A 46,825-nucleotide genomic window follows, 5' to 3' on the forward strand; every position below is an offset into this window, starting at 1 on the left:
GTCAAGACGGTATCTACACAAAACCGGCTTTCACATCAGTCTCGGCGGTGCTTAGAGACCCAGCAGTGACAGCATGATAAAGGTCGCAAACAACACAAAATGCGTCATCCCTTCGATGGCATTGGTTTCGCCATCGTTGAGGTTGATCGCGCTGACAATCAGCGTGATGAACACCATCACCGTCTGCACCGGTGTCATCGCCATCTGGAACGGCTGGCCAGTGTAGAGCGCCATGGCCTCCATCACCGGCACCGTCAGGATCACCGTCGACAACGACGCCCCCAACGCAATGTTCACCACCGACTGCATACGGTTGGCCAACGCCGCGCGCAACGCGGTCAAAATCTCCGGCGCCGCCGAGATCGCGGCCACCACGATCGCGGTGATCACCGGCGGTGCGCCCGTGCCTTCCAGCCCCAGGTCTAGGGTCTTGGACATCACCTCAGCCAGCGCGCCAATCACAATCACCCCGAACACCAATGTCGCGATGGAGAACGCCAGGTTGATTGGCGGTTCCTGGTGTTCTTCTTCCGGCTGTTTCTTGCGGCGTTTTTCCGGGTAGCTGTAGCTGAAGAAATAACTGTGCGGGCCCACCTGCATACGCAGGAACAGGGTGTAGAGCAGCACCATCGCGCCGATGGTGAAGGCCGAGTAGATTTTCCAGTCGGCCTCGGGGATAAATTCCGGCACCACCATCGACACGCCCATGGCCGTGAGGATCATCACGCTGTAGCTGCGTGCCGAGTCGTCGTTGTAGGACTGTTCGCCATGCTTGATGCCACCCATCAGCGCGGCCAGGCCGAGGATGCCGTTGATGTCGAGCATCACCGCCGAATAAATGGTGTCGCGCACCAACGTCGGCGACGGCTCGTTGCTCATCATGATCGCCAGGATCACCACCTCCACCAGCACGGCGGCCAGGGTGAGGATCATGGTGCCGTAGGGGTCGCCAACCTTTTCCGCCAGCTGTTCGGCGTGGTGGGCGACGCGCATCGACGCCACCACGATAAACGCGATCAGCACCACACCGCCGAGCAGCGCGACCATCTGCCCGCTGTGCAGCATCCAGTGTTCCAGCGGGTAGGCGGCGATGGCGGCAATCAGCGCCAGCAGCATGAATTTTTCTTGCTTGAGAGAGGAGAGCATTCCGGGCCTTTTCGCACAACAATCAGTCATTGATGGGGTACAGACTACGGCAGCTTGCTAACGTTTCGTTACACCTTAGTTCACGCGGCCCTTGCGCAAACAGAAACGAAACTCTCCTGCTGGTCAGGTTTTACCGATTATTTCAGCCATGGCCTGTAGAATGCCGCCATTGCACCTGATGAGAAGTTTAGAAATGTACGATTGGCTCAACGCCCTGCCCAAGGCTGAATTGCACCTGCACCTGGAAGGCTCGCTGGAGCCGGAGTTGCTGTTCGCCCTGGCCGAACGCAACAAGATCGCGCTGCCGTGGAATGACGTTGAAACCCTGCGCAAGGCCTACGCCTTCAACAACCTGCAAGAGTTTCTCGACCTGTACTACCAGGGCGCCGACGTGCTGCGCACCTCCCAGGATTTCTACGACCTGACCTGGGCCTACCTGCTGCGCTGCAAAGAGCAGAACGTGATCCACACCGAACCGTTCTTCGACCCGCAGACCCACACCGACCGTGGCATTCCCTTCGAAGTGGTACTGAATGGCATCGCCGCTGCGCTTAAAGATGGCGAGCAGCAACTGGGCATCACCAGCGGTTTGATCCTCAGCTTCCTGCGCCACTTGAGCGAAGCCGAAGCCGAGAAAACCCTGGACCAGGCGCTGCCGTTCCGTGACGCGTTCGTGGCCGTGGGCCTGGACAGTTCGGAAATGGGTCACCCGCCGAGCAAGTTCCAGCGCGTGTTCGACCGTGCCCGTCACGAAGGCTTCCTCACCGTGGCCCACGCCGGCGAAGAAGGCCCGCCCGAGTACATCTGGGAGGCTATCGATCTGCTGAAAATCCAGCGTATCGACCATGGCGTGCGCGCCATCGAAGACGAGCGCTTGATGCAGCGCATCATCGACGAGCAGATCCCGTTGACCGTGTGCCCACTGTCCAACACCAAGCTCTGCGTGTTCGACGACATGGCCCAGCACAACATCCTCGACATGCTCGAGCGTGGCGTGAAAGTCACGGTGAACTCCGATGACCCGGCGTACTTCGGCGGTTACGTCACCGAAAACTTCCACGCGCTGCACACCGCACTGGGCATGACCCAGGACCAGGCCAAACGCCTGGCGCAAAACAGCCTGGATGCCCGGCTCGTGAAGCCATAACGGGATAAACACGCTCTAAAAATGTGGGAGCTGGCTTGCCTGCGATAGCGATCTAACAGTCAACACCTGAGGTGACTGACACACCGCCATCGCGGGCAAGCCCGGCTCCCACACTGACCTCATTGCATTCAAGCCTGGGTCAGTTCTTCCAGGGTCTTGCCCTTCGTCTCCATCCCAAACACCCACACCACCAGCGCCGCCACCGCAAAGCACAGCGCGCCCAAGGCAAACACCCCGCCCTGCCCGGTAATGGGGAACACCAGCCCGGTCACCAACGGCCCCAGCAACGACCCGACCCGACCAATCGCAGAAGCAAACCCCGAGCCCGTCGCCCGCGCCGACGTGGGATACAGCTCCGGCGTGTAGGTGTACAACACCGCCCACATGCCAAACAGAAAGAACTGCATCAGCAAGCCCGAGGTGATCAACAACGCCACGTTGCCGCCAAACACCGCGCTTTGCCCATACAGAAACGCCATCACCCCGCCGCCCAGCAGCGTCACGACGCACACCGGCTTGCGCCCCCAGCGCTCCACCAGCCAGGCGGCCATCAGGAAGCCAGGAATCCCGCCCAGGGAAATGATCACCGTGTAATACACCGACTGGGTCACGGCAAAACCCGACTGCTGCAGCAACGCACTCAGCCAGGACGTCAGGCCGTAGAAACCCAGCAAGGCAAAGAACCACACGCTCCAAATCATCAACGTGCGCTGTCGATACTGTGCCGACCACAGTTGCTGGAAGGCCGAGAAAAACGTCCCCGGCGTGGTCTCCACCCGTGGCAGGCGAATCGGTTCCGGCAGGTCGGTGCTGCCCAATGAATCGCGGACCTTTTGCTCGATCCCCCGCAACACCTTGTCGGCAGCCTCATGCCGCCCGGCCTGCTCCAGCCAGCGCGGCGATTCCGGGATAAAAAAGCGGATCGCCAACACGAACACGGCCGGCACCGCCAACACCAGGAAGATGTCGCGCCAGCCAATCACCGGCAGTAAAAAGTAAGACAACACTCCCGCTGCCACAAAACCTAACGGCCAGAAGCCATCCATCAAGGCGATGTAGCGCCCACGCCCCTTGGCCGGGATCAGCTCCGACAGCATCGACTGGGCAATCGGAAACTCCATGCCCATACCGATTCCCAGCAGGATGCGAAACAACGTCAGCATCTCTACGGTCTGCGCCGTGGAACACAGGTAGCTGGCAATGCCCCACAACACGATGCTCCACTGGAACACCGGCTTGCGCCCGAAACGGTCCGCGAGCATGCCGGACAGGGAAGCGCCCACCACCATGCCGAAAAAACTCGAACTGGCGAGCAACCCGGCCTGCGTCGTGCTCAGGCCGAATTCGGTTTTGATCGAGCCCAACAGAAAGGTCATCATCGCCAGGTCCATGGAGTCGAAGAAAAACGCCAGGGCGATGATGATGAAGATGACTCGGTGGTAACCGCTGATGGGTAACCGTTCCAACCGTTCTGCCGCGCTATAGCCTTGCCTGTCCATGCCGCACCCCTGTATGAAAAACCCCTCGGCGAGTGTGCGGCATCGTTTCAGCGACTTATTGCTGGATGCGACCTGACTGAAACTCTGAACGACGCCTCGGGCGTGACCAGCCGGTTGATTTCCGCCAGCCCCGCCTCTGTGACCGAGACGGCGCGTGACTCGCCTATCACACTGACCCAACTGGACTGCAAGAACAGCTGCAGCAACCCTGCGCCCAAGGCGCCTCCCAGGTGCGATTGCTGCTGGCTCCAGTCAAAACAGTCGCACGCCACCGGCGCTGCCAGCGCCTGGGTGAAAATGCCGCGAAGCGCCAGATGGTGCACGCCCTTGGCCGTGACGTGGAGGCGTTGTTCATGACGCTCAATCCATCCGGCTTCGAGCATTCGCTCATACAGCCTTGCCGCTATCTCGCCGCCCAAGTGGTCATGGCACAGCCGCGCTCGACACAACGGCTGCGGCACCACCAATGCAGGCGGCAACAGGTCCGGTGCACTGCGCAGCGCACTGGCCACGGTGGTGCTGGCCAGCGCATCGATCGCCGCACTGACATCGGCAGCCGCCAGCCGAAACAGACGCGCGCCGCGTCGGACCTCGACCCGCAGCAACCCGCCGGCGGTCAACCGGCCCAGATGGGCATGGGCCGATGCCGATGACAACCCGGCAAGCCTGGCAAGCTCGACCGAGGATTTCGCCGAGCCGTCCATCAACGCCCACAAGATGACGGTGCGTTTGGGCTCGGCGAGCAAGCTGGCGATCTGGCTGATACAAAGTGCTTCTTGCATGTATTCACTCCCTGTTGAATCACGTATCTACAGCGGTTGGCGCCAAAGTATAGGTGCGCACGCGGTCGGTTCCGCGCCGTCTGACAGCGCGGAGTGGGACAGGGGCTGAGTGAAATTTCCTGCTGTGAGGGAGGTTATGACGTAGGGCGCAAACGCTCCGGCCATTGCGCCGTCAATGTCGCACAACGGGCCACGAGCATTTCCCGCAGCAGGTTGATGGGTTTGCTTAATTGGGCACGGTGGGCGCACAGCAAATTGAGCGGCGTGCGCTCGCCGCGCAGCTCCGGCAGGATCACGCGCAAACGCCCGGCCAGCACATCCGTGCTCACGTCCAGCCAGGACTTGTAGGCAATGCCTACACCCGCCACTGCCCAACGGCGCACCACATCGGCGTCGTCGCTGAAGCGATCACCACTGACTGTGAGACTCACGTCGCGCTTACCGTCGTGAAAGCTCCAGTGGTCATGCACCCGGCTGCCAAGCATATACAGCAGACAATTGTGCTGGGCCAACTGCTCTAAATTACGCGGTGCACCGTGCCGGGCCAGGTAGCTGGGCGCTGCGCACAGCACGCGCAGGTTGTCAGGGGCGATGGGCAACGCGATCAGGCTGGAGTCTTCGGGCTCGCCGTAGCGCAGGGCGATATCCACCGGTTGGCGGAACAGGTCGGCGATGCGATCCCCCAGCAGCAGCCGGACAGTGAGTTGCGGGTACTCGTGCTGGAATTCGTCCAGCCACGGCAGCAACAGGTTGCGGCCCAGGTCCGACGGTGCCGAGAGTTGCAACACACCGCTGACGTGGTCCTGGCTGCTGGACAGTAACCGCCGCCCCTCATCCAGCGAACCCAACGCGGAACGGGCATATTCGAGGAAGCCCTCGCCTTCGGCGGTCAACCGCAGGCTGCGGGTGGAACGCGCCAGCAAACGTGTGCCCAGTTGCTGCTCGAGGCGCTTGAGCGCCGCGCTGGCCACGGCGGGAGACAGGTCCATCACCCGCGCAGCGGCCGACAGGCTGCCCAGGTCGGCTGCGCGTACAAACAACTGCAAATCATCAAACCGCAGCATGCATTCCCACTCATTATCAAAATTTTATTGAAACAGACCTCTGTTTTAGCGGCTTTTATCTTTGTAGGAAATAGCCAATCATCTGGCCATCCCGTTCATCACGTGTCAGGAGTTGAAGATGTCCACTGCCTTTAATGTCATCGCCACCATGATCGCCAAACCCGGCCAGGAAGCCACCCTGGAAACCCTGCTACGTGGCCTGCTGGAGCCCACCCGTCTTGAAGCCGGTTGCGAGCAGTACGAACTCAACCAGGACCTGCAAAGCCCCGGCACCTTTTACATGATCGAGCGCTGGAGCAGCGACGCCGCCCTGGCCGCCCACGACCAGAGCGCGCATATCCAGAGCTTCCGCGCCAAGGCTCCGGAGGTGCTCGAATTGTTCGACCTCAAGCGCCTGAAGTTTCTTGCCTGATCAGCCCTATTCCGGAGTTCCCATGAAAGCTATCGCCTACTACGCATCCCTGCCGATCAACGACCCAAAATCCCTGCAAGACATCGAACTGCCCGCGCCGGTCGCCGGCCCACGCGACCTGCTGGTGGAAGTCAAAGCCATCTCGGTCAACCCGGTGGACACCAAGGTGCGCCAGAACGTAACCCCCGAGAACGGCGCCGCCAAAGTGCTGGGCTGGGATGTGGCCGGTGTGGTCAAGGCCGTCGGCAGCGACGTCACGCTGTTCAAGGCCGGTGACAAGGTGTTCTACGCAGGCTCCCTGGTTCGCCCCGGTGGCAACAGCGAACTGCATACCGTGGATGAGCGCATCGTCGGCCATATGCCCAAGAGCCTGGGTTTTGCCGACGCCGCTGCACTGCCGCTGACTGCCATCACCGCCTGGGAGCTGTTGTTCGAGCGCCTGCAAGTGCGTGAAGGTAAAGAAGACGAAGGCCAAAGCCTGTTGATCGTCGGCGCGTCCGGTGGCGTGGGTTCGATCCTGACCCAACTGGCCAGCCAGCTCACTGCGTTGAAAGTCATCGGCACCGCTTCACGCCCGGAAACACAAGCGTGGGCCAAGGCGCTTGGCGCCGACCTGGTGATCGACCACAGCCAGCCGCTCAGCGACGCGCTGAAAAACGCCGGCCACCCGCAAGTGACTCACGTCGCCAGCTTGACCCAGACCGACCATCACCTGGACCAACTGGTGGAAGCCCTGCAACCGCAAGGCAAGCTGGCGTTGATCGATGATCCCAAGGCGCTGGACGTCAGCAAGCTCAAGCGCAAGAGCCTGTCGCTGCACTGGGAGTTCATGTACACCCGCTCGATGTTCGAGACGCCCGACATGATCGAGCAGCACCACCTGCTCAACCGCGTGGCGGAACTGATCGACGCCGGCACCTTGAAAACCACGGTGGGTGAACATTTCGGCGTGATCAACGCCGAGAACCTGCGCCGTGCCCACACCCTGCTCGAAAGCGGCAAGGCCAAGGGCAAGATCGTGCTGGAAGGGTTCTAGGAAAGGATCATGGGTGCCGTCCGTTATTCACCGCAGTGATGGATGGCACCATTAGTCCGACAGTTGATCTTTGTCATATTTGCGAGCGTATTCGGGTTTATATTGGCCGCCTTTGCCACGATTCTTTTACGTGAGGAAGTCAGCAATGAAGATCCTGATAAAAGCGTTAGCAAAATCTGCAGGCAATAAATGGCAGGTGAGTCTCGACCGAGACGCCTTCACCTTCCGCAGCGAGGCCGAGGCCCGCGCCTTTGCCGACACCCTGCAAGCCCGTATCCAGGCGCCCCATCGCATTCCCCTCAGCCAGCAACGTTCCGCCGCTGGCTGACCTGCACTTCAGACCTGCGCCTGCGCGGCCCTCGCCCGTTGCAGGCGCTGGGTCGACACCGCAATCGTCACCGCCAAGACACCGCACAAGCTGATGACCATGGCCATCGGCATCGCCGTGCCGTCGTGCAACACCCCCACCAGCGACGCAGCGCCCGCCGCCACCCCGAACTGGATGCAGCCCAGCAACGCCGACGCGCTGCCGGCACGTGCGCCCTGCCCGGCCATGGCGCAGGCCGAGGTGTTGGGCAAAATGCAGCCCAGGCTGGCAATGCAGATAAACAACGGCACCAGCAACGGCCACAGCGCGTCCGTATGCAAGGCGGCGATACCCAGCAGCGTCAGGGCCGCCAGCACGTAGACCCACACCGAGCGTGACAACAGGAAGGCCGGACCACGCTTGGACAGCAACCGCGCGTTCACCTGGGCGACCAGGATAAAGCCGGCCGCGTTGGAGCCGAACAGCCAGCCGTAATGCTCGGCGGGCACACCATAGAGTTTGATGAAGACGAAAGGCGAGCCGGCGATGTAGGCAAACATCCCGGCAATCGAGATACCGCCCGTCAGGGCATAGCCGAGATAGACGCGGTCCGACAACAACCCAATATAGCGGCGCAGTGAGCCGGACAACGGCTGGCGCGGCTGATTGGCCGGCAGGGTCTCAGGCAACCCGAACGCCACGGCGATGGCCGCCATGACGCTGAACACCGACAGCGCCAGGAAGATCGACTGCCAGCCCCACACGCCCACCATCACACCGCCCGCCAAGGGCGCGAGGATCGGCGCCAGGCCGGTCACCAGCATCAGTTGCGAATACACCTTGGCCGACCCCACGGCATCACACTTGTCGCTGACCACCGCCCGCGAAATCACCATGCCCGCACACCCGCCCAGGGCCTGCACAAAGCGCGCACCGATCAGCCATTCCAGGGACGGGGCATAGGCACACGCGAAGGACGCCAGGGTAAACAGGGTCACGCCGCTGAGCAGCGGGCCGCGTCGGCCAAAGCGGTCTGCCAACGGGCCGTAGATCAACTGCCCGATGGCCAGGCCGGCGAAATACACCGCCAGGGTCAACTGGATATGTTTTTCGTCAGTGGCAAACGCCGTGGCCATCGCCGGAAAACCCGGCAGGTAAAAATCGATCGCCAACGGCGCGAAGGCGCTCAGGGCGCCCAGGATCAGGATTATGCGGAGGTTCATCAGACACCCAAGTGAGTCGGCAGCCCGACAGTCTAGCCGCGCTTGGGTGCCGTGAACATTACGTTAGCTCGCTAACTATCAGAAAATTCACGCCAGCTTGGCGCTGTAGCCTTCTTCGGTGATCAGGCTGATGACCTGCTCGGCTGACAGGCGGCTTTCAACGCCGACCTCCTTAGCCGCCAGGTCGACCTTCACGCTCGCCGCCGGGTCCTGGCTTTGCACCGCCTGGGTCACCGCTCGAACGCAATGGCCGCAGGTCATTCCTTCAACGTTGAATACTTGCATGACATAACTCCTCAAATAAGCCCGTAGTGAGCGGGCTTGCACCGCGCCGCGGTGTACCAGATGCCACGCACTTATCTGACACACCGCACCGCGGAGCTAGCCAGCGCACATCAAGTCTCGAGCTTGCCATCGTGGCAAGGTCAAGTTTCAAAAACATCGGCCGGGCTGGTATTCGGCCGCGGCCTCGGCCAAGCTTCATCCATCTTAGATATGAACCACGGAGCATTCGCTATGCGCTGGTCGTTTTTTGCCCTTGCCGGCCTGATGAGTTTGTCTGCGATCGCCCCCCAGGCCAGCGCCGATCAGGATTACGCAGTGTTGATCATTTCCCGGGAGCGCCTGGAAGTACCGACCAACTGCGAGATCGGCCTGTACCTCAACGACCAGCTGGCCGGCCGGCTGTTCCAGGAACAAGCCACCTCATTCAACCTGCCGGCGGGCAACCTGTCGTTGCGCCTGAAGCTGTTGCCCGGCCAGTCCCCTGGCTGCCTGCCGGGCATGCTCGCGCCACCGGCGCAGAACATCACCCTCAAGGCCGGTGATGTGCGCAAGCTGCGGATCGCCCAGGGTCCGGACGGCATGTACCTCAAAGCCGCCGCCCTCGAATACTGATCCATTCGATCTATCCCTTGTAGGAGCCGGCTTGCCGGCGATGGCGGTCTTAAGGGCCTCATCGCCGGCAAGCCGGGCTCCTACAGTAAATAGCCGCTTGACCTTCCCCACAGGTCAAGGTTGATCCTAGGGGCAACTTCTCCTGGAGGACTGCCCCATGAATGGATCCACCACCTTTGACCTGCCCATCAGCGGCATGACCTGCGCCAGCTGTGCCGGCCGCGTCGAGCGCGCGCTGGGCAAGGTGCCGGGGGTGCAAAGCGTCAGCGTCAACCTGGCCAACGAACGCGCCCATGTCGAGGTGCTGGGCCAGATGGACCCCGGTGTCCTGATCGCTGCCGTCGACAAGGCCGGCTACACCGCTACCCTGCCCCAGAGCGAAACCGCCACCGAGGCCAATCAAGCCGAGCGCCTGCACCGCGAGCGCTGGTCATTGCTAGTGGCGATCGTGCTGGCCTTGCCGTTGGTGCTGCCGATGCTGGTGGAACCCTTTGGCCTGCACTGGATGCTGCCCGCGTGGGTGCAGTTCGCCCTGGCCACCCCGGTGCAATTCATCCTCGGGGCGCGCTTCTACATTGCCGCCTGGAAAGCCGTGCGCGCCGGCGCCGGCAACATGGACCTGCTGGTGGCCATCGGCACCAGCGCCGGCTACGGCCTGAGCATTTATGAATGGCTCACCACGCCTGTGGGCAGCATGCCGCACCTTTACTTCGAAGCCTCGGCAGTGGTGATCGCCCTGGTATTGCTCGGCAAATACCTGGAAAGCCGCGCCAAACGCCAGACCGCCAGCGCCATCCGTGCCCTCGAAGCCTTGCGCCCGGAGCGGGCGATCCGAGTGTTTGAAGGCCGGGAGGAAGACGTGGCGATCAATGCGCTGCGGATCAACGACCTGGTGCTGGTCAAACCCGGCGAGCGTTTCCCGGTGGACGGCGAAGTGGTCGAAGGCCAGAGCCATGCCGACGAGGCGCTGATCAGCGGCGAAAGCCTGCCGGTGCCCAAACAACCGGGCGACAGCGTCACCGGTGGCGCCATCAACGGCGAAGGCCGTTTGCTGGTACGCACCCGGGCCATCGGCGCCGAGAGCGTACTGGCGCGGATCATCCGCCTCGTAGAAGACGCCCAGTCCGCCAAGGCGCCGATCCAGAAACTGGTAGATAAAGTCAGTCAGGTGTTCGTCCCGGCCGTGCTGGTGCTGGCGTTGATCACGCTGGTGGGCTGGTGGTTGTACGGCGCGTCGCTGGAAACCGCGATCATCAATGCGGTGGCCGTGCTGGTGATCGCCTGCCCCTGCGCCCTGGGCCTGGCCACACCGACGGCGATCATGGCCGGCACCGGGGTCGCGGCGCGCTACGGCATCCTGATCAAGGACGCCGAAGCCCTGGAGCGCGCCCATGAGGTGAGCGCCGTGGCGTTCGATAAAACCGGCACCCTCACTTCCGGCGCGCCGAACATTGCGCACCTGGTAGCGGTGGACGGCAATGACGCCGCGATCCTGCAACAGGCCGGTGCGCTGCAACGCGGCAGCGAACACCCGTTGGCCAAGGCGGTGCTGGATACCTGCCGCGAGCGGGGGCTGGTGGTCGCCGATGTAACGGCCAGCCAATCCCTGACCGGGCGCGGCATCGCCGGCACCCTCGATGGCCGGCAACTGGCCCTGGGCAATCGTCGCCTGCTGGAAGAAAGCGGCCTCAGCGCTGGCGACCTGGCCGCCCAGGCCAGCGAGTGGGAAGCCGAAGGCCGCACCTTGTCCTGGTTGATCGAGCAAGGCGCGCAACCGCGCGTGCTGGGACTATTCGCCTTTGGTGACACGCTCAAGCCGGGCGCACTGGAGGCAGTGAACCGGCTTAAAGCTCAACACATCAGCAGCCACCTGCTGACCGGCGACAATCGCGGCAGCGCCCGCGTGGTCGCCCAGGCCCTGGGCATCGACGATGTTCACGCCGAAGTGCTGCCCGCCGACAAAGCCGCCACGGTCGCCGCGTTGAAAAAAACCGGCGTGGTTGCCATGGTCGGTGACGGCATCAACGACGCACCTGCCCTGGCCGCCGCCGACATTGGCATCGCCATGGGCGGCGGCACCGACGTGGCCATGCACGCGGCCGGCATCACCCTGATGCGCGGTGATCCACGCCTGGTGCCCGCCGCGTTGGAGATCAGCCGCAAGACCTACGCAAAAATCCGCCAGAACCTGTTCTGGGCCTTTGTGTATAACTTGATCGGTATTCCACTGGCGGCCTTCGGCCTGCTCAACCCGGTGTTGGCCGGCGCAGCGATGGCTTTGTCCAGCGTCAGCGTGGTGAGCAATGCGTTACTGTTGAAGACTTGGAAACCCCTGGACCTGGAGGATCAGCGCCCATGAACATCGGCCAAGCCGCTCGCGCCAGCGGGCTGAGCGCCAAGATGATTCGCTATTACGAATCCATCGGCCTGCTCAAAGCCGCCCACCGTACCGACAGCGGTTACCGTGTGTACGGCCCGGACGAGGTGCACACCCTGGCGTTTATCAAACGCTCGCGGGACCTGGGGTTTTCATTGGAAGAGGTCGGCAAACTGCTGGCCCTGTGGCAGGACCGGCAACGGGCCAGCGCCGATGTGAAAGCCTTGGCGCGCCAGCACATCGAGGAGCTGAACCAGAAGATCCTGGAGCTTGGGCAACTGCGCGATACGCTGCAGGACCTGGTGGAACACTGCCAGGGCGATCACCGGCCCGATTGCCCGATTCTCAAGGAATTGGCATCGGGCAATTGCTGCTGACACGGATTCATCTGACGAAACACAAAACCAACTGTGGGAGCCGGTCCTGTGGGAGCTGGCTTGCCTGCGATGCGGACACCTCGGTCCATCAGTTGCACCGAGGGGATGCTATCGCAGGCAAGCCAGCTCCCACAGGATCAGCTCCCACAGCGTGTTACTGCATCCAAGGCGGTGGCGGTGGCTCTTCCGGGACCTTGCTCGGTGGCGCTTCATCCGCCGCGCGGATCGCCTGGCGACGCTCTTCGTCCAGCCGCGCCGCTTCGATCTCGCGCATCACGCCGCCCACGTCCGCCAACTCTTCGGGCTCATCAAACTCACCGGTCAACACGCTGGCCGGGTGCAAGGTGCCGGCTTCGTACAGCGCCCACATCTCTTTGGCGTACTTGGTCTTCTTCAACTCCGGGGCAAAACGCCCGAAGTAGGAAGCCATGTTGCCCACGTCCCGCTCCAGCATGTTGAACGCGTGGTTGTTGCCCGCCGCATCCACCGCCTGGGGCAGGTCGATGATCACCGGGCCCGTCGGCGTAAGCAGTACGTTGAACTCGGACAAGTCACCGTGCACCAGGCCGGTACACAGCATCAGCACGATCTGGGAGATCAGGAAGGCGTGGTATTCACGCGCCTGGTCCGGCTCCAGCACCACGTCGTTCAGGCGCGGCGCCGCATCGCCGTACTCGTCGGCCACCAACTCCATCAACAGCACGCCTTCAAGGAAGTCGAACGGCTGGGGCACGCGAACGCCCGCACCGGCCAGGCGGAACAACGCCGCCACTTCAGCGTTCTGCCAGGCATCTTCGGCTTCTTTCTTGCCGAACTTGGAACCCTTGGCCATGGCCCGGGCCTGACGGCTGTTACGGACCTTGCGGCCCTCCTGGTATTCGGACGCTTGACGAAAACTTCGTTTGTTCGCCTCCTTGTAAACCTTGGCGCAACGCAATTCGTTGCCGCAGCGCACCACATAAACAGCTGCTTCTTTACCACTCATGAGTGGGCGCAGCACTTCGTCGACCAGACCGTCTTCGATCAGGGGTTCAATGCGTTTAGGAGTCTTCATCAGCTTTTATTGTGGGTCCTTTATTACCAAATACGCGTATGGCACTCGTTATACGGCAATCGGCTCGCCGGTGGGAGAGGCTACCGACCGTTGATCACTTAAGAATGCATCCAATATGCCAATTTCAGCGTTCAATGATCGCCGTAACCCCCTGCCCGCCTGCCGCACAGATGGAAATCAGCCCGCGCCCCTTGCCCGCCGCGTCCAGCAACTTGGCCAGGTTGGCGACGATACGCCCTCCGGTGGCCGCAAACGGGTGCCCCGCCGCCAAGGAACTGCCCTTCACATTCAGCCGGCTGCGGTCGATGGACCCCAAGGGGGCGTCAAGTCCCAGGCGCGTCTTGCAGTAGTCGGCATCTTCTCAGGCCTTGAGCGTGCACAAAACCTGGGCAGCGAAGGCCTCGTGGATCTCGTAGTAATCGAAGTCCTGCAACGTCAGGCCATTGCGGGCCAGCAGGCGCGGCACCGCATACACCGGCGCCATCAACAGGCCTTCTGCGCCGTTGACGAAATCCACCGCCGCCGCCTCACCGTCGCGCAAGTACGCCAGGATCGGCAGGCCACGCTCCTTGGCCCAGGCTTCGCTGCCCAGCAGCACCAGCGAGGCGCCATCCGTCAGCGGCGTGGAGTTGCCCGCCGTGAGCGTGCCCTTTTCGCTGCGCTCGAACACCGGCTTGAGGCTGGCGAGTTTTTCCAGGGTCAGGTCGGGGCGCAAGTTGTTGTCGCGGGTAAGACCGAGAAACGGTGTGAGCAAATCGTTCTGCCAGCCCTCGGCGTAGGCCGCGGCCAGTTTCTGATGGCTTTCCAGGGCCAGCTGGTCCTGCTCGGCGCGGGGGATCTGCCAGGTTTGCGCCATCAACTCGCAATGCTCGCCCATGGACAAGCCGGTGCGCGGTTCGCCGTTGCGCGGCAGCTCGGGCTTGAGGTGATGGGGGCGAAGTTGTAACAGGAGTTTTAATTTATCCCCCAACGATTTGCTGCGGTTGGCCTGCAGCAGGAGTTTGCGCAGCCCTTCGTTCACGCCGATCGGCGCGTCGGAGGTGGTGTCCACGCCACCGGCGATGCCGCACTCGATCTGGCCCAAGGCAATCTTGTTGGCCACCAGTAATGCTGCTTCCAGCCCGGTGCCGCAGGCCTGTTGAATGTCATAGGCCGGGGTCTGCGGCGACAGGCGCGAGCCGAGCACGCATTCGCGGGTGAGGTTGAAGTCCCGGGAGTGCTTGAGCACCGCACCGGCAGCCACTTCGCCCAGGCGCAGGCCGTGCAGGTTGTAGCGTTCGATCAGGCCTTCCAGGGCCGCAGTCAGCATTGCCTGGTTGCTCGCCGTGGCATACGGGCCATTGGAGCGAGCGAATGGAATGCGGTTACCGCCAATGATCGCTACACGGCGCAATTGAGTCATGGAAAGCTCCCTGTGGGTTGTGGGTGTAATCATCCAGCCTAGCCTAGGCTGATCGAACGACTACCGCCCCGGGGTGGTCAACCCTTTGAACCCCAGCTTTCGGAGAGCGTTCCATGTCTGACCGTTATATCGACTTCGCCAACTCAAGCCTCGGCCATCGCCTGGTCGCTGCCCTTGGCCTGCCGTCACCGGTACGCCTGGAACGCTGGCCAGCCGGGCGCCTGCGCCCCGTTGAAGGAGCCCTGCTACTGGGCGGCGGTGCGCTGACGGCCAAGGTGCAAGCGTTCGCCCAAAAGCTGACCGACGCGACCTACACCTACGGCGCCGAGGCCTCGACGTGGATTCCCGGACATGGCCCCAAGCTCAAGGCCGTGGTGTTCGACGCCAGCGACCTGCAACACACCGATCAGCTCAAGCAACTGCGCGAATTCTTCCAACCGTTGCTGAAGAACCTGGATAACAGCGCGCACCTGGTGATCCTCGGCCGCGCTCCAGAAACCCTCAGCGATCCTTTTGCCGCCAGCGCCCAACGCGCCCTGGAGGGGTTCAGCCGCTCACTCGCCAAGGAGCTTCGCAACGGCGGCGTGCTGCAATTGCTCTACGTCGGCGAAGGTGCCGAAGACCAACTGGAAGGTGCTCTGCGCTTCTTCCTTTCGCCGAAAAGTGCCTACATCTCCGGCCAGGTCATTCGCCTGGAGGCTTGCGCCACCCCGGTCGAGGATTGGACGCGCCCCCTCGCCGGGCGCAAGGCGCTCGTCACGGGCGCTGCCCGGGGCATTGGTGCGTCCATCGCCGAAACCCTCGCCCGCGACGGCGCCGACGTGATCCTGCTCGACGTGCCCCAGGCCAAGGCCGACCTGGAAGCCCTCGCCGCGCGCCTGGGCGCGCGCACGGTGGTGCTGGATATCTGCGCCGAAGACGCCGCCACGCAGCTGGTGGAACACCTGCCCGACGGCCTCGACATCCTGGTGCACAACGCGGGCATTACCCGCGACAAGACCTTGGCCAACATGACCCCGGAATACTGGGACGCCGTGCTGGCCGTCAACCTCAACGCCCCGCAGGTACTGACCCAGGCGCTGCTCGACAGCGGCACCCTGCACGACAACGCCCGCGTGGTGTTGCTGGCGTCCATCAGCGGTATCGCCGGCAACCGTGGGCAGACCAACTATGCCGCGAGCAAGGCGGGCTTGATCGGGCTGGCCCAGGCGTGGGCGCCGCTGCTCAAAGCGCGGGGTATCAGCATCAACGCGGTAGCGCCCGGGTTTATCGAAACTCAGATGACCGCACACATCCCCTTCGCCTTGCGTGAAGCCGGGCGGCGCATGAGTTCGCTGGGCCAGGGCGGCCTGCCCCAGGACGTCGCCGAAGCGGTCGCCTGGCTCGGCCAGCCGGGCAGCGGCGCGGTCAGCGGGCAAGCGTTGCGGGTGTGTGGGCAAAGCCTTTTGGGAGCATAAACATGGATTGGCACACCTTAGGCAGCACACCCTTCTTGCCGCCGTTGTACTGGCGAGCGGCGCTCAAGCGCAAGATCACCGGCACCACCTTGCCCGAGCAGGGCTTGCGCTGCCGGGTGCGCATCAACCCCAACGACGTGGCGGCGTATCGCAAGGTCTGTGGTTTCGCCGACAGCCCAATCCTGCCGGCGACTTATCCGCATATCCTGGCGTTCGGCCTGCAGATGCAGCTGCTCACGGCCAAGAACTTTCCCTTCCCGTTACTGGGGTTGGTTCACCTGAGCAACCGCATCCGCATTCACCGCCCTTTGGGCGGCGTGAGTGAACTGACGATCAGCGTACAGACATGCAACCTCCAGCCCCACAGCAAAGGGGCAACCTTTGACTTGCTGACCACCGCCGAGGATTCCCTCGGGCTGTTATGGGAAGCCGAAAGCCGCATGTTGTGCCGGGGCGTCAAGCTCGAAGGCGAGGCGCTGGATAATCCACTGCCCACGCCCAGCCAAATCAGCGAACTGACGCGCTGGAAAGCCCCTGCCGATATCGGGCGCCGTTATGCGCGGGTCTCCGGCGACTACAACCCGATCCACCTCAGCGCCCTGACCGCCAGGCTGTTCGGCTTCCCGCAGGCCATCGCCCACGGCTTGTGGAACACAGCGCATACCCTTGCTGCGCTGGGTGAACATTTGCCCGCTGCCAATATTGAACTGCATGTCGAGTTCAATAAGCCCGTGCGCCTGCCCAGTGAAGTCACCCTGTATAGCAGCGCCCCCGGTTCCAGCGGCGAGTTGCTGTTGAAAGGCGCGGGCGAACTACAACATATGGTAGGCAAGTGGCAGCCGATCGCGTGAAAACCACCGATTAATTGTATATATACACCCTAAGTTATAGCGGGTTTTTTTAAGCCCGCTTTTTTATTTATGTCGTTGATTTTTAAAATATATATATCCAGATACATCTACCCTTTATCGCTTTGGTATTAGTCATTAAGCCCTGACTTGAACCCAGTATATAAATCGTTAATACCAAGTTGAGCATTGTGAGAAAGAGTGCCCGGGTCTGTTATAGCCACACGGACAAACGCATCGCTATCCAAGAAATAACGAGCGTTTGAAAACAACCCAAGGTTGTACAGGTGCAAGGAACTCAATCATGAACACTCAAACTCAAGTGGTGATCTGGAAAACAAGTACAGCGCTGGCCCTGGCAGTCGCATTGGCGCTCGGAGGCTGCAGCAGCGGTGGCGGTGGACATCACAGTGGTGGTTCGGCTTCAACCGACTCGGCAGCCGGTGGTGGCACGGGCGGTGGTACAGGTGGCGGGACCGGTGGTGGCACCGGCGGCGGAACAGGCGGTGGCACCGGTGGCGGTACCACCACGCCTCTGGTGACCGCAACCGTAGTCGACACCCTGGGCGACACCGTGACCGGCGTTGGCGGCGCCGTCAAAAGCCTCGGCACTACCCTTGGCAGCTTGCCGATTGTCGGCGCAACCACAGGCGGCCTGGTGACCGCCACTGGCACTGCGGTCGGCAGCATCGGCGACGGCCTGTCCACAGGACTCGGTACCATCGGCACCGACAGCAATGCACTGGGCAAAACACTGGCCGGTGTCGGCAAAGGCGTCGCCGACCTGGGCGATGGCGTCAGCACCACAGGTGGCAATGTGGCCACCCTGCTGGGGAACGTACCGGTCGTTGCCGGCGCAGCCCCTGTCGTTGGCGGCGTGGTCGACAAGGTCGGCAATGTCGTGACCATGCTCGGCGACACCTTGAGTACCGCCAGCACCACCGGCCCACTGGGCTCGGTCACCAATACCGTAGGCGGCAAAGTGCTCGTACCGGTTGTGTCGCTGGTGGAAAAAACCACCGGCCAGGTGGGCACCGCGACCGGCCTGGATACCCCAGTAGGCGGCCTGTTGAAGAAAGTCGGCAGCACCGTCGACGGCCTGGGCGATAAAGTCGCCGACGCTGGCGGCACCGGCAACCCTGTGACCGGCATCGTGGGTAACGTACTCAATGGTGTAGGCACCGTGGTGGATAAAGCCAGCGGCTATGTCGACCCAGCCACCGGCACCGGCTCCGGCAATGGTAGCGGCGGCGGCACTGGCGGCGCGGGTAACCTCGGCTTGCCAGAACTGATTGGCGGCATCATCGCCGGCGCCGGTAACGGCCTCGATGCAGGCAGCACCAACGGTGTGGTCAGCGCAGCAGGCGCTACCGGTGGCAAAGCAGGTGGCACCGTGGCGTCCCTGGGCACTCTGCTGGGTGGCAGTGGCGTACCGAACACCGCAGCGGGCGCACCGGTTGGGCAAGTGACTCAGGTGCTCGGAAATGCTCTCAATCCTGTGACCAACGGCGTCACCAGCCTGACCCAAAACGTCGGCGGCGCAACCGGCCTGGGTGCACCGATCAACGGCCTGGTCACCAACGCAGGCGGCGCAATCAGCAACCTCGGTGGTGCCCTCAGCGGCGCCAACGCCAACCCGGTCACCAACGCCTTGGGCGGCACTGTCAGCGCCGTCGGTGGCACCGTAGCGTCCATCGGTGGCCTGGTCACCGGCGGTACCAACGCCGGGGGTGGTTTGCTCGGTGGCGGCCTGAACCTGGGAGGTAGCGCATCTGCCTCCGCAGGCGCCAGTGCCGGCGCCAGCGCCAACGGCGGTCTGCTGGGCGGCTTGCTCGGTGGCCTGACCGGTAAAAAATAGAATTGCACCTGGCCGATTAGACGGCCTCACCTACAGCGCCTACGCTTGGTTGAGACGAGAGACCTTATAAGCCTCTCGTCTTTTTTATGGGCAAATGAAATGCCCGGGAAGTACCCGAACCGCGCCCCCAGAGCCCGGCGGGAATCTGCAAAACGCTGCTGCTTTGACCATGGAGTGTCCTATGCGCGCTTTGACGCCGTTGTTGTTGCTCACCCTCAGTACTTACGCCTGCGCCGATACCCTACCCAGCTTCCTCAATAGCAACGACACCATCCGCAACCTGCCCGTGCCCAACCTGCCCGCCGACGCCTATCGTCCGGTCGCCCCGCAAACCCAACTGCCGACACCCGCCGCCACCGAAGCCCAACCCTTGTTGATGGACACCAAAGTGACCATTCGCAAACTGCAGATCGACGGCGGCACGATTTACCCGCTCAAGGAATTGGCCCAGGTCTTCGAGCCGCTGACCGGCCACGAGACCAACCTGGCTCAACTGATCGAAGCCACGCGCGGTATCACCCGGCGCTATCAACAGGACGGCTACCTGCTGTCCTACGCGTTCCTGCCGGAACAAAGCTTCGACGACGGCCTGGTGCACGTGGTGGTGGTGGAGGGTTATATCCGCGACTACCAGCTGCAAGGCGACGTCGGCCCGGTCTCGTCCTACATCGACAAACTGGCAGAAAAACTCAAGGCCGAACGCCCGTTGACCCGCAAGACCTTCGAGCGGTACACCACCTTGATGAGCACTATTCCGGGCGTGACACTGCAAGCCCAAGTACCGCCCCCCAGCACCACCGGCGGCGGCACCCATATGCAAATCACCGCCAGCCGCAAGCCGTTCACTACCAGCATGAGCCTCACCGAAGCCAGCCGGGGCGGCACCCAGGCACTGCTCAGCGCCACCAGCAATTCGCAGACGTCCATGGGCGAGCAACTGAGCGTCAGCGGCCTGTTCCCGCCCGGGAACGACAAAGAACACTACTACCGTGCGGCCTACAGTCAGTTCATCAATGCCGAGGGCACGCAGTTGGTGCTGTCGGGCGAACGCTATCGCGCCGATCCCCGTACCAACGTGCAACTGGGTGACGGCCTGGAGCTCAAGCCACACCAGGAGATCGACCGTTACTCCGTGGGGTTCACCCACCCCTTTATCGCCTCGCCCAGCGAGTCGTTGAGCCTGGGTACGCGCCTGTACGCCGTCGACCAGACCACCCGCTACAAACTGGAGGGTTTCCCACAACGCTTTGACCTGAAAACCGACCTGCGCGCCCTCGCGTTTGAAGGCGATTGGCGCAAGGCCGACACCACCCAACTGCGCATCCTCAGCGCCGGGTTGTACCAAGGCATCAACGGCATGGGCGCCAGGACCCACTCGGACTTCGGCGGCCTCACGCCAGACCTCGACTTCTTCCGCGTGCGGCTGTCGGGGGTGCAGAGCAACAAGCTGTTCGATAATTGGCAAGGCGTGCTGTCGGCTGCGGCTTACTGGACCAATGACACCCTGCCTGACAGCGAGCGCGCCACCTTTGGCGGGCAAAACTTCGGCCGTGGTTATCCCGATGACCAGGGTTCAGGCGACAAGGGCTGGGGCTTGGCGTACGAGGTCAATTACAGTTACAACCGCGCCGGCGACTGGGTGAGGATCCTGCAGCCGTACGTTGTCTTCGACCGCGCCAAGACCTGGTACAACGACCTGCCGATCCACGGCAACGACATGTCATCGGCGGCGTTGGGCCTGCGTTTTGGCGACGCCAAGTACTACAACATAGCGCTCGAGGCGGCCAAGCCGTTGTCGGAGGTGGCGTTTGACAACTATGACCGGCGGCCACGGTATTCGCTGAGTTTCAGCTACCAGCTTTGAAACCCGACGTCGGGGCCGGGGTATAAACACCGGTCCCTGTAGTGAGCGGGTTTACCCCGCGCCAGCCCCACCACCGATCTCATGCCTTCAACCAACCCGCGTCGAATAGTTTGGGGGGGAGTTGCCGCCTGGCGCGGGGTAAACCCGCTCACTACAAAGGCGCGGCCTTGCGTTGGGGACGCGATCCTTCATTCGGGCTTGGGGGCCTCGGCGCGGGGCAAGCCCGCTCACTACAATCAGAGGCGGGGTTTGGGGAGGGGGAACAGGCTGTTCAAGGTGTCGATCAGGCGCACCAGGTAGATCGGCTTGCGGAACAGGTCCAGTACCTGCAGACGCAGCATGTCGCTGACGTCGTCCATTTCAGCATGGCCCGACATCACAATGACCGGCAAGTGTGAGCGCGAGGTGTGTTCGCGCAGGCGCTTGATCAGTGAGATGCCACTCTCCTCGGGCATGCGCAGATCGGTGATGACCAGGGCGATATCCGGGTTGAGGGTCAGCTCCTGCAAGGCGAAAGTGACAGAGGTGGCGGTGAAGCACACGAATCCCTCATTTTCGAGGGATTCGGCAAGTTCGATCAGGGCGTCCTCTTCATCGTCCACCAATAGGATTTGCTGGCGGCGAGACGACGACGGTGTCATAGACGATACCCAGTGATTAATGTTCGCCAACAGAGCGTTGTATGCAACTTAGTTAAAAATCAAGTACCACTACCCGCCGGTAACGCATTTGATACAGAAGTGAAAACACCTTTGATCTTATCGCCGAGCCCAGAACCCGCACCGATAATTACCAGCGCGACAATCGCCACGATAATCACATATTCGATGGCCGATGCCCCATCCCTGCGTCGAAAAAACAACTGGGTCTGGACAAACGCCTTCAAGATCAAGTCAAGGAACATAATACTTCTCCCTAATGCGCCGCAGAGCGCCGGTACAGCTGTGTTGCACGATGATTGCCGTGTGCCATTAGAGCATTGTCAACAAACCTCACCCTCACAACTGTAAGAACGAATTAATCACAAAGTATTAGTCGTAAAGTTGGCGTCATAAAACCGTGCTTTTCATGAAAACTTTTTTAGTTCAGAGAAATTTTGCCGCGGGTAATGGCATTTCGTCCTAGCTGAACTACCTTCCAATAGCGAAATAGTTAGATGTTCATAGCAGCCAGTGTTGCGGATTAACCCGTTTGGATTATCGGGCAGCGTTGCAACGGGATAAGGAGAGCCGTCATGAACAGTCGTTTCAGCATGATCCTGGCCGGCGTACTTCTAATAGGAGCCTTGATCGCCGGCTATTGGGGTCTGGCGCTGAGCCGCGCACCGGAACCTGTTGCAGCACCTGTCATTTCCGTCGAAAACAGCGTCGCCGCCGTCGAAGACAAAACCCGCCAGCCGGTGGTGGTGCTGGTGCATGACGTGCCCCCCTTCGTCCCCCTCGCCGCCACTGACCTGGTCATCGAAAACCTGCGCACCGTGCCCGCGGGCAGCCTCACCCGCCTCGACCAGGCCATCGGCCGTATTCCGCTGCGCACCTTGGGTGCCGGCAACTGGTTAAGCGAGGAAAGCTTCAGCGCCGGTGGCCCGCTGGCCCGCATGATTCGCCCAGACGAGCGCGCCCTGGCGGTGCCTGTCGACGAGGTGATCGGCGCGGGAGGCCAACTGAGCCCCGGCGACTTCGTCGATATCCTGCTGTTCCTGCGCCAGGAGCCCGGCAATACCGAGCAGTCGGCGCAGGTGGTGCTTCCGGCCATGCGTCTGCTCAGCGTGGGCGACCAGGTCGGCTTGGCCAATGACGGCAAACCCGCCGTCCTGCCGCCCTCCACACCCGAAGAAAAAGCCCAGGCCGCCCAACGCCGAGCCGCCGCGCGCACGGTGGTGCTGGCGGTTCCCGAACCCTTATTGAGTCGTCTGATGCTGGCGTCCCAGGCAGGCATTTTGCGCCTGGCCGTACGCAGCGCCGACGAACAACTGCTGAGCCGTTACTGGGCCGGCGAAAACGACTCAGCGGAAAAAGTGCAAAGCGCCGACCGCGATCTCTACCAATTCACCCAGTTGGCGATGGCGCCCCCGCCAAAAAGAATCGCACCGGTCGCGACCGCTCCTGGCGGCCAACGCCGTGGCATTGAAGTGATCCGTGGTGCGCAAGCCGCCCAACAAACGCCCTGATTGAACAAGGAAGCCTTGAATGAGCCATCGCTACGCTCAAATGGCCTTGGTCCTGATGCTGTCGAGCCTGCCCGTGGGCATGGCCTTCGCCGCGCCAGGTAGCTGCAGCGCTCTGGGCCAGTTGCCCGCCGTGGTTGAGGTGGGAGAAGGGTTGCAACAGGAACTGCAATCGCCGGTCGCCATTACACGATTGGCCATCGGCGACCCCAGGATTGCCGATGTACGGATCAACGGCGACCGCAACTTCCTGTTGACCGGCGTTGGCGCCGGGGCGACCAGCCTGATGGTCTGGACCGGTTGCTCGACCACCCCGCGCCAGAGCATGGTGTTCGTCAAAGGCAAGGCCACCTCGGCCCTGACCAGCCTGTCGCTGTCGCCGTCCGAAGACCCGACGTTGCCCAGCCAGGTGCAGACCGATATCCGCTTCGTCGAAGTCAGCCGTACCAAGCTCAAGGAGGCCAGCACGTCGCTGTTCGGCCAGGGCGGCAACTTCCTGTTCGGCAGCCCGGGCAACGGCTCCATTCCCGCCACCACCGCCAACAGTTTCCGTGGGCAGGGGGTGAACAACGGTTTCTTCAACATCGGTTTTGGTGGCGGGCGGATCTCGGCCATGATCAACGCCCTGGAGCAGAGCGGCTTCGCCTACACCCTGTCACGTCCCAGCCTGGTGGCCCTCAGCGGGCAGAGCGCGACCTTCCTCGCCGGTGGCGAAGTGCCGATCCCGGTGCCCAGCAGCGGCAGCGACAGCATCTCCATCGAATACAAGGAGTTCGGTATCCGCCTGACCCTCACACCCACCGTCATCGACCGTAACCGCATCACCCTCAAGGTGGCACCCGAAGTCAGCGAGCTGGACTACAGCAACGCAGTGCAAATCGAAGGCATCCAGGTGCCCGCCCTCACCGTGCGCCGTACCGACACCAGTGTGTCCCTGGCCGATGGCGAAAGCTTCGTGATCAGCGGCCTGATCAGCAGTACCAACCGATCCTCTATCAGCAAGTTTCCGGGGCTGGGTGACATCCCGATCCTGGGGGCGTTTTTCCGCGACTCCAATATCAGCCGCGAAGAGAAAGAGCTGTTGATGATCGTCACGCCGCATTTGGTGCAACCGCTGGCTGCCAACGCCCAACTGCCCTCGTTGCCCGGTGAAAAACTGCGCAACTACGACCCGAACTGGTACCGCCTGTTCTTCCTGGAAAACGGCAACTTCGACCGTCGCAGTGGACTTTCCCAATGAGCGATAGCCTGAGCCAGACGTTTCTGGCAATTACCCGCAACACCACCGACCTGGAATGGCTGCAGGGTGCCCTCGCACCCTTGGGCCAGGTGGTCAGTGCCGGTGGCGGCAGCCTGGATGAACTGTTGGCACTGGTGGACGTGACCTTCGCCAACCTGGTGTTCGTGGGCCTGGACCGTGAGCACGTGGTGGCCCAAAGCGCATTGATCGAAGGCGCGCTGGAAGCCAAGCCGATGCTGGCAATCGTGGCGCTCGGCGATGGCATGGACAACCAGCTCGTGCTCAATGCCATGCGCGCCGGAGCACGGGACTTCGTCGCCTACGGTTCACGCTCCAGCGAAGTGGCCGGGCTGGTGCGGCGCCTGAGCAAACGCCTGCCACCTGCCACGCCGAATACCCAACTGGGCGGCCTCACCGTGCTCTACGGCACCCAAGGCAACGCGGACGGAGCCTTGCTGGCCAGCCACCTGGCCATGGTGGTGCAAAAGAGCGGGCAACAGACCTTGCTGCTCGACCTGGGCCTGCCACGGGGCGACAGCCTGGCGCTGCTGGGCCTGGAAAGTACCTTCAACTTCGGCGACGCCCTGCGTCACCTGCGCCGCCTCGACACCACCCTGATCAACAGCGCCTTCGCCACCGCCGAGGACGGCTTGCGCATCCTTGCCTATGCTCCCAGCGATGAGCCGCTGGAACTGACCAGCGCCGCCGAGCTGTACATGCTGCTCAGCGCCCTGCGCCAACACTTCCAGCACATCGTGGTGAACCTTACCGGCCAGCCCGACAGCGAAGCGCTGCGCACCTTTGTCAGCCATTGCGACAAGCTGCTGTGGTGCACCGACCAGAGCGTGCTCGACTGCCGACGCAACCTTGCAGTGCTGAATCAATGGCGCGAAAAAGGCATGCGCCTGGATCACGCCAAGCTGCTGGTCGACCGCTACCTCAAGGGCTGCGCCCCCGACACCGAAGCCCTCGGCAAAAGCTTCGGCCTGGAGGTGATTGCCGTGCTGCCGTTCAGCCCGGAGGTGCGCCTGAATGCCAAGAACCAGGGCCAGACCCTGTTCACCTTGTCGCCCCGCGAGAACCTGACCCACGCCTTGAAAACCCTGGGCGAACGCCTGGCCAAACGCTCCGAAGGCCTGGCGAAACCGTCGATGAGCTGGTTCGAGCGCCTGATGGGAAGTGGTCGATGAACGGCGAAAAACTCTTCGGCGCACCCGCCCGTGGCGCGGCGGGCCACAGCGACCACGACGGCCTGAAACTGGTGCTGCATCGCTACATCATCGATGCCATCGAAGAGTCGGGCAAAAACCTGCTGGAAGGTTCGCGCCAATCCCTCGCGCAGTTTGTGATCGACAAAGTGTCCGAGTACATCACGCGCATGCACCTGGCGATTTCCCGCTACGAAATGGAACGCCTGGCCGAAGAAATCGTCGACGAACTTACCGGCTTCGGCCCCCTGGAAGTGCTGTTGCGCGACCCGTCGGTGACCGAGATCCTGGTCAACGGCCCGCACCGAGTGTTTATCGAGCGCGACGGCCTGCTGCACCAAAGCGACCTGCGTTTTATCGACGCCCACCACGTGGAGCGGGTGATGCAGCGCATCCTGGCGCCGCTGGGCCGGCGCCTGGACGAGTCTTCGCCGATGGTGGACGCGCGCCTGCCCGATGGCAGCCGGGTCAATGCGATCATCCCGCCGATTGCCCTGGACGGTCCCTGCCTGTCGATTCGTAAGTTTCGCAAGGACATGCTCAAGAGCAGCGACCTGGTGGCGATGCAAACCATCGACCAAAGCATCTTCGAGTTCTTCCAGGAGGCGGTGGGCAAGCGCTGCAACGTCTTGATCAGCGGCGGTACGGGCACCGGCAAGACCACCTTGCTCAACATTCTCAGCCAGTTGATCAACCCTCACGAGCGCCTGGTGACCATCGAAGACGTGGCCGAACTGCAACTGGGCCACCCCCACGTGGTGCGCCTGGAAACCCGCCCGCCAAATGCCGAAGGCCACGGCGAGGTCAAGGCCAGTGACCTGATCCGCAACGCCCTGCGGATGCGCCCCGACCGCATCATCCTCGGCGAAATCCGCGGTGTGGAAGTGCTCGATGTAATGACCGCGATGAACACCGGCCACGACGGTTCCATGAGCACCGTGCACGCCAACAACGCCCAGGACGCGTTGCTGCGCCTGGAAACCCTCGTGGGCCTGACCGGTCGCGTGGTGGCGGAAAAGACCTTGCGGCAGATGATCTGCGCGGCGCTCGACGTGGTGATCCAGCTGACCCGCCTGCCCGACGGTCGCCGCTGCGTGAGCGAGGTGGTGGAAGTGGTCGGCGTGCGTGACGACGTCTACGTCATCAATACCCTGTTCCGCCTGGACCGGCGTACCGGCTTTGGTTTCCTGCGCGAGGCGATCAACCCCGCAGGCGACAAGCTGCGTCACGAATCGGCCTTGCCGCTGCCATAGCCCAGGAGGGGAGAGGACGGATGACCGGACCCATTCTGCTGCTGATCTGCATCATCCTCATCGGCCTGTCATATCGCCTGTTTCAACACGGCTTGCGCCAGGCCGGCAACGACCGTGTGCTGGAGCGCCTCACCGACGGCCAGCCGGTGCAGGAAGCCCCGAGCACCACCTGGACCGCAGTGGAGCGCATGTTCCAGCGAGCCGGCCTGGGCAAACCTACCGACCGCCTATGGCTATGGCTCACGGGTTGGGCGTTGTGCGCCCCGGTTGGCTACTACCTTGCCCACTGGTTGGGCGCGCTGGCGATGCTGGTATTACCGCCCCTGGCAATGCGCCTGTACATCGCCTGGCGCTACCAACGGCGTATGCAACGCATGATCGAGCAGTTGCCGCAGTTGCTGGACCACAGCGTGCGCAGCCTCAAGTCCGGGCGCACCTTGGCAGACGCGGTGCTGGGCGGCATCGAAAGCACCGAAAACCCGCTCAAGCACGCGATGAGCCGCATTCAGCGCAACGTGCAGATGGGCGTGAGCCTGCCGGACTCCGTGAGCGATTTCGCCGAGTTCTACGAGCAGGATGAGTTCCGCCTGTTTGCCCTGGGCCTGAAGGTCAACCACCGCTACGGCGGCAACGCCAGCGAGCTGCTGGAAAACCTGATCAAGATGATCCGCGAGCGCGAGCAAGGCCGCCGCCAGCTCAAGGCGATGACCGGCGAAACGCGCATGACCGCCTATGTGCTGGCGGGTTTGCCGGTGCTCATGGTCGGCTACTTCCTGATGATCAACCCCGGCTACTTGATGACGATGTGGAACGATGAAACCGGGCGCTATTTGCTGTTCGGTGCCTTGGCGATGGACGTGACGGGCACCTTCGTCATGTGGCGCATGTTGCGGAGTATTTGAGATGACGTTATTGGCCAGTGCCTTGTTGCTGCTCGCTGCCGTGGTGTTGATCAGCGGCCGCTGGTTGGAACAACGCCGACGCCAGCGCCTGGTCACCCAGCGCCTGCAGGGCCAACTGAGCCGCGAAGACCGCTTCGGCAGCCTGCTGCGCCAGTTGGGCGCCAGCCCCCTCGCCCAGCGTTCGGTGAGCCTGGACAACGAGACCCAGACCCTGCTCAACCGCATCGGTTGGCGCAAGGCCAACCAGCGCTCGCTGTTTGCCGCCTTTCAGGTTGGCGTGCCCATCGTGTTGCTGGCGGTGTCGGTGGTCGGGCAGCAGTTGCTGTTCCCCCATGCGCAATCGCCGTGGATCGCGCCCGTAATCGCCCTGGGCATTGGCTACCTGCTGCCAAAACGCATTCTGGCTGCGGCGGCGAAAGCCCGTCAGCAACGTATCGCCCGGGAGATTTCGACGTTCATCCCGCTGCTGCGCATCCTCTTCGAATCGGGCATGGCAGTCGAGCAATCGTTGCGCGTGCTGGGCACCGAGGCCCAGCGCTTGTTGCCGGACCTTACCCAGGAGCTGCGCCTGATCCTGGCGCGGGTCGACTCCGGCCTGGAGCTGGGTGAAGAGCTGGGCAAGACCGCACGGTTGCTGGCCGTGGATGAGTTCACCGACACCTGCGTAATCCTGCAGCAACTGATCACGCAGGGCGGCGGCGCGATGAAGTCGCTGCTGGCACTCAAGCAACTGCTCGATGACCGGCGCCTGACCCGCTTGCAGGAATACATCTCGAAGATGTCGGCCAAGATGTCCGTGGTGATGATGGTGTTCCTGTTCCCGGCCCTGCTGACGGTACTCGGCGGGCCGGCCTTTATCGCGATCGCCCGCGCCCTGAATAACTTTTGAGGAGCCTTTGATGAAACTACTGATCGGCGCACTGAGCCTGTTGATGCTTGGCGGCTGTGCCACCAACGGCCAAACACCCTGGGCCGCGCTGAGCGGCTCGACCAGTTGTTCCAAGCCCAGCGCCGAGCAGGAGCTGGCGCTGAACCTGGCCGATGACATGGCCAACGAAGGCAAGCTGCACGCCAGCCTGGCCAACCTGCAAAGCCTGCCCGATGCACTGCCCCAGGTGCGCCTGCGCAAGGCCCGGGCCGCGCGCTTGTTGGGCCGCAGCGAAGCCGAGCCGATGTACCGCAGCCTGGTGGGCACTTGCCTGGCTGCCGAAGGCGAGCATGGCCTGGGCCAGCTGGCGTCGGCCAGGGGCAGCAACGACCAGGCCCTGGCCCACATGCAACGGGCGGCGCAGTTGGCCCCGACCAACGAAAAAATCCGCAATGACCTGGGGGTGGTGTACCTCGACCAGTTGCGCCTGGAGGACGCCCGCTTCGAATTCCTCACGGCCATGGAGCTCAAGCCGAGCGACCAACTGGCCGCCGTCAACCTGATGACCCTGTTGATCTACCAGGACAACTGGGGGCAAGCCGCGCAACTCGTCAGCCAACTGAGCCTGAGCCCGGAACAGGTGAACAATGCACAGGTTCGGGCCCAGAAGCTCAAGACGTCGAGCAAGGCGGTAGCGCGTAAACCCAAGGACCAAGTGGCCGCCGTCAGCGATGCGCTGCCAGCCACCGTGAAATAGGGAGTTGAAGATGAAAGCCCACTACCTCGCCTGCCTGGCCCTGCTGCCGTTGATGGCCCAAGCCATCGAGCCCGGCCCCTCGTCCCCGCAGCAGGCCGAGACCGAAAACTGGATGACGTTGCAGGTGAGCGGTCGCGCTGCCTCGAGCATCCCGCAAAAGGTGAGCCCGACTGAGCGCGACCAGGCGTTCAAGCGTTGGCTGGACAGCAACAAGCATCCGATTCCGGAGTTTTTTGAGACTGGCACCGGGGGCAAATCAGGAAGCGGTTCCAGCAAATGACGAGGTGAGGGGAGCACGCTCCCTCACCTCGGCCACTTCAATGGGCGGTGACCCGCTGACGCATGGCCGAATTGCTCGGTGATAGCGCCAACGCGAGCTGGGTGCGGTTATGCATGTGGGTCAAACGCAACACCTGGGACACATAGAGTTTCACGGTGTTTTCGGTGATCCCCAGTTCACAGGCGATCTGGTAGTTGGTCTGGCCCTTGCCCACAAGCCTCGCAACATCCAACTGCCGAGGTGACAGCTGGTTGAAGATCGTAGGAATTTCAAGCGGCACTGCGTCGTCTGCCGAAGTATCGCCATCGGTGTCCTGCGCAGGGCTGCGACGGACTTTGTCGAGGTCCTGGTACAGGTCGTTGATGGACTCGGACAGGTACTGCAATTTCTGGTTCAAGTGCCCCAGTTGCAGCTCCTTCTGCCGCTCCTCCAAGGCCGCTTCCTGGCGCTGCAAGCCTTCGAGCAGTTCATCGAGGTTGATCGGCTTTTGATAGTAATCGGAGATGCCCGCACGCAGGGCCTTGATCACGTCCTGCTTGTCAGCGCGGCCGGTGAGCATGATCGCCTCGAACGCACGCTGCTTGCCGGCCACCCGCTGCAGGGCTTGCACCAGCTCGATACCGTCCATGTCCGGCATGTGCAGGTCGCACAGCACCAGGCCAATCTCGGTGTCTTCGCTGAAACGCTTCAAGGCGTGCCGGCTGGACTCACAGGGCACGCAACGGTAGCCGTTGCCTTCAAGAAACTCACAGAGCTCTTCAACGATCAACGGCTGGTCGTCGACCACGAGCACTTTCACTGCTGACGTAAGCTTGTTCACGCGCTACTCCATGCCTGGCAAGCCAAAAGTTTGACCTATCCCTTCTGACGAAGAATCCTATACATCTACTCAATAAACGTAGACCTACTTTCCGACTATGTACATAGCGATAGAGGCCTTCTGCGACTAATGGATCCAAAGCCAGTACAAGGCAAAACCTGTCAGTAAATAGGGTGCAAACGGCTGCTTTGTTGGCGCCTGATCGGGCCCAGGCGCAACACGCGTGCTAAGCCTTTGACCCACAACGGCCCATGCGCCCATTGCCACGGCGGCCCCGATCAGCGACCACAGCAAATAGTCGGGGGTAGTCGCCAACGCCAGCGCGGCCAGCAGCTTTACATCACCGGCGCCAAAGCGCCCCAATACATAGCCCGGCAAGCCCAGCAACACCGCCAGGGCAAAGGCCCTGCCGCCCTCACTGGCGGGGGCACCGATCCAGGTGACACCCATCCACAGCAGATAGATAAGCGCGATCAAGCCAACGCCCAGCGTCAACCCGTTGGCGATTTGCCGCTGTCGAATGTCTTGCACTGAGCACAGCACCAACCAGAGCAGGATTACCAAGCCTTGGGTCACGTAAAAAACATCCCTTTTCGCTGAATGATTCTATGCTGATATCAAGTAGTAGCCGTCAGGGTAGACGCGGTCATGCAAACAAGCCTCCCCCGCAAGCAAAAAGGTGCCGCGGCGATAGAGTTCGCCCTGGTGTTCGTGATCTTTTTTGCCGTGTTCTACGGACTGGTCAGCTATAGCCTGCCGTTGCTGCTGATGCAGTCGTTCCACCAGGCGGCCGCCGAAGGCGTGCGCCGCAGCGTGTCACTGGACCCTGCCACCGTCGGCTACTCAGGCCTGGTGACGCAACGCGCCCAGGCCGCCACTCTGGCGCAACTGAACTGGATTCCCGCTTCGTTCAAATTCCTGCCCAGCTACGTGAATGCGACCTACGTCGGTACCACCCTGACGGTGACGATCAGTTACCCCTCCTCCAGCCTCACGTCCGTGTTGCCGGTGCTGGTGTTGCCCGGCATAGGCGCAGTGCCCAAACTGCCGACTTACCTCTCCGCCACGTCGAGCCTTCAGTTTTGACCCCGGGGGATAAGCTGCTCGGGCGTTTGCTGGGCCGCAGCAGCCCGCTGCCTTTCGATGCAACGCCCCCAGCGTTCAATGGCCTGCAACTGCAACTGGACGCTCAGGGCCATGTGCTGAGCATCACCGGCACCTTGCGCACGCAGCTCGCCCAACACCTGACCCACAACGCCACGCCGCCTTTGCACAGCTTACTGCGTGCCAACAGCGCGCTGAGCATCGAAGGCCAACCTGCCGACTGGCAACGCCATGGCCTGGACCTCGACTTCCAGGGCATCGCCGGCCAAACCCTGCACACCCGTGGCTGGATCGAGCCCGATGGCGACCACTGGACCCTACGCCTGCTCGACGTCAGCGACCTGTTGGCCGGCCGCCAGTTGGCCCAGCACCGTGAGCAGAACCACCAGTTGGCCTGCCAGATGAGCGAACAGTTGCGGGTCTGCACCCTCAGCCGCCTGCCGGAAGTGCTCAACGAACACTTGGCCAGCGTGGCCCAACGCTGGCGCATCCCCTGCATTGCCCTGGCGTTGCTCGACGATGACGACCAGGGTTGGCGCATCTACGGCCAGTACGCCGCCCACGACGCCCCCGCGCTGTGGCAGACCGCGCAACGCCTGGGCACCAGCCTGGACAGCGTCAACGGTAACGTCCCGTTGAGCCTGGACATTGCCCAGGGCCACAACGACAACCCGCGCCTGCACAGCGTGTTCGGCAATGCCGACGGTTTTCTGGTGCCTTACCGCGATGGGCAGGGCGTGGCCGCGTGGTTGCTGTGCGGGTTCTACAACAGCCAATCCCAGACCAGCGAACGGGACTGGCTGAACCTCACCGCCGCCCTCGCCGCCCCCCTGCTGAGCCGGTTGCGCGAACAGCATCATCACCAGCAACTGGAGCGCGTCGAAGCCCTGCAAGGTTTGCTGGGCACCGGCTGGTGGGAGCTGTTGCCGGCCACCCAGGAGATTCAACTGGCCCCACAACTGCTGCGCAGCCTGAGCCTGGACGACGGCCCCACTCGCCAGCCCCTCGACTTATGGCTGGAACTGGTCCACCCCGCCGACCGCCAGGAACTCGGCAGTCGCCTGCATGACCTGCAAGCCTTGGGCAAACCCTTGCTCACCAGCGTGCGCCTGCAACGTAGCGATACCGAACATCCTGTCTGGTACCGCGTACAGGGCCAAGTGCTCGGAGTGGGCGACAATCGTCGCTGGATCGGTTTCATGCTCGACATCAGCGACATCAAGAACCAGCAACTGCAAGCCGCCGCCGCCCATGCGCGTCTGGATAACGTGATCGCCAGCTCCCCTGCCGTGATCTATGTGCAGCGCTACGTCAACGGGGCGCTGCAACCGGTGTTCTTCAGCGACAGCCTGCTGCCGCTGCTGGGCTGGACGCTGGCCGAGTGCGACGGGGCCGCGCTGGCATTGCTGATCCACCCCGAAGACCGCGAGCTGTATTTCGAACGCACCCGCCAGTTGCTGCGCGAAGGCACCGTGCGCAGTCGCTACCGGGTCCGCGACAAACAAGGTCACTACCACTGGCTGCTCGACGAGGCCAAGCTGCTGCGCGACGACCTTGGCCTGCCGGTTGAAGCGGTCGGCCTGTGGCTGGACGTCACCGAGGCGACCCTGGCGGCCGAACAGGTCAAGCAGAGCGAGGAACGCTACCGCATCCTCGTGGAAGACTCCCCGGCGATGATCTGCCGCTACCGGCCCGACCTGACGCTGACCTTCGGCAACACGCCCCTGGCCAACTACCTGGAATGCCTGCCGGCGCAACTGCCGGGGGTGAACCTGGGGGAATGGCTGTCGACCGAACAGCGCCACGCCTTTGTGCAGCGCATCAGCCAGCTGACCCCGGAATTCCCCGTGAGCACTGCCGAAATCAGCCTGCAATTGCCGGGGCGCGAACATGCCTGGTGGGTGTGGTCGGACCGTGGGGTGTTCGACGAAAGCGGCGCCCTGGTGGAAGTGCAGGCCGTGGGCCGGGACAACACCGAAGTGCGCCGCTCCCAGCAACAACTGACCCAAAGCGCCAAGATGGCCACCCTTGGCGAAATGGCCACCGGCCTGGCCCACGAGATCAACCAACCGTTGAACGTGATGCGCATGGCCATCGTCAACGTGCTCAAGCGCTTGAGCAACGGCGACGCCCAGATCGACTACCTCACCGAAAAGCTCCAGCGCATCGATGCCCAAGTGCAACGGGCCGCGAAGGTGGTGGACCATATGCGTGTGTTCGGCCGCCGCTCGGAAATCGAACAGCAACCCTTCGACCCGGCACAGGCTGTGGAAGGTACGCTCTCGCTGCTCAGCGAAGGCTTGCGCGGCAAGGGTGTGGAAGTGCGTCTGACGCCTGCGGATTTCTCGGTGAAGGTCATCGGTTACGCCGACCAACTGGAACAGGTGCTGATCAACCTGATGGTCAACGCTCGCGACGCCCTGCTGAGCCAACGGGAAAAAAATCCCGGTTTGAACCCCTGGATCGCCGTTCACACCGAGCATGACAGCCGCCATGTGCGCATTTGGGTCGAGGACAACGGTGGCGGCATCGACCCGCGTCTGCTGGAGCGGATTTTCGAGCCGTTCTTCACCACCAAGCCGATTGGCGTGGGCACCGGATTGGGCTTGTCGGTGAGCTACGGCATCGTGGAAAACATGGGCGGACGCCTGAGTGTCAGCAACGGCGAGCACGGCGCCCGGTTCTGCGTGGAACTGCCGATAAGCGCCGCCTAGATCACCAGGTAAGCGCGGCCCATATGGCAGGTGAGGTTGGCCCCGACTTCAGCGTTGCCCAGGCTGATGCCCAAGGCCGAAAGCAGCGTGTTGACGATAGGGTCGAGCACCGGCGCCAGTACGTTCTGGATCAGGCCCACCAACGACGAGATGATGGTGGTCAACGCGTTGGCCACCGTCGCGTTGCCACTGTTGGGCGTACTGCCGGTGGGCGGCACGTAAGTCACCTGCAGGCCCGACAGCGTGGCGCCCAGGCTGTTGATGATATTCGCTGTGCCGGGAGGGCTCTTATACGTCGGTGTCGCATTCATTTCAGCCACCGGTAGAAACAGCAAGGGGCTGGTTTGCTGGCCGATGGTGGACAACGCTTTCAAGTTCAAGCCGCCCCCTACCCCGGCCGTGCGTGGGCCGCAGATCAAGGTCAGCACGATGCAATAGTGTTCGCCAAAGTCGATCAGCCTGACCGGCTGAACATTGACCGGCGCCGAGGACGAAAACGCCGATACAGGGTCCACATAACCTACGCCCAACGTGGCGACGGCGGTAGTGGCCTGCACCGTCAACGACTTGGTGGCCGGTGTGGCACAACTGAAATCCGTCACGTGGCTCTCGGCGCTGGCGGCCTCGATGTAGATGGACAGGGACTGGGTGATATCCACGTCCGTGACGTTGCACGCCACCAGGCACAGGACACCCCCGACCACCGCAGGAATATTCAGGTTCAGCAGACCACCCACCACCTTCGACACGGGCGTGGCGAGACCGGTCAGGATCGAGGCCACCCCCGACACCAGCTTGAGCACCGGTGCCTGTACCACCACCAGGGTGCGCACTTGTGCCGTGCGCACGAAAATCTGATCGGTCGGCGGCGTCTTGGCCAGCCCGGCCTTGGCCAGTGCGGGGTTGCCAATCGCCGAGAGTTGCGGCGGCTCGATCACCTTGGTCTGGATCGAGACATTGCCTACGAGGGGGATATTGAGTTGAACCGCCGCGCTCACCGCGCTCTTGCTGCTGGACAGTTGCGCCACTGCCTCCAGCAGTTGGAACAGCTGCACCGTGGAGTTCAGGGCGGCAATCGGCGTGCCGGTGGCCACGTTCAGCAAGCTGCCCACGGTCAGCAGTTGGGTATTGGGGGCGATAGCTTCCAGCGCCAGTACGTTGTTGATGACCGCCGTGGCCGCGGCACCGTTCTTTTGCAGCAGCATCACCGTCGCATGAATCAGGTCCGTGGCGGAGGCTTTGGCCGCCAGCAGCGCGGTGTAATCGCCCGCCGTCACGTTAAGGCGGATGGCCAGTTGGTCCAGGTAACCGAGCAGGTTGACGTTGGTAGACACGATCCCGTTCCAACCCGCGGCCGTCAGCGACAAGCTGCCGCCGAGCAAATTGCCGAAGGTGAAATTCAGCAATGGCGATTTCGTGGAGTCGACCGTGGCCAGGCTGCTGCGGATGGTCAGTTGCGCGACCGGCGGTGCCTGGGCCGCCACGGCGGTAGCACTCAGAATGGTCTGCGCGTTGAACGTTTTACCGTGGAACAAGTTCAGGATGCCATTGGCGATGCTGGTCATCACCGTACGCGAGGCCACCACGCGGATCGCGTCGTTCTTGGTGGCATCGGCGGTAAACACACGCAGGTTGCTGGCGTTGGTGGCAAGGGTGCCGCAGGTCACCACCAGCGTGCGGCTGTTGTCGCCGGCCACCAGGGTAAAACCGTTGCGCTTGGCATTTTGCACGGCATAGGCATTGGCGGTCGTGCTGCTGCCGCATTGCCCACCCAGCCCTGCTGCCTCAAGGGCCGACGTATCGGCGATGGATTGCACCTTGCGCTTTTCGAGGTACAACCGCCCGCTGTCGACCGCCAGCAGCATGAATATCAAGGCAAGCGCCAAGGTACCCGCCGCCATCAGGCCGATCGCACCACGTTGCCTGGAACGAAGTCGGGGAGACATCGAGCACTCCTTTGGCGCTTACTCTCCGTAGGTGCAATGAAGTGTAGTCAAGGCTTGGCAGGGGTGATGACGATTTTACAGACACAACAGCCCCCTGTAGGAGCTGGCTTGCCAGCGATGGCATCACCTCGGTCTACCTGAAAGACCGAGGTGCCCGCATCGCAGGCAAGCCAGCTCCCACACAAGCCAGCGCCTTCAAAGGATCTGCAGGTTTTAGTGGGGTGGATAGGTGGAAAGGATCCGGTTCACCGTGGTGCGAATGGCGTTGCTGCGGTCCTGAGGGTTCGGCGTGCTGCTCATCATCTGCTCATCGCTGCCACGCCACACCAGCTTGCCGTCCTTGCCGTCGAGCAGGTCGATCTGGATGGTGGCCACTTTGTAGGTGACGTTGCGCGTTTCGTTGTACATCGGGCCACCCCAGTAGCCGTTCCACGGGCCGCCCCAGGCGCCGCCGTAGTTGGTGGTGACTTGTTGCTGACGGTCTTCGACGATCAGGTAGGCCTGCACGTTCACGTCAGCCTTGGTACCCGGTGCTGCGGGGCGCAGGCCGCGCTGGTCGAGTTGCTCGCCCACGGCCTCGCGGATGCGTTGTTCGGTGAGGTCACTCTTGATTCGCGGGTCATCCGGGCGATATTGCAGCGCCGGGTCTTTCCAGGCCCAGCTGCGGTAGGCGCCGAAGTCGCGGCTGGCGTCAAAGTCATGGTTGACCTGATTGGTCTGGCAGCCGCCCAGCAATACAACGACAGCAAGTGCAGCGATGCGACGAAGCATGGTTGTTCTCCAAAAAACGAGGCGTTCTTGAGATGAGAATAGCGGTTAACTGGGCGGGTAGGCCGTCATTGCCTTCTGCACGGCCTCGCGCAGGGAGTCGGCGCGCTCGCTGAGGCTGCCCTGGCTGGTGGTCTCCGCGCTGGTGCTCCACACGGGCTGGCCGTTGCGCGCATCGAACAGGTTGACCCGCACCACCGCCACCGTCACTTCATAGGTACGCACCACCGGCACCGAGTTGTACATGCCGTAGCCGTTGCCATAGCGGTTATAGCCGCCATACCCGTAGCCATAGTCGTCCTGGACTTGCTTGAGGCGTTTCTCCAGGCGCACGTCGGCGCTGACCAACAGGTCCGGCGCACGTTTGTCATGCAGGGGGCGCAGGCCGCGTTGGTCCAGAGCGCCGCTGACCGCCTCGGCAATCTGTGCCGAGTCGGCCCAGGCCGAGCCCGCCGGCAACTGGCCGTTGAGCCAGGCCCAATTGCGGTAGGCGCCGTAGTCACGCACCGGCGCCGGATAAGCGCTGGCATCGAAGGTATTCGCCGCCTGGGCCGGCGCCGGAGGAATCGGCGCCGAAGCAGCGACATACGGGTTGGGGCTGGAACAGGCACCCAACCCCAGGGACAACAGGATCAAACAGAGACGACGCATTTCGACCTCCGCAGACTGGGCCGCTTAAACCGGACGGCAGATCCAGTGCAAATAACGCCCAAGTCCGGCAAAGCTTGGGTGACGACGGTGAGCGAGTTCCATCTCCAAAAGGTCCTGCAAATCGGCGCGGGCCTGGAATTCCACCGGCATATAGTCGTGGAACACCCGCACGCCGCTTTGGCTTTCGACCTGCCAAAGCCCTTCGAGTTGCGCCGCCAGCTCGCGTGGGTCGAGCGGTTGTTGCGGCGTGAGGCTCTGCTTCTCGCCGGCCATGTCGTTCTTGCGCATTTTGCGGAAGTGGCCTTTGAGCAGGTTGCGATAAATCAACGCATCACGGTTGTAGAACGCCAGCGACAGCCAGCCCCCGGGCACCGTGAGTTGGTGCAGCACGGGCAAAATCGCGTGGGGTTCAGCCAGCCATTCCAGCACGGCGTGGCACAGCACCAGGTCGTAGGGTTCGGTGAGCTGGCCGAGCAGGTCTTGCCAGGGTGCGTGAATAAACGTGGCGGTCTGCCCGGCGTCGGCGAACCGTTGGCGCGCGCCTTCGAGCATCGGCTCGGCGGGCTCGGCCAGGGTCACCTGATGGCCCTGCTGGGCCAGCCACAATGACATGTGCCCCAGGCCCGCGCCGATATCCAGCACACGCAACGGACGCGCTGGCAACGCTTCAGTCAGGTCAGCCTGGAGCACCGCGAGGCGGATAGCCCCCTTGGCGCCGCCGTAGATCTTCTCGGCAAAACGCGTGGCCAACTGGTCGAAATGACGATCACTCATGGGAGAACCGCCGTTCGCTGTCGGCCAACTTGGCGCGCACCACCTCATTCATGTCCAGGCCCAACTCACTGCACAGCAACAGCAGGTACAGCACGATATCGCCGACTTCCTGGCCGGCGTGGGCCAGTTTGTCGGCCGGCAACTGGCGCGACTGGTCTTCGGTCAGCCACTGGAAAATCTCCACCAGCTCGGCCATTTCCACACTGGCAGCCATGGCCAGGTTTTTCGGGCTGTGAAATGGCTTCCAGTCGTTGTTATCGCGGATGCGGTGCAGGCGTTCGGTGAGGTGTTCGAGGTTCATGCGGGGGCTCCTGAAGGTGTATAGCTTCGGGGGGATGGGCGTTGAAGGCAAGTGAACCTTTAGGCCGCCATCGCGGGCAAGCCCGCTCCCACAGTTGATTGGGTTCACACGGTCAAAATGTGGGAGCGGGCTTGCCCGCGATAGCGATCTAATCGACGACGCTGAACTCCAGCCGAGCAGTTTGGCCCGCCTCATCCAGCACACTCAATTGATAACGCCCCAATTGCTCGAAACTGGTGTTGATAAAATCCTGGTTAGCACTGTCCCCCAACGGCGCGCCATTGAGGAACCACCAACGCCGCCCACTGCCCCCCAGTGCGGAAAGCTTCAGGCGCAGTGCTTGCTGGCTGCCCGCTGGCAAACGCAGTTGGTCGCCCTCACGCACGCCGACGATCGACAGTGGCGAAGACACCGCCAACGCCGGTGGCGGGCAGTCGGGATCAGCGGCCGGAATACGGGCTTCGCGACGCTCGATCCTGGGCAGCCACGGTTCCAACGGAGCGGGCCAGAGGGCGATATTTTTGAACGACGCTCCCGGGCAACTGGCATCGACCCGCAAGCCCTTCGCATTGACCCAGACAGGCTCCATCAACCCCACGCTCAACGGCTGATCCAGCGCCTGCAAGGTCGGCGGTGTGGTGTTGTCCAGCGTCCAGGCGAAGCGTTGGCGGCGGCAGTTAGGGTCGGAGCGGCTCATGGGCTGGCCCAGCGGCCAACAGATCGCCGCCACGCCGACATTGGCCGGCACCGGCTTCACCGGCGCACTGATGCCGCGCTGGCTGTCGCGGTTGGTCAGCACGTCATGCACCTGCAACATCAACGGCGCCGCTGAGGCCAGGCCGAACTGGCCGGGCACCGGTGTGCCGTCCGGGCGGCCGATCCACACACCGATCAGGTAACGCGGCCCCACGCCAATCGCCCAGGCATCCCTAAAGCCATAGCTGGTGCCGGTTTTCCAGGCCAGCACCGGGCGCTGCACCAGTTCGGCACGCGGGTCACGGTCGGGCCGGGCCTGGCCGCTGAGGATGCGCCGCACAATCCACGCCGCCCCCGGCGACAGCATCGGGCGCTCGCGCAGTACATCGTCGGGCTGCAAACGAATGGTCGCGCTCTTGCCGTCCCGCGCGAAGGCACTGTAGCCACTCACCAGGTCTTCCAGGCGGCTGCCGGCACCGCCGAGGATCAGCGCCAGGTTGGGCTCGGCCAGCGTCGGCAAGGCCAACGGCACGCCACCGATGCGCATCTGCGCGGCAAACCGCTTGGGCCCATAGGCTTCCAGCAACTGCACGGCCGGCAGGTTCAGCGAACTGGACAATGCCGTACTCGCCGGCACCGCACCGCTGAAGCCCATGGAGAAGTTGCCCGGCCGGTAATCGCCATAGCGCCGGGGCACGTCCTGTAACAGGGATTCGGAGTGGATCAGCCCGTCGTCCAGGGCCATGCCGTACAGGAACGGCTTCAAAGTCGACCCAGGTGAGCGTAGGGCGCTGACCATGTCCACATGGCCAAAGCGCTTGGCGTCGTTGATGTCCACCGAGCCCAGGTAGGCCCGTACGGCCATGCTTTCTTCTTCCACCACCAGGATCGCGGCCGAGGTGTGCTCCGGCAAACGCGCGCGCCAGCCCAGCAGCAGGTCTTCAAGACGGCGTTGCAGGGTGGCGTCCAGGGTGGTGCGGATCAACGGCGGGCTGTCGGGACGGTTCAGGCGCCGAGCCAGCAACGGCGCCAGGCTCGGCTCCAGGCGGGGCGCGAGCAGCAGCGGTTCCTCCAGGGCTTCATCGACGGCTGACTGCGGCCACACCTGAAATTCGGCGAGACGGCGCAGCACTTTGTCGCGAGCTTCCTGGGCGCGCTGGGGGTGACGGTCCGGGCGCAGGCGGCTGGGGCCCTGGGGCAATACGGCGAGCAAGGCAGCTTCGGCGTGGGTCAGTTGGGACGGGGATTTGCCCAGGTATGCCCAACTGGCCGCGGCCACGCCCTGCAAGGTGCCGCCGAACGGTGCGCGGTTGAGGTACAGGTTGAGGATCTCGTCCTTGGACAGGTGCCACTCCAACTGCGCGGTGCGCCACAACTGGCGCAACTTGCCGTGGAAGGTGCGCGAATGCGGGTCCAGCAGCCGCGCCACCTGCATCGACAAGGTGCTGCCGCCCGACACCACCCGTGCGCCGGTGAGGTTCTGCCACGTCGCCCGCACCAGCGCCAGCGGGTTTACCCCGGGGTGCTGGTAGAACCAGCGGTCTTCGTAGGTGAGCAGCGCGTCGAGGTAATAGGGTGAGACTTCACTTGTTTGAATCGGGTAGCGCCACACGCCGTTGGCATCGGCAAACCGCCATAACGGCGTGCCATCCTCGGCGAGCACCACCCGGGCCAGGTCGTCCTTGGGCAAGGGCAAGGGCCAGATGCGGTCGGCGAGCCACAGCAGGGCAACGAGCAACACCACAATGCCCAAGGCCCAGCGCAATATGTGTGGGAACGGGCTTGCTCGCGAATGCGGTGGGTCAGCCAATGCTTGGGTCACTGGCACACCGCCTTCGCAGGCAAGCCAGCTCCCCCATTGAACCGAGTACACCCGTGATAAAGGAAACCCATGTTTAAACCGTCAAACCTCTATGCTGGTAGGGAACTAGCCTGTCGCATTAACAACCAAAGGCACAGATACGCCCACCTTCTCATCAGGACACACATATGCAGGTAGAAAGCTTCTTTGAATGGTTGGGCCAGGCGCTCGGTTCCGTCATCCGCTTTATCGTCGACGGGCTCAGCGGTTTGTTCGGTGCCTTGACCCACGCTGGCGGCAACTTTATCGAAGGCCTGTCGCGCACGTTGGGCATGGACACCTCGATCATCAGCATCCTTAGCCTGATCATCGGCCTGATGCTGCTGTATTCGGCCGTGCGCGCGTTCATGCGGGCGTCGATCATCATGGGGATCATCTGGTTGATGCTGGGGTTGTGGCTGCTGAGCTGGGTGGTGCACTGACACCGCAATCCCTTGTAGGAGCCGGCTTGCCGGCGATGAGGCCCTGAACACCGCCATCGCCGGCAAGCCGGCTCCTACAGGTTATTTGCCTTTGATCACCAAGTCAGCCGGGGTTTCACCCACCGCCTGCCAGTTCGGCCGGTACATCGACTCCACTTGCGGCGGCGGCACCCGGTAAGTGCCTGGCGTTACAGCCCGTGCCAGGTACAGCAGGTGGGTCGTGCCAGACTCTTCCAGCTTCAGCGCCGCCACGTAGCGGTCATCACGGAACTCCTGGTGCTTGAGGGCCGCATTCTGCATCGACTCACGCCATTCCTTCACTTGGCTGCTGGCGTTTTCCAGGCTGGCGGCGCTTTGCGCCAGGTTCTGGTTTTCCAGCTCCAGGCCGGCCGGCAGCAGGTCTACCACCAGGGCATCCGGCACGCGCTGTTTGGCGCTCACCGCCAAATGCACCAGCACCAGGTCACCGCTGTTGAGGTTGCGCAGGTTCAACGGCTGGCCATTCATGCCCAGGTATTCGCGACGGATGCTCAAGTTATCCCCACCCGCTGCTGGAGGCAGTTGTGGATAACCCGAGATCGTCAGTTGTTGATAAACAGGCGCCTCACCATGATTGCTCAGGCTCAGGTCACTCGACAGCAACTTGCCATCCAGCGCCAGCGTCGACTGTTGATTATTTAGCTCCTGCACACCCCCACTACCGGTAAGCGTCACTTGCCAATTCGCGTCCGGCTTGGCAAACCCCAGGCGTCCGGCGAGGAACAGCGAATTACGCTCCTGGGTCGACAGGTACGGGCTGGCCGCCAGCAAATCCGAGAGCGTAAACAGGCGTTCCTCACGCTTGCCCTTGGCCAGGTCGTTCTCCTCCAGTAGCGCCAGGATCATCGCCTGGTCACGCAAGGGGCTGCCGTAGTCGGCCAGCCATTCCTTGGCGTTGCGCTGCACTCCCAACCCGGCGAGCAAGGCTTGGTCCGCCCGTGGTTGGTCGCCCATTTTCTGCAGGGCGATCGACAGCTGTACCAGCGGCAAGCCTGAGCGCGCATCGCTGCGTCGCTCGAACAGGCTGCGCAATGCGCCCAACGGCGCCTGCTGGCTGCGCGCCAGGACCATGCCAGCGTAGGCCTGCACGGCAAAGCGGGTGTGGTCGGCATTGTCGCTGTAGTCGACTTCGATCAGGTTGCGCTCCTGCACATAACGCAGCAGGCGTTCGCTGGCCTTCTTCAAGGCCTCGGGCGGTACGGCAAAGCCCTGGTCGCGAGCGCGCAGCAAGAAGTCGGTGACATAGGCGGTCAACCAATATTCTTCTTCGCCATCGGCGCCCCACAGGCCGAAGCTGCCGTTGTAGCGCTGCATGCCGAGCAAACGCTCGATGCCCAGCTCGATCTTGCGTTTGCGTTCAGTGTCCGACTCGCCTTTGATCGCCAGTTGCTTGAGCAACGCATCATCGGCATACAACGACGGATACAAACCGCTGGCAGTCTGCTCCAGGCAGCCATAGGGGTACGCCTTGAGCGCGCTGATCTGCGCCCCCAGGTTCAGCGGCGGTCGGCTCGATAGGCTCAGCAACGCCTCGCGCCCCGACGCATCGAATTGATCCAGGGTGCCCGCAGGCAGGCTCCACGGCTGATCCTTGAGCACCGCACGGTAGTGCTTGAGCAACGCCGGATACGCCGGCCGCACACCCAAGGTCCATTCGCGGCTGAACGGCGGCAGGTTTTCACCCGGCAGGTCCAGACCATTCACGGTGACCTTGACCTTGCCCTGCCCCAGCCCGCCCCAGGCCTTGACCGGGATGCGCAGCGTGGTGCGCTGGCCTTGTTTCAACTCCACGGTCTGCGCAGCACTGTTGACCAGCTCCAGCTGCCCTTCAGTCGTCAGTTGCACATCGAGCTTCTGTGCCTTGCCCGACAGGTTGGACAGGTCCAGCGCCAGGGTGGTCTGGTCACCACCGGCCAGGAAACGCGGGGCCGATAGCTCGGCAATCAGCGGGGCGGCAATCACCGTCTTGGCTTCGGCCATGCCATAGCGGTCGTCGCTCCAGGCCTGGGCCATCAGGCGCAGTTCGCCGTTGAAGTCGGGGATATTGACGCTGACCTCACCCTCGCCTTTGTCATTCAAGACCACCGGCGCGCTTTGCAGGGCGACGATGGTCACACTGGTGTCAGGGCGCTTGCCGCCCTTGGCCAAGGCGGCATCGCCGCCAAACGCCAGGCTGGCCAAACGGCCCTGGCCGGCTTCGATCAACTGGCCATAAATGTCGAACTGGTCCACGCCGTAAGCCTTGCGGCCGAAGAGGCTGGAATACGGGTCCGGCGTCGGGTATTCGGTGATATTGAGGATGCCCACGTCCACCGCTGCCACCAGCACATGCACCTGTTTCGGCACGCTGCCATCGGCGTTCCTGGCGGCGACCTTCACCGTCAGCGGTTGTTTGGGGCGCATTTTTTCTGGCGCGGTGAGGGTCACGCCGAGCTTGCGCTGGGTGCGGTCCAGCGGCAGGTGCAGCAGGCCCACGGCACGCTTGGGGGTAATGTTGGCTTTGCGCTCGCCCGGGCGAATCACCAGGGCACTCACATACAGGTCATGGCGTGACCATTTCGGGTCAAGCTTCACGGCGAAGCTTTTACCTTCGGCCGGCACATCGATTTCCTGCCACCACAGCGGCCCTTCGGCAGATTCCACCAGCAGGTAGCCTTTGCCCGCCGCGGGCGGGGTGACGGTGACGTTGGCAGTATCACCGTCGCCATAGGCCGGCTTGTCCAGCGCCAGCTTGACCTGGTCAGGACGCACGGCGCCGCCTTCGGTGTTGTCCTGGGCCTGGTAGCCGGCCCAGAAGCGCAGGCTGCTGACCAGTCCGGTCTGCGGGTCTTCGACCTCCACACGGTACGGGCCCCACTCCACCTGGAAGCTGACCTTGGCGGTGTCGCCAGCCTTGATGTTCAGGGTCTGCTCATCAAGGTTGAGGAATTTCTCGTTGAAGTGATAGCTCCAGCCATCGTTGTCGGAGTAGTTCCAGTAGTAGTCACGGCGCTCGCGCACCAGGCGTACCTTGAGGTTTTGCGCGGCGAGTTTCTGCCCCTCCTGGTTGGCCACCAGCACTTCGAACTCTGCCGGGCCATCACCATTGGTTTCCTTGCCATCAAACAGCCCACGCAGGCCCGGCAATTGCTCGGCCGGCCAGATCGGCTGCACCAGACGCCGGGTGATTGGCCGACCGCCCGACTCTTGCAAGCTGGCCTGTACGATCAATTGCAACGGCGATTTGACGTGGGCCCACTTGCTTTCCAGGGTCAGGTCTTCCTGTCCCTTGGCGTCGAGCACGCTTTCGTCCAGTTCGAAATCCTGGCTCAGTTCTTCTTCGGTGATGGAGCCGAACTGGTAACCCGGCAGCGCCTTGACCGCCTCACGCAACGGCCGCACATAGACCTGGCCGCTGACCCGGTTACCCGAGGCTGGCGCACCGTAGAGGTAGCGACCGTTGACGTGAATCACCGGGTTGTCCGCCGGGCTCAAGGCGGTGTCGCTGCCCTTGAGTTCCAGTGCCAGGCGTTCCGGCAGGAAGTCTTCAACGAGGAATTCATACAACTGCGGTTTACCGTCGCCCAGGTCGAACACCAGTTGCCAGCGCCCGGTCGGCGCTTCGCCGGCCAGTTGCAATTGGTATTGGTAGAGACCGGAGGCATCGGCATCCCACACGAATTTGCGGCTCACCTGTTCATCCGGGCGGCGCACTTCGACGCTCACCGGTTGCGGCTTGACGGCATTGCCATCCTTGTCGCGCAGCAAGGCGTTGAGCAACACGGTTTCGCCGGGGCGATATAGGTCACGCGGGCCGAATACAAAGAACTGCAAGGGGTGCGAGGGTTGGCCGCCGATGTCGAACTCGGCCAGGTCCAGGGCAGCGCTGTCGAGGCGCAGCATGCTGGTCTGCTCGCCTTGCTTGGCCAGCAGCACTCGGGCTTTTTTCGGCAACGGCAACTCGGCGTGACCGCCCTTCTCGGTCTTGCCCTGGCCGAGTACACGGCCTTCGGAATCGAGCACTTCGAGGTCGACGCCATCCAATGCCTTGCCGCCTTCCAGCGCTTGGGTAAACACGTCCAGGCGATTGGCGTAGCGGTGCACCGATAGGCCGATGTCGCTCAAGGTGAACATCGTGGCTGGTTGGGAATAGTTGTAGGTGCCGGAAGCCCGCATCACCGCCAGGTACACGCCCGGCTCCTGCAATTGCTTGAGGCCGGCGATCGGCAGCAGCAGGGTTTCGCGGGTGTTGCGTGCCGGGTTCAGGTCGAAGCGCCCGCCATAGACCAGGTCGGCCATCGGCAGCAGTTCACGGGCTTCATAACTTTGCAGGCTGGTATTGCGCCCCCACTGCGCGAGGAACATTGGCAGTGAGCCGGGTTTGACGCGGAAGAATTCGACATCGATCTTGTCGACGTTCAGCGCGATCACCGGCAGGCCTTCGGCCAGGCGGGTCGGCAGCAGGGTGCCGCGGCTGGCGAAGCCGACGGTGGCTTGCAGGTCGCGGGTTTCCAGGCGGTCGTTGTAGTCGGCGGCGAGGGTGTTGCCGTTGACTGCCTTGAGCCCGGCGTCAACTGTGAGCACCAGTTTGCGCTGGGGCTCCAGGTGGCGCAGGCGCAGCTCCATGAGGTTGTCGGAAATTTCCCAGGCGCCGTCGACCTTGCCGGACTTGCTGTCCACCAGATGGAGTTTGTCGGCGAATTTCTGATCGGGATCCAGGGGGATGGAAAAGCTCACGGAGAGCGTGCTGGCACCGTCGAGCTGCACTTCGGACACGTCCACCACGCTTAACTCGCGCCCGGCGTAGCGCTGCTTCAGCGCCGCCACATCCACCGCCGCCTTGACGGGCGTGGGCGCAACGGTTGCCGCCGCAGGGCTCGCGGTCGGGGCAGCCGGTTTATCGGAAGAATCGCAGGCGCTCAGCAGGGCCAGCGCGCAGGCCAGGAACAATCCTTTGTTAAGCATGAGGCACTCGTAGTGAGAGGGTCCGAGGGATGAACTATATATCAGCCCGTGGGCGGCCGATGTGGTGCTGGTCACATTGACCGACGGAGGGTGGTTTGGTTCTTTACAAGACGTAAAGCCAAGCCAAATCCCACACACACCGAGGAATCTGTGGGAGCTGGCTTGCCTGCGATGGCGGTCTTTCAGCCACATTTTTATTGACTGGTCCACCGCCATCGCCGGCAAGCCGGCTCCTACAGGTGACCGGATCCATGCTTTGAAATACGGTCGAATGTGGGAGCTGGCTTGCCTGCGATGGCGTAGTTTAATGCCCCATATCCGGTGACTGACATACCGCCATCGCCGGCAAGCTGAACTGGT

At 62.7% G+C, this 46,825-nt stretch carries 40 protein-coding genes and 1 pseudogene; 22 read left to right on the plus strand and 19 right to left on the minus strand.

The features are described from left to right. Nucleotides 1–51 precede the first annotated feature (51 nt). A complete protein-coding gene (locus HX792_RS29700; protein ID WP_176999393.1) occupies nucleotides 52–1,146 on the minus strand; it encodes a calcium:proton antiporter in 1,095 nt (364 codons plus the stop codon). A gap of 193 nt (nucleotides 1,147–1,339) precedes the next feature. Between HX792_RS29700 and HX792_RS29705 the strand changes: the two genes are divergently transcribed. Continuing rightward, a complete protein-coding gene (locus tag HX792_RS29705; RefSeq protein WP_176999394.1) occupies nucleotides 1,340–2,293 on the plus strand; it encodes an adenosine deaminase in 954 nt (317 codons plus the stop codon). A gap of 128 nt (nucleotides 2,294–2,421) precedes the next feature. Here the strand turns inward: HX792_RS29705 and HX792_RS29710 are convergent, their stop codons facing one another. The 3 genes from HX792_RS29710 to HX792_RS29720 all read right to left on the minus strand — a co-directional run bounded on the left by HX792_RS29710 (nucleotide 2,422) and on the right by HX792_RS29720 (nucleotide 5,638). Next, entirely contained in the window at nucleotides 2,422–3,792 is a 1,371-nt protein-coding gene (locus tag HX792_RS29710) for an MFS transporter (protein ID WP_176999395.1), read from the minus strand. A 47-nt stretch (nucleotides 3,793–3,839) separates the two neighbouring features. Further along, nucleotides 3,840–4,574, minus strand: coding sequence for a helix-turn-helix transcriptional regulator (locus tag HX792_RS29715; RefSeq protein ID WP_176999396.1), 735 nt, complete (start codon nucleotides 4,572–4,574; stop codon nucleotides 3,840–3,842). A gap of 134 nt (nucleotides 4,575–4,708) precedes the next feature. Continuing rightward, entirely contained in the window at nucleotides 4,709–5,638 is a 930-nt protein-coding gene (locus HX792_RS29720) for a LysR family transcriptional regulator (RefSeq protein ID WP_176999397.1), read from the minus strand. 118 nt (nucleotides 5,639–5,756) lie between these two features. Here HX792_RS29720 and HX792_RS29725 point away from each other — a divergent pair, with 118 nt between their 5' ends. The 3 genes from HX792_RS29725 (at nucleotide 5,757) to HX792_RS29735 (ending at nucleotide 7,414) form a co-directional block, all read left to right on the plus strand. Continuing rightward, nucleotides 5,757–6,050 (plus strand): putative quinol monooxygenase, encoded by a 294-nt coding sequence (locus HX792_RS29725; protein ID WP_176999398.1) that lies wholly within the window; start codon nucleotides 5,757–5,759, stop codon nucleotides 6,048–6,050. A gap of 22 nt (nucleotides 6,051–6,072) precedes the next feature. After that, a complete protein-coding gene (locus HX792_RS29730) occupies nucleotides 6,073–7,086 on the plus strand; it encodes a zinc-binding alcohol dehydrogenase family protein (protein WP_176999399.1) in 1,014 nt (337 codons plus the stop codon). A 145-nt stretch (nucleotides 7,087–7,231) separates the two neighbouring features. Next, the gene (locus tag HX792_RS29735; RefSeq protein WP_176999400.1) at nucleotides 7,232–7,414 is read left to right on the plus strand and encodes a hypothetical protein; all 183 of its coding nucleotides are present in this window, start codon (nucleotides 7,232–7,234) and stop codon (nucleotides 7,412–7,414) included. Nucleotides 7,415–7,422: 8 nt separating this feature from the next. Here HX792_RS29735 and HX792_RS29740 read toward each other — a convergent pair whose 3' ends face one another. Both HX792_RS29740 and HX792_RS29745 read right to left on the minus strand, forming a co-directional pair. Then, on the minus strand, nucleotides 7,423–8,616 hold the full coding sequence (locus HX792_RS29740) for a multidrug effflux MFS transporter (protein WP_176999401.1): 1,194 nt from the start codon (nucleotides 8,614–8,616) through the stop codon (nucleotides 7,423–7,425). 87 nt (nucleotides 8,617–8,703) lie between these two features. Continuing rightward, a complete protein-coding gene (locus HX792_RS29745; RefSeq protein WP_176999402.1) occupies nucleotides 8,704–8,901 on the minus strand; it encodes a heavy-metal-associated domain-containing protein in 198 nt (65 codons plus the stop codon). A gap of 231 nt (nucleotides 8,902–9,132) precedes the next feature. On the opposite strand from HX792_RS29745, the gene HX792_RS29750 reads away from it, so the two are divergent. The 3 genes from HX792_RS29750 (at nucleotide 9,133) to cueR (ending at nucleotide 12,267) form a co-directional block, all read left to right on the plus strand. After that, a complete protein-coding gene (locus HX792_RS29750; RefSeq protein ID WP_176999403.1) occupies nucleotides 9,133–9,513 on the plus strand; it encodes a hypothetical protein in 381 nt (126 codons plus the stop codon). 157 nt (nucleotides 9,514–9,670) lie between these two features. Further along, nucleotides 9,671–11,872 (plus strand): cation-translocating P-type ATPase, encoded by a 2,202-nt coding sequence (locus HX792_RS29755; RefSeq protein WP_176999404.1) that lies wholly within the window; start codon nucleotides 9,671–9,673, stop codon nucleotides 11,870–11,872. After that, nucleotides 11,869–12,267: a Cu(I)-responsive transcriptional regulator gene (gene cueR, locus HX792_RS29760; RefSeq protein WP_176999405.1), complete on the plus strand. Its 399-nt coding sequence runs from the start codon at nucleotides 11,869–11,871 to the stop codon at nucleotides 12,265–12,267. The genes HX792_RS29755 and cueR overlap by 4 nt, the downstream gene beginning before the upstream one ends. A 154-nt stretch (nucleotides 12,268–12,421) precedes the next feature. On the opposite strand, the gene HX792_RS29765 is transcribed toward cueR, so the two are convergent. Further along, nucleotides 12,422–13,321: a PA4780 family RIO1-like protein kinase gene (locus HX792_RS29765; protein ID WP_176999406.1), complete on the minus strand. Its 900-nt coding sequence runs from the start codon at nucleotides 13,319–13,321 to the stop codon at nucleotides 12,422–12,424. 124 nt (nucleotides 13,322–13,445) lie between these two features. After that, nucleotides 13,446–14,723: pseudogene (locus tag HX792_RS29770) on the minus strand (acetyl-CoA C-acetyltransferase). Between the two features lie 113 nt (nucleotides 14,724–14,836). Between HX792_RS29770 and HX792_RS29775 the strand changes: the two are divergent. The 4 genes from HX792_RS29775 to HX792_RS29790 all read left to right on the plus strand — a co-directional run bounded on the left by HX792_RS29775 (nucleotide 14,837) and on the right by HX792_RS29790 (nucleotide 20,750). Then, nucleotides 14,837–16,180, plus strand: coding sequence for a 3-oxoacyl-ACP reductase (locus HX792_RS29775; protein ID WP_176999407.1), 1,344 nt, complete (start codon nucleotides 14,837–14,839; stop codon nucleotides 16,178–16,180). Nucleotides 16,181–16,182: 2 nt separating this feature from the next. Then, entirely contained in the window at nucleotides 16,183–17,031 is an 849-nt protein-coding gene (locus HX792_RS29780) for a MaoC family dehydratase (protein WP_176999408.1), read from the plus strand. A gap of 301 nt (nucleotides 17,032–17,332) precedes the next feature. Further along, nucleotides 17,333–18,886, plus strand: coding sequence for a collagen-like triple helix repeat-containing protein (locus tag HX792_RS29785; protein ID WP_176999409.1), 1,554 nt, complete (start codon nucleotides 17,333–17,335; stop codon nucleotides 18,884–18,886). A gap of 181 nt (nucleotides 18,887–19,067) precedes the next feature. After that, nucleotides 19,068–20,750 carry a ShlB/FhaC/HecB family hemolysin secretion/activation protein gene (locus HX792_RS29790; protein ID WP_176999410.1) on the plus strand — a complete coding sequence of 561 codons (1,683 nt, stop codon included), beginning with the start codon at nucleotides 19,068–19,070 and terminating at the stop codon, nucleotides 20,748–20,750. A gap of 236 nt (nucleotides 20,751–20,986) precedes the next feature. On the opposite strand, the gene HX792_RS29795 is transcribed toward HX792_RS29790, so the two are convergent. Together HX792_RS29795 and HX792_RS29800 are read right to left on the minus strand one after the other, a co-directional pair. Further along, nucleotides 20,987–21,391 carry a response regulator gene (locus HX792_RS29795; protein WP_176999411.1) on the minus strand — a complete coding sequence of 135 codons (405 nt, stop codon included), beginning with the start codon at nucleotides 21,389–21,391 and terminating at the stop codon, nucleotides 20,987–20,989. 59 nt (nucleotides 21,392–21,450) lie between these two features. Next, nucleotides 21,451–21,654: a Flp family type IVb pilin gene (locus tag HX792_RS29800; protein WP_176999412.1), complete on the minus strand. Its 204-nt coding sequence runs from the start codon at nucleotides 21,652–21,654 to the stop codon at nucleotides 21,451–21,453. Between the two features lie 330 nt (nucleotides 21,655–21,984). Here HX792_RS29800 and cpaB point away from each other — a divergent pair, with 330 nt between their 5' ends. The 8 genes from cpaB to HX792_RS29840 are packed head-to-tail and all read left to right on the plus strand — an operon-like array spanning nucleotide 21,985 to nucleotide 29,425. After that, nucleotides 21,985–22,920 carry a Flp pilus assembly protein CpaB gene (gene cpaB / locus HX792_RS29805; protein WP_176999413.1) on the plus strand — a complete coding sequence of 312 codons (936 nt, stop codon included), beginning with the start codon at nucleotides 21,985–21,987 and terminating at the stop codon, nucleotides 22,918–22,920. A 19-nt stretch (nucleotides 22,921–22,939) separates the two neighbouring features. Then, nucleotides 22,940–24,157: a type II and III secretion system protein family protein gene (locus tag HX792_RS29810; RefSeq protein WP_176999414.1), complete on the plus strand. Its 1,218-nt coding sequence runs from the start codon at nucleotides 22,940–22,942 to the stop codon at nucleotides 24,155–24,157. Then, complete coding sequence (locus HX792_RS29815; protein ID WP_176999415.1) at nucleotides 24,154–25,347, plus strand: pilus assembly protein; 1,194 nt, start codon at nucleotides 24,154–24,156, stop codon at nucleotides 25,345–25,347. Before HX792_RS29810 ends, HX792_RS29815 begins: the two co-directional genes overlap by 4 nt. Then, a complete protein-coding gene (locus HX792_RS29820; protein ID WP_176999416.1) occupies nucleotides 25,344–26,618 on the plus strand; it encodes a CpaF family protein in 1,275 nt (424 codons plus the stop codon). Before HX792_RS29815 ends, HX792_RS29820 begins: the two co-directional genes overlap by 4 nt. Nucleotides 26,619–26,638: 20 nt before the next feature. Next, nucleotides 26,639–27,520 carry a type II secretion system F family protein gene (locus HX792_RS29825; protein ID WP_176999417.1) on the plus strand — a complete coding sequence of 294 codons (882 nt, stop codon included), beginning with the start codon at nucleotides 26,639–26,641 and terminating at the stop codon, nucleotides 27,518–27,520. A gap of 1 nt (nucleotide 27,521) precedes the next feature. Continuing rightward, nucleotides 27,522–28,409, plus strand: coding sequence for a type II secretion system F family protein (locus HX792_RS29830; RefSeq protein ID WP_176999418.1), 888 nt, complete (start codon nucleotides 27,522–27,524; stop codon nucleotides 28,407–28,409). A gap of 10 nt (nucleotides 28,410–28,419) precedes the next feature. Further along, entirely contained in the window at nucleotides 28,420–29,145 is a 726-nt protein-coding gene (locus HX792_RS29835) for a tetratricopeptide repeat protein (RefSeq protein ID WP_176999419.1), read from the plus strand. Nucleotides 29,146–29,155: 10 nt separating this feature from the next. Next, nucleotides 29,156–29,425, plus strand: coding sequence for a DUF3613 domain-containing protein (locus HX792_RS29840; RefSeq protein ID WP_176999420.1), 270 nt, complete (start codon nucleotides 29,156–29,158; stop codon nucleotides 29,423–29,425). A 37-nt stretch (nucleotides 29,426–29,462) separates the two neighbouring features. On the opposite strand, the gene HX792_RS29845 is transcribed toward HX792_RS29840, so the two are convergent. After that, complete coding sequence (locus tag HX792_RS29845) at nucleotides 29,463–30,245, minus strand: response regulator transcription factor (protein WP_176999421.1); 783 nt, start codon at nucleotides 30,243–30,245, stop codon at nucleotides 29,463–29,465. A 126-nt stretch (nucleotides 30,246–30,371) separates the two neighbouring features. After that, the gene (locus tag HX792_RS29850) at nucleotides 30,372–30,821 is read right to left on the minus strand and encodes a prepilin peptidase (protein ID WP_176999422.1); all 450 of its coding nucleotides are present in this window, start codon (nucleotides 30,819–30,821) and stop codon (nucleotides 30,372–30,374) included. 72 nt (nucleotides 30,822–30,893) lie between these two features. Here HX792_RS29850 and HX792_RS29855 point away from each other — a divergent pair, with 72 nt between their 5' ends. Both HX792_RS29855 and HX792_RS29860 read left to right on the plus strand, forming a co-directional pair. Continuing rightward, entirely contained in the window at nucleotides 30,894–31,331 is a 438-nt protein-coding gene (locus tag HX792_RS29855; RefSeq protein ID WP_176999423.1) for a TadE/TadG family type IV pilus assembly protein, read from the plus strand. Next, the gene (locus tag HX792_RS29860) at nucleotides 31,328–34,063 is read left to right on the plus strand and encodes a PAS domain-containing sensor histidine kinase (RefSeq protein WP_176999424.1); all 2,736 of its coding nucleotides are present in this window, start codon (nucleotides 31,328–31,330) and stop codon (nucleotides 34,061–34,063) included. The genes HX792_RS29855 and HX792_RS29860 overlap by 4 nt, the downstream gene beginning before the upstream one ends. Here HX792_RS29860 and HX792_RS29865 read toward each other — a convergent pair. From HX792_RS29865 to pbpC, 6 genes are all read right to left on the minus strand, one after another. Continuing rightward, complete coding sequence (locus HX792_RS29865) at nucleotides 34,060–36,009, minus strand: pilus assembly protein TadG-related protein (protein WP_176999425.1); 1,950 nt, start codon at nucleotides 36,007–36,009, stop codon at nucleotides 34,060–34,062. The genes HX792_RS29860 and HX792_RS29865 overlap by 4 nt on opposite strands. Before the next feature lie 213 nt (nucleotides 36,010–36,222). Then, on the minus strand, nucleotides 36,223–36,780 hold the full coding sequence (locus tag HX792_RS29870) for a DUF4136 domain-containing protein (RefSeq protein ID WP_176999426.1): 558 nt from the start codon (nucleotides 36,778–36,780) through the stop codon (nucleotides 36,223–36,225). A gap of 45 nt (nucleotides 36,781–36,825) precedes the next feature. After that, nucleotides 36,826–37,428: a DUF4136 domain-containing protein gene (locus HX792_RS29875; RefSeq protein ID WP_176999427.1), complete on the minus strand. Its 603-nt coding sequence runs from the start codon at nucleotides 37,426–37,428 to the stop codon at nucleotides 36,826–36,828. Between the two features lie 24 nt (nucleotides 37,429–37,452). Continuing rightward, nucleotides 37,453–38,202, minus strand: coding sequence for a methyltransferase (locus HX792_RS29880; RefSeq protein WP_176999428.1), 750 nt, complete (start codon nucleotides 38,200–38,202; stop codon nucleotides 37,453–37,455). Then, nucleotides 38,195–38,503, minus strand: coding sequence for a MazG-like family protein (locus tag HX792_RS29885; protein ID WP_176999429.1), 309 nt, complete (start codon nucleotides 38,501–38,503; stop codon nucleotides 38,195–38,197). The genes HX792_RS29880 and HX792_RS29885 overlap by 8 nt, the downstream gene beginning before the upstream one ends. A gap of 148 nt (nucleotides 38,504–38,651) precedes the next feature. Continuing rightward, on the minus strand, nucleotides 38,652–40,964 hold the full coding sequence (gene pbpC, locus HX792_RS29890; protein ID WP_218172849.1) for a peptidoglycan glycosyltransferase PbpC: 2,313 nt from the start codon (nucleotides 40,962–40,964) through the stop codon (nucleotides 38,652–38,654). Between the two features lie 224 nt (nucleotides 40,965–41,188). Here pbpC and HX792_RS29895 point away from each other — a divergent pair, with 224 nt between their 5' ends. Next, nucleotides 41,189–41,482 carry a hypothetical protein gene (locus tag HX792_RS29895; RefSeq protein WP_176999430.1) on the plus strand — a complete coding sequence of 98 codons (294 nt, stop codon included), beginning with the start codon at nucleotides 41,189–41,191 and terminating at the stop codon, nucleotides 41,480–41,482. Between the two features lie 81 nt (nucleotides 41,483–41,563). On the opposite strand, the gene HX792_RS29900 is transcribed toward HX792_RS29895, so the two are convergent. After that, nucleotides 41,564–46,465 carry an alpha-2-macroglobulin gene (locus tag HX792_RS29900; protein ID WP_176999431.1) on the minus strand — a complete coding sequence of 1,634 codons (4,902 nt, stop codon included), beginning with the start codon at nucleotides 46,463–46,465 and terminating at the stop codon, nucleotides 41,564–41,566. Between the last annotated feature and the right edge of the window lie 360 nt (nucleotides 46,466–46,825).

Source organism: Pseudomonas sp. B6002 (assembly GCF_013385985.1).
Classification (GTDB): domain Bacteria; phylum Pseudomonadota; class Gammaproteobacteria; order Pseudomonadales; family Pseudomonadaceae; genus Aquipseudomonas.

Bases quoted from the DNA above. Each gene is read 5' to 3' on its own strand.
- HX792_RS29750 (WP_176999403.1), top strand. From the start codon at position 9,133: ATGCGCTGGTCGTTTTTTGCCCTTGCCGGCCTGATGAGTTTGTCTGCG.
- HX792_RS29705 (WP_176999394.1), top strand. From the start codon at position 1,340: ATGTACGATTGGCTCAACGCCCTGCCCAAGGCTGAATTGCACCTGCAC.
- HX792_RS29825 (WP_176999417.1), top strand. From the start codon at position 26,639: ATGACCGGACCCATTCTGCTGCTGATCTGCATCATCCTCATCGGCCTG.
- cpaB (WP_176999413.1), top strand. From the start codon at position 21,985: ATGAACAGTCGTTTCAGCATGATCCTGGCCGGCGTACTTCTAATAGGA.
- HX792_RS29895 (WP_176999430.1), top strand. From the start codon at position 41,189: ATGCAGGTAGAAAGCTTCTTTGAATGGTTGGGCCAGGCGCTCGGTTCC.
- HX792_RS29785 (WP_176999409.1), top strand. From the start codon at position 17,333: ATGAACACTCAAACTCAAGTGGTGATCTGGAAAACAAGTACAGCGCTG.
- HX792_RS29855 (WP_176999423.1), top strand. From the start codon at position 30,894: ATGCAAACAAGCCTCCCCCGCAAGCAAAAAGGTGCCGCGGCGATAGAG.
- HX792_RS29725 (WP_176999398.1), top strand. From the start codon at position 5,757: ATGTCCACTGCCTTTAATGTCATCGCCACCATGATCGCCAAACCCGGC.
- cueR (WP_176999405.1), top strand. From the start codon at position 11,869: ATGAACATCGGCCAAGCCGCTCGCGCCAGCGGGCTGAGCGCCAAGATG.
- HX792_RS29735 (WP_176999400.1), top strand. From the start codon at position 7,232: ATGAAGATCCTGATAAAAGCGTTAGCAAAATCTGCAGGCAATAAATGG.
- HX792_RS29835 (WP_176999419.1), top strand. From the start codon at position 28,420: ATGAAACTACTGATCGGCGCACTGAGCCTGTTGATGCTTGGCGGCTGT.
- HX792_RS29795 (WP_176999411.1), bottom strand. From the start codon at position 21,391: ATGACACCGTCGTCGTCTCGCCGCCAGCAAATCCTATTGGTGGACGAT.
- HX792_RS29715 (WP_176999396.1), bottom strand. From the start codon at position 4,574: ATGCAAGAAGCACTTTGTATCAGCCAGATCGCCAGCTTGCTCGCCGAG.
- HX792_RS29810 (WP_176999414.1), top strand. From the start codon at position 22,940: ATGAGCCATCGCTACGCTCAAATGGCCTTGGTCCTGATGCTGTCGAGC.
- HX792_RS29755 (WP_176999404.1), top strand. From the start codon at position 9,671: ATGAATGGATCCACCACCTTTGACCTGCCCATCAGCGGCATGACCTGC.
- HX792_RS29775 (WP_176999407.1), top strand. From the start codon at position 14,837: ATGTCTGACCGTTATATCGACTTCGCCAACTCAAGCCTCGGCCATCGC.
- HX792_RS29745 (WP_176999402.1), bottom strand. From the start codon at position 8,901: ATGCAAGTATTCAACGTTGAAGGAATGACCTGCGGCCATTGCGTTCGA.
- HX792_RS29820 (WP_176999416.1), top strand. From the start codon at position 25,344: ATGAACGGCGAAAAACTCTTCGGCGCACCCGCCCGTGGCGCGGCGGGC.
- HX792_RS29720 (WP_176999397.1), bottom strand. From the start codon at position 5,638: ATGCTGCGGTTTGATGATTTGCAGTTGTTTGTACGCGCAGCCGACCTG.
- HX792_RS29790 (WP_176999410.1), top strand. From the start codon at position 19,068: ATGCGCGCTTTGACGCCGTTGTTGTTGCTCACCCTCAGTACTTACGCC.
- HX792_RS29870 (WP_176999426.1), bottom strand. From the start codon at position 36,780: ATGCTTCGTCGCATCGCTGCACTTGCTGTCGTTGTATTGCTGGGCGGC.
- HX792_RS29885 (WP_176999429.1), bottom strand. From the start codon at position 38,503: ATGAACCTCGAACACCTCACCGAACGCCTGCACCGCATCCGCGATAAC.
- HX792_RS29710 (WP_176999395.1), bottom strand. From the start codon at position 3,792: ATGGACAGGCAAGGCTATAGCGCGGCAGAACGGTTGGAACGGTTACCC.
- HX792_RS29780 (WP_176999408.1), top strand. From the start codon at position 16,183: ATGGATTGGCACACCTTAGGCAGCACACCCTTCTTGCCGCCGTTGTAC.
- HX792_RS29800 (WP_176999412.1), bottom strand. From the start codon at position 21,654: ATGTTCCTTGACTTGATCTTGAAGGCGTTTGTCCAGACCCAGTTGTTT.
- HX792_RS29740 (WP_176999401.1), bottom strand. From the start codon at position 8,616: ATGAACCTCCGCATAATCCTGATCCTGGGCGCCCTGAGCGCCTTCGCG.
- HX792_RS29730 (WP_176999399.1), top strand. From the start codon at position 6,073: ATGAAAGCTATCGCCTACTACGCATCCCTGCCGATCAACGACCCAAAA.
- HX792_RS29865 (WP_176999425.1), bottom strand. From the start codon at position 36,009: ATGTCTCCCCGACTTCGTTCCAGGCAACGTGGTGCGATCGGCCTGATG.
- HX792_RS29815 (WP_176999415.1), top strand. From the start codon at position 24,154: ATGAGCGATAGCCTGAGCCAGACGTTTCTGGCAATTACCCGCAACACC.
- HX792_RS29765 (WP_176999406.1), bottom strand. From the start codon at position 13,321: ATGAAGACTCCTAAACGCATTGAACCCCTGATCGAAGACGGTCTGGTC.
- HX792_RS29880 (WP_176999428.1), bottom strand. From the start codon at position 38,202: ATGAGTGATCGTCATTTCGACCAGTTGGCCACGCGTTTTGCCGAGAAG.
- HX792_RS29830 (WP_176999418.1), top strand. From the start codon at position 27,522: ATGACGTTATTGGCCAGTGCCTTGTTGCTGCTCGCTGCCGTGGTGTTG.
- HX792_RS29700 (WP_176999393.1), bottom strand. From the start codon at position 1,146: ATGCTCTCCTCTCTCAAGCAAGAAAAATTCATGCTGCTGGCGCTGATT.
- HX792_RS29840 (WP_176999420.1), top strand. From the start codon at position 29,156: ATGAAAGCCCACTACCTCGCCTGCCTGGCCCTGCTGCCGTTGATGGCC.
- HX792_RS29875 (WP_176999427.1), bottom strand. From the start codon at position 37,428: ATGCGTCGTCTCTGTTTGATCCTGTTGTCCCTGGGGTTGGGTGCCTGT.
- HX792_RS29900 (WP_176999431.1), bottom strand. From the start codon at position 46,465: ATGCTTAACAAAGGATTGTTCCTGGCCTGCGCGCTGGCCCTGCTGAGC.